Raw genomic sequence first — 49,693 nt, 5'->3', positions numbered from 1 at the left:
CTAGGGCGTGTCTGACAATGCTTTGGTCCAGGCGATCACGGCGTGCAGGACGACCGCTGACCGGTAGACGATGGCGAGCTTGTCGTAGCGAGTGGCCAGGCCACGCCATTGTTTGAGCAGGTTGAACCGGCGTTCGACGACGTTGCGGCCGCAGTAGTCCACCGCGTCGAAGGCGGGTGGACGGCCGCCGCGGGAACCGCGACGTTTGCGGTGCCCGGCCTGATCAGCAGGCTCGGGGATCACCGCGGTGATGCCGCGGGCGCGCAGATGTCCGCGGATGGCGCGCGAGGAATAGGCCTTATCACCGCGGACACGGTCGGGCCGGGTCCGCGCCCGACCGCCTCCAAGGCGAGGGACCTGCAGATGCCGCATCAGGTGCGGGAACATCGGCGCGTCCCCGGCCTGCCCAGGCCCGACCAGAGTGACCAGCGGGCGGCCGTTCCCGTCGACGAGATGGTGCACCTTGGTGCTCCACCCGCCGCGAGAACGGCCGATCGCATGATCAGGCGGCTCGGTCAGCAGATCCGTGTAGTTCGACCCAGCCCCCTGTGGGACGGGTGATGTTGGTGGCGTGCTGATGCGCCCGGGCGATCGTGGAATCCACCGACACCGACCAATCAACCAGGCCGGCCGCGTCTGCTTCGGTGAGCAGGCGTTGCAGCACGGTGTCCCAGGTGCCGTCACCGGCCATCCGGCGATGCCAGGTCCAGATCGTCTGCCACGGACCGAACACCGCGGGCACGTCCCGCCACGGAATCCCGCACCGATACCGGTAGATGATCCCTTCGACCATCGCCCGCGCATCCGAGAAGGGCCTGCCTCGCTTACCGGTGCGGACCGGCAGCAGGTCCTGGATCAAGGCCCACTGACCGTCCGAGAGCAACTGAAACCGCGACACGACCAGCAGCATCCCAGCAACCCACCGAGACGTTTGTCAGACACGCCCTAGCCGGTCGGCGGCGTCCCAGGCCCGGCCGCGCGGGGCGAGGTCGCGGTTGAGTTCGCGGCCGAGGTCGGCGAGGGTCGCGCCGCGCAGAACCGCCGCCGCGTCGGGCTCGGCGCCCAGCTCGCGCCGGACGGCTTCGCGGATCCGGTTGGCCATGAGGGAGTCGAGGCCGAGTTCGACGAGCGGGACGTCGGCATCGAGGCGATCGGGGGCCAGGCCCATGATCGCGGCGACGATCTCGGTGAGCCGGTCGCCGCCGCGGATCGGCTGCGGTTCGGGTGGGGCGGCGGGCTCCGGCTCGGGCAGCCGGTCGCCGCCGGCCGCGTGGACCGGCTGCGGCCCGGGGCGGGCGAGCGGCGCGGGTTCTGCCTCGGTCAGCCGGTCGGCGGCGGCGCGGACCGGCTGCGGCTCGGGGTGGGCGAGCGGCGCGGGTTCTGCCTCGGTCAGCCGGTCGGCGGCGGCCGCGCGGACCGGCTGCGGCTCGGGACCGCCGACCGGTGCGGGGCCGGTTTCCGCGGTGTACCAGTGCCGTTCGTGCCGCCACGGCATCGGCGGGACGTCGGCGAGCCGGGCGCCGTCGTCCGGGTCGGCGAGGGTGAGCCGCGTTCCCGCGCAGTACAGCGTCGCCGCGGCCACTCCGAACGTGCGGACCTCGTCCTGGCCGCGGCGCAGCGTGCCGGTCACGACCGCGTCGGCGATCCCGGCCGCCTCCAGCGTCCGGGCGAGCGAACCCCGCAGGATCGGGTGCGGTGACACCTCGACGAACACGCGGTGCCCGTCCGCGGCCGCGGCGGTGACGGCCTGCCGGAACCGCACCGGCCGCCGCAGGTGGGCGGCCCAGTACCCGGCGTCGAAGTCGGGCAGGTCGCGCGGGTCGGCGAGCACGGTGTCGTACCAGGGCACCAGCGGCCGCCGCCCGCCCAGCTCGGCGAGGGCCTCCCGCAGCAGATCGAGCACCGGCTCGACCCCGGCGGAGTGGCCGGCGACGCCGACGGGCAGCCGCCGTGCGCTGCGGCCGGCGGCGGTGAGGTCCGCGACGAGCCGGTCCAGCACCGGGGCCGGACCCGTCACCGTGAGCTGTCCCGGCGCGGCGTCGACGGCCAGTTCGACACCGGGACGGGCGGCGAGTTCGTCCGGGTCCAGTTCGACGGCGGCCATCGCCCCGCCCGCGCCGACGGTGCCGAGCAGGCGCGCGCGGGTGGCGACCAGGTGCACGGCCTCGTCGGCGGTGAGCACCCCGGCCACGACGGCGGCGGCCGCGGAGCCGAGGGAGTGCCCGACGACGGCGGCGGGCCGCACGCCGAGCGCGTCCCACCGGGCGGCGAGGGCGACCTGGATGCCGAAGATGGCGAGCTGGACGTCTTCGAGTGAGGCCGGACCGGGGCCGGTGAGCAGGGCACGCAGCGAGCGTCCGGTGTGCTCGGTGAACGGGTCGCCGAGCTTGTCGACCTGGGCGGCGAACGCGGGTTCGGCGGCGAGCAGGCCGCGGCCCATGCCGGGCCACTGGGAACCGTGCCCGGAGAAGACGAACACCGGCCCTTCGCCGGCGCGCGCGGTGCCGGTGACCGCGCCCGCGGGCAGGGGATCGGCGCCTTCGCCGACGGCGCCGAGCAGGACGGCCAGTTCGTCGTGGTCCCCGGCGACGAGGGCGGCCCGGTGCGGGGCGGCGTTGTCCCGGCGGAACAGCGTGTGGGTGATGTCGGCGAGGGCGTGACGGCGGGCGGCGGGGGAGTCCAGCCAGCGGGCGAGCTGGGTGGCGCGTTCGGCGAGACGGTCGCGGCTGCGGGCGGACAGCAGGGCGATCCGGACGCCGGTGCCGCCGGACGGTTCGCGCTCCGGTGCGGCGGCTTCCTCCAGCACCACGTGCGCGTTCGTCCCGCCGAAGCCGAACGCCGACACGCCCGCCGTCGCACGGCCCGAGTGCCGGGGCCAGGGCGTCGGCTCGGTGACGACCTTCACCCGCAGGTCGTCGAACGCGATGTGCGGGTTCGGCGCGGTGAAGTGCAGCTGCGGCGGCAGCGTTCCGTGCGTCATCGCGAGCACCACCTTGATCAGGCCGGCGATCCCGGCCGCCGCCTCCGCGTGCGCAATGTTCGTCTTCACCGAGCCGATCAGCAGCGGCGCGTCGGCGTCGCGGCTCGCGCCGAGGACCGCGCCGAGCGCGCGGGCCTCGATCGGGTCGCCGAGGAGCGTGCCCGTCCCGTGTGCTTCGACGTAGTCCACAGTGGAGGGATCGAGACCGCGGTAGGCATCACGCAGCATTTCCTGCTGTGCCTGGGGGTTCGGCGCCGCCAGGCCGTGGGACCGGCCGTCGGAATTGACCGCCGAAGCGCGGATCACCGCCAGTACGCGGTCGCCGTCGACCTCGGCGTCGGCCAGCCGCTTGAGCACCACGACGCCGCAGCCCTCGGCCCGCGCGATGCCGTCGGCTCCCGCGGAGAACGCCTTGCAGCGGCCGTCGTCCGCGAGCAGCCCCGCCGCGGCGAACGCGGCCGTCGGGCCCGGCAGCAGCATCAGGTTGACCCCGGCGGCCAGCGCCAGGTCGGCGTCGCCTTCGCGCAGCGCACGCACCGCGTGGTGCACCGCGACCAGCGAGGACGAGCACGCCGTGTCCACCGCCACGCTCGGGCCGCGCAGGTCGTACACATAGGACAGCCGGTTGGCCGCGATGCTGCCCGCCGCGCCGGTCGCCGTCCACAGGTCCGGTGCCCCGGCGGTCATGGTGAGGTGGCCGTAGTCGTGGGTGGCGATCCCGGTGAACACGCCGGTGCGGCTGCCGCGCAGCGACGCGGGCGCGATCCCGGCGTGCTCCAGCGCCGCCCAGGCGACCTCCAGGAGCATCCGCTGCTGCGGGTCCATCGTCGCCGCCTCGCGCGGGGTGATGCCGAAGTGGTCGGCGTCGAATCCGGCGACGTCGTCGAGGAATCCGCCCAGCACCGGCGCCGCCTCGGCGTCCCAGCGGCCCGGCGGCGCGGTCCGGACGGCGTCCCGTCCGCTGGTCAGCAGGTCCCAGAACGCCTCGATGCCGTCGGCGCCGGGGAAGCGGCAGCCGAGGCCGACGACGGCGACCGGGTCGGTCCGGCGGCGGTCTCTGCCCGGCGGCGCCTCGGGTTCGGCGGTGCCGGTGAGGCTGCGGGCGAGGTGGTCGATGGTCGGGCTTTCCCACAGCAGCGTCGCGGGCAGCTTCGTGCCGAGCAGGTCTTCGAGGTCGGCGGCGATGCCGACGGCCTGGCGGGAGGACAGGCCGTAGTCGCCGAGCGGACGGTCGGGTTCGGCGGACACTCCGGTGTGTTCGGTGACGGTGTCCAGCAGCCACTGGCGCAGCGTGTCGGGCGTCGGGTTCGTCATCGCGCCAAGGCCTTTCCGTAGTCGCCGGCGAGGTAGCGGTCGCGGCAGGCGCTGCGCGCGATCTTGCCGCTGGAGGTGCGCGGGACCCGCCCGGCCGGGACCAGCAGCACGTCCCGCAGGGCGAGCCCGTGCGCGTCGGAGACCAGCCGGCGGATCGCCGCCGCGAGTGCGCGCTCGGCGGGTTCGGCCAGGTCGGCGTGGGTGCGGTGCTCGGCGACCACGACGACGTTCTCGGTGTCGGTGCCGTCGATCGCGAACGCGACGACACTGCCGGGGCGGATCGCGGGATCGGCCGACGCGGCGGTCGCCTCGACGTCCTGCGGGTAGTGGTTGCGCCCGTCGACGATGATCAGGTCCTTGATCCGGCCCGCGATGTACAGCTCGCCCTCGTACCGGACGCCCAGATCGCCGGTCCGCAGCCACGGCCGCTTGTCACCGGCCAGCCGGGCCCCGAAGGTTTCCGTGCTCTCCAGCGGTTTGCGCCAGTACCCGGCGCCGACATTGGGCCCGTGGACCCAGATTTCGCCGACCTCGCCGTCGGGCAGCGCGGTTCCCGTCTCGCGATCGACCAGGGCGACCTCCTGCCCGGCGGGGACACCGCAGGCGACCAGCCGGACGCCGTCGGCGGCCGGGCGCGCGGTGCCGGTCGCGAGGGCGTCGCGGTCGAACGTCGTGACACGCGGCGCGGCGGCGGGACCGGTGGTGACGAACACGGTCGCCTCGGCGAGCCCGTACGCCGGGCGCGTCTTCTCCGGCCGGTAGCCGGCGGCGGCGAAGGCGGCGTGGAAGCGGTCGAGGACACCGGGGTTGATCGGCTCGGCGCCGTTGACGATCGCGGTGACGCGGCCGAGCCGCAGCCGGGCGCGGTCGGCGTCGCGGATGCGGGTCGCGCAGTAGTGGAACGCGAAGTTGGGCGCGGCACTCCAGGCGCCGGCGTGGTCGCCGAGCAGCTCCAGCCAGCGCACGGGCCGCTCGACGAACGCGAGCGGGTCCATCAGCACCGAGCGCAGGCCCAGGGCCAGCGGCGTGATCAGGCCGAGGACCAGGCCCATGTCGTGGAACAGCGGCAGCCACGAGACCGTGGTGGCCGCGGCGGGGTCGAGGCCGAGACCCTGCACCGCCTGGGTGACGTTGGCGAGCACGTTCGCGTGGGTCAGCACGACCCCGGCCGGGTTGCGGGTCGAGCCGGAGGTGTACTGCAGGTACGCGACGTCGTCCGGGTCCGCTTCCGGAACGGGCCACGACCGTGCCGGGCCCGGAGCGTCCACGGCGACGACCTCGACGCCACCGCCGGCGAACTCCTCGACCGCGGACCGGACGGCGGAGGTGGTGACCGCGGCGGTGGGCGCGCAGTCGGCGAGAACCGCGGCGAGCCGTCCGGCGTGGCCGGGCAGGCCGGGGTCGAACAGCGGGACGGCGATCGCGCCTGCGGCGATCGCGGCGAGGAAGCCGGTGACGTAGTCCGTGCCCTGCGGGCAGAGCACCGCGACGCGATCGCCGGGCCGGACCGGCAGCGCGGCGGCGGTCGCCTCGACGCGGTCGGCCAGCTGCCGCCAGGTCAGGGTGCGCCGCCGCCCGGCGGGCTCGGTGGCGAAGTCGGCGAAGGTCAGCGCGGGTTCGCCGGGCTTGACGGCCGCCCAGTGGCGCAGGCACGCGGTCAGGGTGTCGCCGCCCACCGCCGGGAAGTGCTCCTGGGACATGGGTTTCTCCTTGAGTTGCTCAGGTCGCGCGTGAGTGACAGGCGCCGGTGAGGTGGTCTGCCTGGTGACCGGCCTAACGGCCCAGCCGCGGGAGCGCGTGCTGCCACGCGGCGACGGCCATGCTGTCGAGGTCGAGAGCGGTCGCTCCGGCGTCGCGGAGCACGAGCAGCACGTCGTCGGCGGCGATGGCGACGGTGCGCAGGCGCAGTCCCGGCGGCCCGGCCGGTTGCCCGGGCAGGGTCAGGACCTGCTGGTAGGACAGGGTTTGCGCGCCGGGAACGGCGGGTGGGGTCGTGAGGGTCAGTGCCGAGAAGACGGTCGGCAGGTCCTCGTCGTCGACGGTGACCTGCGCGCAGCGGCGGACCTGTGCGGTCCACGCGGCGAGGTCGGTCGGGTGCGGGGTGCGGGCGACCACTTCGGACAGCTGGCCACCGGGCACCGCCGTCTGGAAGCCCTGACCTGCGGTGGTTTCCGGGCCGAGCAGTCTGCCGTGGACGATTCCGGTGCATCCGTCCGCTTTGGAGTGATCCGAAGTGGACAGTGCGGTGGTGATGTCGAAGACGTCTCGTCCGGCCGGTCGTCCGGGGAGTGCTTCGGCAGGCAGGAGTGCGGCCGGAGGGACCGTGGGTGGCCGGGAAACCGGGGGTTCGGCGGCGGTGCCGGAAATGGTGACCGCCGCGGCCGCGACGATCAGTGTCGTGGCGAGGCGGACCGGGGGAAAGCGAATTCGGGGAGCCATGAGCGGCCCTTTCGGAACGTTCCGGAGGGGAGGTGCCGGGACGCGTCAGCGGAGGACCGGCCCGGGCGGCACAGGGCGAAGGCTACGCCGGGAAATCGGTTACCGGAAGCACCTCAAGATCCCGTAAACAACTTCATGTACAGCCTGTGACCTGCCGAATTGCAGGTTACTCACCGGTCACTTGGGCTGGTGTGGCACGGGCGTCCGAGTTTGGTCACTGTCCGCGACCATCGCCTCACCCACGTGGGGGAGTTTGTTTTCCTGCTCTTCACATTGTCCGCTCACATCGTGGACCGGACAATTGCGCTCCTGTCCGGAATTCCTCTAGCTTGGCCGCACCTTCGCCGACTTTCCGGAAAGGAATCGCATGCGCCTGTTCGCGAGATGCCTGACGCTGCTGACGGCGGTGGCGTGCACCCTGCCCGGCGTCCCCGCCCTGGCCGAGCCGGGCGTGCCGGACGCGCGCGCCGACGACGGGTCGCACGTCGTCGCCCAGACCACTGTGGACGGTGACGCGCGGATGCTGGACCTGACCGTGCGCTCCACCGGTGTCGGCGCGTACGCGATGGTCCGGCTGATCCTGCCGCGCGGCTGGGCCGCCGAGCCGGACCGGAAGTGGGCGGCGGTCTACCTGCTGGCGGGCGAGACCCGGAAGCAGGACTACCGCGGCTGGACCGCCAACACCGACGTCCGGCAGCTGGCCGACGACGCGGACGTCCTGGTTGTCATGCCGGGCACCGGTCCCGCCGGATTCTTCAGCGACTGGTGGAACTACGGCAAGGACATTGCGCTGAACCAGTGGGAAACGTTCACCGCCGTCGAGCTGCCGCAGCTGATCGACCGCGGCTACCGCGGCGACGGGCGGCGCGCGGCGGCGGGCCTGTCCCTCGGCGGCTACGGCGCGATCGAGCTGGCCGCGCGGCGGCCGGGAGTGTTCCGCTACGCGGCGTCCTTCAGCGGCAATGTCAACCCGGCGGGCCCGACGGGCGAGCTGCTGACCACCGCGATCGTGACGTCGGCGCGGCTCGACCCCGAGGCGCTGTGGGGCGACCGGCGGCGGGAGTCCACGCGCTGGGAGGCCCACGACCCGGTGGTCAATGCGGCAAACCTGCGCGGCACCGAGGTCTACCTGTCGGCGGGCAACGGCCTGCCGGGACCGCTGGACGCGAAGCTCCCGATCGACGTGCTGCCGGGCGCGATGCTGCTGGAATTCCTGTGCGGCGGCCAGACGAGCGCGCTCGCGGACCGGCTGCGCGCCCTCGGCGTCCCGGCGACGATCGAGCTGTACGGGCCGGGCACCCACCAGTGGGCGTACTGGCAGGACCGGCTGCACCGGACGTGGCCCCGGATGCTGCAGGTGCTGGCGTCGTGAAACCGTCCTATGTGGTCACCGGAGCGTCGAGCGGCATCGGCCGCGCGTGCGTGGCGGAGCTGGCCCGCCGCGGCGCGCACGTGTGGGCGAGCGTCCGCACCGACGTCGACCAGAAGGAACTGGAGCACGCCTACGGCAAGGCGGTCACGGTGCTGCGCATGGACCTGCGCGACCCGGACTCGATCGCGGCATGCGGCGAGCGCGTCGCGGCGGCCGGGGGAGTACGCGGGCTGGTGAACAACGCGGGCCTCGCGCGGCCGGGCCCGCTGGAGTACGTGCCGCTGGAGGTGTTCCGCGAGCAGCTGGAGGTGAACGTCACGGGCCAGCTCGCGGTCACGCGCGCCATGCTCCCGGCGTTGCGCCGGGCGGAGACGGCCAGGGTGGTGACGGTCGGCTCGATCGGCGGCCGCATCGCGGGACCGATGATCGGGCCGTACCACACGTCGAAGTTCGCGCTGGTGGGCCTGACGGACAGCCTGCGCGCGGAGCTGGCCCCGGAGGGAATCGAGGTGGTGCTGGTGGAACCGGGAGCGGTGGCCACGGCAATCTGGCCCCGAGCCCGAGCGGCGGCGGACGAAATCCGCGAGACACTGCCCCCGGCAGGGCTGGAGCGGTACGAAGCCCAGCTGGCGGCGGCAGAGCGCAGTGCGGCGCGATCGGCCCGCACGGGCGTGCCACCGAGCCGGGCGGCGGAGGTGGTGGTGAAGGCGCTGACGACCCGGCACCCGGCACCGAGATATCTGGTGGGCCGGGACGCCCGGCTGGCGGCGTTGCTGGCGAGGCTGCCATTCCGGCTGCGCTACCGCCTGACGGCGGCAAAGCGATGACGGCGGTGGGGGTTGTGGACCGTTGGTGCGCGGCGGGCCACCCCACATCGCGAGCCGTTCCCGTTCCACGTCCGCGCCCCCAGGTCCGCCGATGAGCCGCCTCGTCGTGATCATCGCTCCCGGCTCGCGCGGCGACGTCCAGCCTTGCGTCGCCCTGGGCCGGGGCCTCGCCGCCGACGGAGACCGCGTCCGGGTGCTCGCCGCCGAGCGCTTCCGCTCCCTCATCACCGCGCACGGCCTCGACTTCGCGCCGCTAAGCGCCGATCCCGGCGAGGTCCTGGACTCGGCGTCCGGCCGCGCGTGGACCTCTGGCGGCCGCACCGCCTTCCTGCGCGGGCTCCGCGATGCCCTGCGGCCCGTCCTCGACCGGCTCCTCGCCGACGTCCACACTGGCACGGCGGGCGCCGGTCTCGTGCTCGCCCCGACCCTCGGGTTCCTCGGTGCCCACCTCGACGTCCCCGACGTCGAACTGCACTACCAGCCCAGCGTCCCCACCCGGGCCTTCGCCCACCCGCTCCTGCCCCGCGCCGCCCGGCTCGGGCCGTGGGGACGGCAGCTCAGCTTCCACGCCGTCGACGCGCTCGCCTGGCAGCTGCTGCGGCCTGAAATCGACCGCTGGCGCGTCGAAACGCTCGGCCTCCCCAAGGCCGGGCTGCGCGGGCCGCGGCGCCGGTCACCGGTGCTGTGCGGGTTCTCCGACGCCGTCGTGCCGCGGCCGCCCGACTGGCCTGCCCGCGTCCACGTCACCGGGTACTGGTTCCTCGATCCCGGGCCGTGGCGCCCGGACTCTCGCCTGCGCGACTTTCTCGCCGCGGGACCGCCGCCGGTGTACGTCGGCTTCGGCAGCATGCGTCCCGCGGACGCCGAGGCCACCTTCGCGATCGTGCGCACCGCCCTGCGTCGCGCCCGGCTGCGTGGGTTGCTCGCCACCAGCGGGCCCGGCAGCGACGACCTGCTCACCGTCGGGGACGTCCCGCACGCGTGGCTGTTCCCCCGCACGGCCGCGGTCGTCCACCACGGCGGTGCCGGAACCACCGCCGCGGCCCTGCGTGCCGGTGTTCCGTCGCTGGTCTGCCCGGTGTTCTCCGACCAGCCCTTCTGGGGTGACCGGGTGTCCCGGCTCAGCGCCGGACCCCGGCCGCTGCCGCCGAAGGACCTCGACGCCGACGTGCTCACCGCCCGGCTGCGCGAACTGACCGGCAACCCGCTCTTCCGCCGTGGCGCGCAGTACGTGAGCGCGCGGCTGCGGGCCGAGGACGGTGTCGCCGCGGCGGTGAGCATTCTGCGATCATGACGGTGTGCAGCCGCGCCGCCGGAGTCCCGAAGTCGTCGCTCCGCCCCTCGGGCGGTACAGCCACGTCGCCGAAGTGCCACCCGGGCACCGGCTCGTCTTCTTCGCCGGCCAGCTCGGCGTGCGGCCCAACGGCGTACTCGCCGGACCCGGGGCCGAGGCACAGGCGCGGCAGATCTTCGCCAACCTGCACGCGCTGCTGGCCGCCGAAGGCGCCGGGCCGGAACACCTCGTCAAGCTCACGACCCTGCTCGCCGGCACCGAGCACCTCGCCGGGTACCGCGCGGCGCAGGCCGAGGCGTTCGGGAAGTGGTACCCGGACGGCGACTTCCCCGCCCAGACACTCGCCGTCGTCGCGGCGCTGGCCGGGCCGGACTACGTCGCCGAGGTCGAGGCCGTCGCCGCGGTCCCGGCATCCTGACGTCATGGGCAGGCGACCGGCGTTCGTGCTGCACGAGCACTGGCGGCCACGGCACCACTTCGACCTGCGGCTGGAGGAGGACGGCGTGCTGCGGTCGTGGGCGGTCCCGCGCGGCCTGCCGCCGGACCCGGCCGCCGACCGGCTGGCCGTGGCCGTCCCCGACCACGCGCTCGACCACCTCGCCTACGAGGACGACACCAAGAAGATCGCCGACACCGGCTGGTGGGAGGAGCACGACCGCACGGCAAAGCGGATCCTGTTCACCCTGCACGGCCGGGCGGGCGCGGTGCGGTACGCGCTGATCCGCACCAGCCGCGACTGGCTGCTGCACCGCACCCGCGACCAGCCCGGCGACGGCTGACGGACTCAGGTCGTGCGGGTCAGCTCGCCGGCCAGCTGCCACGTGCGCCGTCGGTCTTCTTCGCGCGCGATGTCGGTGTAGGCGACGGTGATTTCGGTGGCGCCCGCCTCGGCGTAGCGGCGCAGCCCTGCGGCGACCGTGGCCTCGTCGCCGATCAGCGCCAGGTCGACGGCCCGGCCGGCGCCCTCCCGTTCGACGATCCGGCGGTAGGACGGGATCGAGTCGTAGAAGGCGAGCCGGGCGACGGCGGCGGCCCTCGCCTGCTCGACGTCGTCGGTCACGATGGCCGGGACCGAGGCGATCACCCGGGGCGCGGGGCGGCCGGCGCGGGCGGCCGCTTCGGTGATCCGGGGAACGATGTGGCCGGCGAGCGTGCGGGGCCCGGCCAGGAACGGCATCGTCCCGTCGGCCAGTTCGCCGGCCACGCGCAGCGCCTGCGGTCCCATGGCCGCGACGATCACCGGGATCTCCGGTTCGGCGCCCGCGACCGCGGTGGGACCGACCGGGTGCGACTGCAGGGTGGTGCCCTCGAAGGACGTGGTCTCGCCGTCGAGTAGGGGCCGGAGGGCACCGAGGTATTCACGCAGGTGCGTGATCGGCGGCGGGTAGGGCAGGCCGTAGGCGTGCGTCAGCAGGTCCGGTGCGCCGAGGCCGAGGCCCAGCCGGAAGCGGCCGCGGGTGACCGCCTGGGCGGTTTTGGCCGCGGACGCCAGCAGTTGCGGGTGGCGTGGGTGCATGGGGACGACGGCGGTGCCGACGGAGATGCGGGGAACGTCGCGGCCCACGGCGGCCGCGAGCACGATGGCGTCGTGGGCCGCCCCCTGGTTGAACCAGACCGTGCCGATTCCCTGCTGTTCGGCTTCCGCGGCCAGCTCGGTGGCCCGGTCGGCGACGTTCTTGACGTCCTCCTCCGGGGTGAACTGGGGCATCGCTACTCCGACGTGCACGGTCTTCTCCTTCTCGATGTCAGTGACTGTCATCGACCGTAGCACCTGATGTCAGTCGCTGTCATCGCGTAGGATCCCCGCATGGGCAGATGGGAGCCGAACGCGTGCGGACGCCTGGCGCAGGCGGCGTTGGAGCTCTTCGGCGAGCGCGGCTACGAGCAGACGACCGTGGCGGAGATCGCCCAGCGGGCGGGGCTGACCGAGCGCACCTACTTCCGGCACTATCCCGACAAGGGCGAGGTGATGTTCGCCAAGGCCGGTGCCCTGCAGGAGCGGCTCGTTGCCGCGGTCGAGGGCGCACCGGAGTCCGCGGCGCCGATCGACGCGGTGGCGGCGGGCCTCGACGCCCTCGCCCGGGAGTTCGACGGCCGCGGCGAACATCGGGAGCGGCAGGCGGTCATCGCGGCGAACCCGGAGCTGCGCGAGCGGGAGCTGACCAAGTTCGCCGCGATGGCCGCCGCGCTCGCCGTCGCCCTGCGCGGGCGCGGTGTCGCGGAGCTGCCCGCGACCCTGGCCGCCGAGGCGGGCATCACGGTCTTCAAGGTGGGCTTCGGGCGCTGGCTCGCGGCCCCCGGTGACCGCGAACTGTCCGTGGTGCTGCGGGAATCGCTGGCCGAACTCAAAGCCGTGACGTGCGGCGCCGGGGCGTCGTAGCGGGTTCCGCGGTCGTGTGCAGGTCGCGCCGGAAGGTCTCCGGGGCCAGCCAGGCCGACACGATCGTCAGTACTGCCCCGAGCACGACGTAGCCCGCCACGAGCGGCCAGCGCGTTCCGCCCGGACCGGCCAGTGCCGTCGCCACGAACGGCGTCAGGCCGCCCGCCAGGATCGATGCCAGCTCGCGGCCGCCCGCCGCGCCCGTGTAGCGGCGGTCGGCCGGGAACAGCTCGGCGAAGAACGCCGGCTGGACCGCGTTGATCGCGTTGTGCCCCAGGTTGAGCACCAGGACGTACCCCAGCAGGATCAGCGCGAACTGTCCCGTCTGCAGCAGCCAGAAGAACGGCACCGCCGCCAGCCCGACGACCACCGCGCCGAACAGGTAGACCGGGCGGCGCCCGATCCGGTCGGAGATGGCCGCGAACACCCCGTGGCTCACGAACGCCAGCACCGACACGACCAGGATCGCGGTGTTCAGCACGCTCTTGTCGATCTTCAGTGTGGTGGCGTATGACAGCGCGAACACCGTCAGCAGGAAGTAGGGGAGTGCCTCGGCGAACCGCAGGCCGAGGATGAGCAGCAGGCTCCGCCAGTTCTCGCGGAACGTCGAGCGCACCGGGTCCGGCTCCCGCTCGGTCTTGACCGCCGCGGTGAAGACCGGGCTTTCCTTGAGGGACAGGCGCATCCAGAACGTGACGGCGAGAATGACGGCCGAGAGCAGGAACGGCACGCGCCAGCCCCACGAGTACAGCGCCGCCTCGGGCAGGGTGTAGACCCAGGCGAAGACGCCGGTGATGAGGATCTGGGCCGAGAACCCGCCGGTGTTCGGCCAGGCGCTGAAGAACCCGCGCCGGTGCGGTGGCGCCGATTCCAGCACGATGATCATCGACCCGCCCCACTCGCCGCCGACGGCGAACCCCTGCACCAGCCGCAGGGCCACGAGCAGCAGCGGGGCCGCCGGGCCGAGCACGCCGTAGCCCGGCAACAGTCCGATGAGGACGGTCGAGACACCCATGACCGACAGCGTCACCAGCAGTGTCGGCTTCCGGCCCCTCCGGTCGCCGCGGCGGCCGAAGTACAGCCCGCCCAGCGGCCGGGCCAGGAACCCCACGGCGAACGTCCCGAACGCCGCGAGCGTCGCGACGAAGCCACCGGCGTCCGGGAAGAACACCTTCGGGAAGATCACCGCGGCCGCGGTGCCGTAGACCAGGAAGTCGTAGTACTCGAGGGTGTTGCCGAGGAAGCTGGAGGCGGTGACCTTCCAGGGATAGCGCCGGTCGGTGGCCATGCGGAGTCCTTCCGGGGGAACGAGGAGCACGGCGTCGTGCCCACCGGCACTATGACCCGGTATACGGTTAACCGTCAACGGTCTTTGTTGACGGTTAACCGTGGCGGCCCTAGGCTGGGCGCGTGCCGGAACTCGCCATGACCGTCAGCCCGGTCCGCAAGGCCGCCGCCCTCGGCGAGCAGCTCGTCGAGCAGCTGCGGGCCATGGTGGTGCGGGGCGAGCTGGCGCCCGGCACGCACCTGGTCGAGGGCAGGCTCGCCGACGACTTCGGCGTCAGCCGCGGCCCGGTGCGCGACGCCCTGCGCCAGCTGGAGATCGAGGGCCTGGTGGAGACGCGCCGCCGTGGCGTGTTCGTGCTCGGGCTGACCGGCGACGACCTGCGCGAGCTGTACGCGCTGCGGGAAGCGCTGGAAGGCCTCGCCCTCCGCGAAACGATCGAGCGGGCGGGCACGGCGGACTGGTCGGCGGTGACGGACGCGGTCGCGCGGATGACCGCGGCCGCCGACGACGGCGACCCGGCCCGGTTCGCCGCGGCGGACATGGACTTCCACACGGCGTTCTACGACCTCGCGGGCAACCGCAGGCTCGCCGCGGCATGGGCCACCCACCGGCCGCTGTTCGCCGCCATGCTCGACGTCACCAACACCCGCGACCGCGACCTCCACCCGGCGGCGGCTGACCACGCCGCGCTGGCGGAACTGGTCCGGGCGGGCGACCTCGAGGGCGCGCTCGCGGCACTGTCCGTGCACCTGGACGGATCGCGGGAGCGGATGCGCGCCGCGCTCGCCGACCTGTCCGCCTGACCCCCTGGGAGTATCCGCATGCCTCGTGCCGAGGTCATTTCCGCCACCCCCACGCTGTTCCGCGACGACGGCGCGCTCGACGAAGCCGCCAACGCGGCCCTGCTGAACCGGTTGCGTGACCGGGTCGACGGGGTGTTCGTCGCCGGGACCACCGGTGAGTTCCCGGCGCTCGACCGGGCCGAACGTCGCGTGCTCGCCACGCTGGCGCTGGAAATCTTCGGCCCGGCTCGCACGGTCGTCCACGTCGGGGCGGCGAGCACCCGCGACGCCGTCGCGCTGGCCGCCGACGCCGTCGCGGCGGGCGCCACGCGGCTGGCCGTCATCACGCCGTATTACCTGCCCGCCGACGCCGGAACCGTGCGGCGCCACTTCGCCGCCGTGACCGCCGCGGCCGGGGATGCCGAGGTCTACGGCTACCTCTTCCCGGACCGCACCGGCGTCACGGTGACCCCCGCGGAGTTCGCGTCGATCGCCGCAGCCACGGGCCTGAGCGGCGGCAAGCTGTCCGGCGCCGCCGCGGCCCGCTTCCCCGAGTATCTGGCCGCCTTCCCGGAAGGCCGGTTCTGGTCGGGCGCCGACGCGGAGCTGGCGGCGGTGGCCCGGGCCGGTGGCGCGGGCGTGGTGTCCGGGTTGTCGTCGGCGTTCCCCGAGCCCTTCATGGAACTGGCGGCCGGTGAGGACGCGCAAGCCCGCGTCGACGAAGTCCGCGCGGCACTGGGCGGCACCATCGAGGGGATCAAGGAAGCGTTGCGGCGCCAGGGAATCGGCAACGGGCTGCTGCGCATGCCCGCGCCGGCCCCGGACGTCGAGCGCATCGCGGCGCTGGGCCGCTACGCCCGGACGTGAACCCCGGCCGGGCGCATCGCCCGGTGCGCCCAATAGCCGAGCACGGCGAGCAGCGCGATCTCCAGGACCATCATCAGGCGTTCCACCAGCCCGGTCGCGACGGTCGGGAGGTGGCCGCCCAGCACGACGTTCACCGCGAACGGCACGATGAACGGCAGGTAGAACGGGATCGCGGCGAGCGCGAGCCGTCGCGACCACGTGGCGAACCGCCGCCAGCGCGGGTCGTCCCGGTGCCGCCGTCCGAGTGCCCAGCCGACCACCGGCAGGCTCAGGCACGTCACCGCCGAGGCGTAGAGGTGGATCTTGCCGGTGGCGGTGATCGCGCCGCCCTGCGGGTCCTTCGCGAAGAGGGCGACGGCGAGAAGGCTGACACACCACAGTGCCTTCGCGGCCACCAGCGCGGGGTTGGCCATCAGGCCACGCCGGTAGAGCGCGACGAGCAGCAGCGCCGAGCCGCCGCTGGTGAGCAGCAGCGCGACGTCCCAGAGCCGGCGGCCCGGGCTGAGGGCGTAGTCGCTGAGCATGGTGCTGACCGGATCGAGCGGGGCGAGCCGCCGGTCCAGGTGCAGCACGGCGAGCAGGACGACGGCCCCGGCGAACGCGGCGAGCGCGCCGGGGACGAGCAGGCGGGCGCGGAGTGACGGGCGGACGGGTGCGGGACACAGCATGCGGTAAGACACTCCGGGACGGCTCTGCGGGTTCAGGCGGAGCTGCGGACGCTACCCGTGACCATTCCGTGACCATGGCCGACAGGCTTGGAGTGTGACGCACCCCACTTCCGGCGGTCAGCTGTCCTGGGAGATTTCCGCCGAGTCGGTGAGCCGCAGCTTGCGCCGAGCCCGCTGGTAGAACGTCGTCCGCCCCAGCCGGACGACGCGGGCCGCGCTCGGGCGGGCACGCAGGTCCAGGCGGTCTCCCGGGGCTACGTAGCCCTCCACCTGGCCGTCGACCTCCACCGCGAGCCGTCCGCTCGCCGGGAGCAGTTCCAGGGTCACCTCGTCGTGGACCGACAGCACCACGCCCCGGCTGTACGCCGAGTGCGGAGCCGCCGGGGTCACCAGCAGCGCCTCCACCGACGGGCTCGTGATCGGGCCGCCCGCCGAGAAGCTGTAGGCCGTCGAGCCGGTCGGGGTGGCCACCACCACCGCGTCGGCCGAATAGCTCACGAACGGCTGGCCGCCGACGCGGACCGCGACCACCGCGCTGCCGTCGCCGGGCACCCGTACCACTGCGATGTCGTTGAACGCCGTGATCGTCCGGCCGTTGAGGACGCCGTCGACCGCCAGCCGCGGCTCGACCGTGAACCGGTGCTCGTCGATGGCCGACAGCGCGCCGGGCAGGTCCGGGACGTCGACCTCGGCCAGGAACCCCAGCTTGCCCAGGTTCACCCCGAGCACCGGCGCGCGCTGCCCGTCGGCCAGCCGCATCGCCCGCAGCATCGTGCCGTCGCCGCCCAGGCTGACCACCAGGTCCGCCCGGCGGCCCAGCTCTTCGGGCGTCACCCCGACTGCCGCGCAGTTCAGCCGGACGATCTCGTCGGCGATGCCGAGGATCTCGATGCCCCGGTTCCCCGCCCAGCCGAGCACCGCGTCGACGGCGGCCGCCGAGTCGCGCCGGGGATGCAGCACCAGGCCCGCGGAATGCATGTCAGCGGCCCCTGGCGGGCGGCGTACCGAGCGTCATGCGCCCAGTCTGCCCGCTCCCGCCGTCCGCCGCGAGAACTGCAGCGCGCCGTCGTCGATCCGGCCGTGCCGCAGCTTGACGACGTCGTGCGCGTAACTCATGCCCAGCTGCCACGGCGCCCGCGAGCCCGCCTTCGGGAACTCGTCGATCGAGCGCAGCACGTAGCCGGCGGCGAAGTCCAGCAGTGGCCGCTCGGTCACCGCCGGGTCGTCGTTGACCGGCACGCACCGGTCGTACCCGTGCCGGTCGAGGTGGCGCAGCAGCCGGACGACGTACTCGGCGACGAGGTCGGCCTTGAGGGTCCACGACGCGTTCGTGTAGCCGATCGTGAAGGCGAAGTTCGGCACGCCGCTGAGCATCATTCCCTTGTACGCCATGGTTTCCGGCAGCTTCACCGGAGTGCCGTCGACGACCAGCTCGATGCCGCCGAAGGCCAGCAGCCGCAGCCCGGTCGCGGTGACGACGACGTCCGCGTCCAGTTCGGCGCCGGATTCGAGCCGCAGGCCCGTCTCGGTGAAGGAGGCGATCCGGTCGGTGACGACCGAGGCGGTGCCGCGGCGGATCGCGCGGAACAGGTCGCCGTCCGGGACCAGGCACAGCCGCTGGTCCCAGGGCTGGTAACGCGGCTTGAAGTGGGTGTCCACGGCGTACCCGGGCGGCAGCTGCTTCATCGCCGCCCGGCGGATCAGCGCCTTCACCACGCCCGGCCGCCGCCGGCTGAGCTGGTAGATCAGCGTGCTGACCGCGACGTTCTTCCAGCGCGCGATGGGGTATGCCAGCCGCGCGCCGAGCAGCGCGCGCAGGCGGTTGGCCAGCGCGTCCTCCGACGGCAGCGACAGGATGTAGGTGGGGGAGCGCTGCAGCATCGTCACGTGCGCGGCACGGTCGGTCATCGCGGGCACCAGCGTCACGGCGGTCGCGCCGCTGCCGATGACCACGACCTTCTTGCCGGTGTAGTCCAGATCGGACGGCCAGTGCTGCGGGTGCACGACGGTGCCGCCGAACCGCTCCAGTCCCGGGAAGTCCGGCGCGTGCCCGGATTCGTAGTCGTAGTAACCACTGCAGAGGTACAGGAACTTCGCGGTGAACGTCACGGGTGTGCCGTCGTGCACCGCCTCGACCGTCCACAGTGCGTCCTCTGTGGACCATTCCGCGCGGACGACCTTGTGCCCGAACCGGACGAGCCGGTCGATCCCGGCCTCGGCCGCGGTGTCGCGGACGTACCGCAGGATCGACGGGCCGTCGGCGATGGCCTTCGCGGACGTCCACGGCCGGAACCGGTAGCCGAGTGTCTGCATGTCCGAATCGGACCGGACGCCGGGGTAGCGGAACAGGTCCCAGGTGCCGCCGATCGCGTCGCGGGCTTCGAGGATCGCCACTGTCTTGCGCGGGAACGCGGTGCGCAGGTGGTGGGCGGCGCCGACGCCGGACAGCCCGGCGCCGACGATCAGGACGTCGAGGTGCTCGGTCATCGGAGGGCCTCCGTCCGCCGCGGGCGCCGCATCAGGCGGGTGAGCACGGCGTGGTAGTGGGTGGGGGCGATGCGGGCGAGCGCGTCGAACAGGTAGGCGTCCGGGCCGACCAGGATGCGGGCCTTCCCGCGGTCGACCCCGGCGTGGATGATCGCGGCCGCCCTGTCCGGTGAGGTCATCGTCATGGCCTCGAACTGCGCGGCCAGCTGCTCCTTGCTGCGGCCGAGCCCCTCGGGGTCGCGTCGCACCCGGGCGTTGCGGGCGATGTTCGTGGTGATGCCGCCCGGGTGGACGGTGATCGCGCGGACGCGGGTGCCGCGCAGTTCCTGCCGCAGCGACTCGGTGAAGCCGCGGACGGCGAACTTCGCCGCGCAGTATGCGCTCTGGTACGGCATCCCGAGCAGGCCGAACACACTGGAGGTGTTGACGATCGCACCCTCGCCCTGCTCGACGAGGATCGGCAGGAAGGCACGCGTCCCGTGCACCACGCCGCGGAAGTTGATGTCGTGCAGCCAGTCGTCGTCTTCGGGGACGGCGTCGAGCACCGTCGAGGTCACCGCGACCCCGGCGTTGTTGAACACCGCCGCCAGGGGCGCCGGGAGCCACTCGCGGACCTCGGCGGCGAAGCGGAGCTGGTCTTCGGCGTCGCGGACGTCGAGGACGCGCGTCAGCGCCGGGCCGGGCAACGCGGCCGCAGTCGCCTTCAGCCCCTTCGCGTCGACGTCGGCCAGCGCGACCGGCGAGCCGAGCCGCGAGAGCCGGGTGGCCAGAGCCCGGCCGATGCCGGACGCCGCCCCGGTGATCACGACCGGGCGGCCGCCGAGGCTACGCGGCCGGGACATCGCTGCTCCGCGCGTGCTCGTCGACGAGGTCGAGGATCGACGGCCACGCGCCTTCGGGCAGGTCGTGGCCCATGCCGCGGACGGTCTCCAGCCGGGCGCCGCGGATCGCGCGGGCGGTGGCGGCGCCGCCGGTGGGGTGGACCATCCGGTCGCGGTCGCCGTGGATCACCAGCGTCGGCGCGGTGATCCGGCGCAGCAGCCGCGTCCGGTTGCCGGACTTCATGATCGCGGCGAGCTGGCGGCCGACACCCCCGCTCGTCGGGTCCCGGTCCCAGCCCTTCCCGGCCGTCTCGCGTACCCAGGCCTCGTCGAACGGGAAGCCGTGCGAGCCGATGTGGCGGAACATCCGCACGGCGCTTTCGACCGCTTCTTCCCGGGACTTCGGCGGCTTCGCGCCCATCATCCGCAACGTCGACAGCGCCGGACGGCCGAGCAGGCGCGACCCGGTTGTCGACATGATCGACGTCAGGGTCCGGATCCGCTCGGGGTACAGCGCCGCCGTGGTCTGGGCGATCATGCCGCCCATGGAGACGCCCGCGATGTGCACGGTCTCCAGGTCCAGTGCGTCGAACAGGCCCACGGTGTCGGCGGCCATGTCCTGCAGGGTGTACTGCTGCGGCGGGAACCGGCCGGCGAGCATGGCGGGCAGGCTCGGCGGCCGGAAACGCGGGTGCGTCGAGCGCCCGGCGTCGCGGTTGTCGAACCGGATCACCTCGTAGCCGCGCCCGGCCAGCTGGGCGCAGAAGGCGTCCGGCCAGCTGTGCAGCTGCTGGCCGAGGCCGGCGACGAGGACCAGCGGCTCGGCGCCGCGGTCCCCGATCCGTTCGTACGCCAGGGAAATCCCGCGGCCGGCGTCGGCGATCTCTTCGGTCACTGCTCTCCTCCGGTGCTCCGGCGGCGCACGGCGACGCGGCCGCCCTGGGCGGGGGCGTAGGCGATGCCCCGCGAGTGCCAGCGTTCGCCGGGCGCGTCCGTCGGCACGATCGTGAACTCGCGCAGCAGCGTCCGCAGCACGACGGTCATCTCCATGGTCGCGAAGGCGGCGCCGAGGCAGCGCCGGGTGCCGCCGCCGAACGGGATCCACTGGTAGAGATCCGGGCGGGCGCCGGCGAAGCGGTGCGGGTCGAACGTCGCCGCGTGCGGGAAAACCGTGTCGTCGTCGTGGATCAGCGCGATGCTGACCAGGACCGAGTACCCCTTCGGCAGGGTCCAGCGGCCGAGCCGGAAGCCGTCCTGCCGGACCTGCCGGGCGGTGAGGTCGATGACCGGGCGGGTGCGCTGGACCTCGAGGATGGTCGCGTCGAGCAGCTTGCCGTCGTCGTCGTTCAGCTCGTGCAGCAGCGCGGGGTGACGGCGGAGGCGTTCGACGGCCCAGGCGAGCGTCGTCGCCGTGGTCTCGTGGCCGGCGGTGAGCAGGGTGAGCAGCTGGTCGGCGATCTCGTCGCGGGTCAGCCCGGTGCCGTCGTCGTAGCGGGTCTGCAGCATCATCGACAGCACGTCGTCCTTGTCTTCGGCGCGGGCCTTGGCGATGAGCCGGTCGACGATGGCGTCGTACTCGCGGCGCATCCGTTCGAAGCGGCGCCAGGGGTTCCAGCGGCCCTTCTTGGGGATCGGCAGCACGGCCAGCCGCGAGCCGAGGGTGACGAACGGCGGGAGGAGTTCGCGCAGCTCGGCGAATTCGGCCCCTTCGGCACCGAAGACGGCGCGGAGGATGGCGTTGAGCGTGATCCGCATCATCGACGGGAGCGTCGCGAAGGTCTTGTTCTCCGGCCAGGTCGCGAATTCGCGGAGGGCTTCCTCTTCGACGATCTTCTCGTAGGCGGCGAGGCGGCGGCCGTGGAACGGCGGGACCAGCAGCTTGCGCTGCCGCTTGTGTTCCTCGCCGGACAGCGCGAACAGCGACCGCGGGCCGAGCACGCGCCCGAGGTTGACCTCCATGTTGTCGACGAGGTCGGGCCCGGCGGTGAACAGCTGCTTGATCTCGGCGGGACTGCTGATCACGACGGCCCGGCCGAAGATCGGCACGTCGACGGTGAAGGCGTCGCCGTAGCGGTCCCTGAGCCGGCGCAGGCCGCGCAGGGGCTGCGTCAGCGCGTAGGCGCCCTGCACCGCGCGGGGCAGGGTGGGGCCCGGCGGCAGTGTCACGGTGCTCGTCATGGTCGGCATCGACCCTCCCAGAGTGGTACGCGAGCGTACCGCCGCCACGGTACGCCGGTGTACCATCCGGTTTCAAGAGGAGGGGTATAGCGTGACTTCCGTGGACGTGGACACCCGGCGGCACCGGCAGCGGCTGCTCGACGGGCTGGCCGCGTCGATCACCGAGGCCGGCTTCCGCGACACGACGGTCGCCGACATCGTCCGCCGCGCCCGCACCTCCCGCCGCACGTTCTACGAGCACTTCTCCAGCCGCGAGGAGTGCCTGATCGCGCTGCTGGCCGAGGCGAACCGCGCGATGATCCGCCAGATCTCCGAGTCCGTCGACCCGCGCGCGCCGTGGGAGGTCCAGGCGCGCCAGGCAATCGAGGCGTGGATCGCGTGCGCGGAGTCCGAACCGGCGATCACGCTGAGCTGGATCCGCGACGTCCCCGCGCTGGGCACCCAGGCCCGCGAACTGCAGCGCGACGCGATGGAGGGCTTCATCGCGCTGACCCAGCGCCTGACGGACACCCCGGAGATGCGTGCGGCGGGCATCAACCCGCCGTCCCGCCAGCTGTCGATCATGCTCCTGGGCGGGCTGCGCGAGCTGATCGCCACCACCGTCGAGGACGGCGGCCGCGCGGGAGACGTCACCGAAGTCGCGGTCCGGGCGTCGATCGCGCTGCTCGACCCCCGCAGCTCGTCGTGAGTGGTAATTCGGGTTCTACCCCGAATTACCACTCACGAGCCGGTGACTACGCGTCCAGGTCCTGGGCGATCAGCTCGGCCAGGGCGTCCACCGACGCCTGGGCGTGGTCACCCTCGGCAGTCAGCTCGACCTCGTCCCCGTGCCCCGCGCCCAGGGTCATCAACCCGAGGACGCTGGCCGCGTCAACGGCGTCCCCGGCGACTCCGCCGGTGATCTTCGCGATGCGGACCTTCGCGGGCTGGCCGGCGGCCGTCTTCGCGACCAGGCCCGCCGGGCGGGCGTGGAGCCCGACGCTGCTGGCCACAAGCGTGCGACGTTGGTACACAGTGGACTCCTTCACGCGTTGACGGGCCGGCCGGCCACGGCGGCGGAACGTTCGGCCGCCCGGAAGCGAGCCTGCTTGAGTGCGATCACCGAGCCGGCCGCGACGAGCGTGCCGGCGATCAGGGCCACCAGGAACAGCAGCGGGTTGCCGATCAGCGGGACCACGAAGATCCCGCCGTGCGGGGCGCGCAGCGTCGCGCCGAACGTCATCGACAGCGCGCCCGTCACCGCCGAACCCAGCATGATCGACGGGATCACGCGGAACGGGTCCGCCGCCGCGAACGGGATCGCGCCCTCGGTGATGAACGACGCGCCGAGCAGCCAGGCCGCGCGGCCGTTCTCGCGTTCGGCCTCGGTGAACAGCTTCTTGCGGACCGTCGAGGCCAGCGCCAGTGCCAGCGGCGGCACCATCCCGGCCGCCATCACCGCCGCCATGATCTGCAGCGACGCCGTCGCGCCGGTGGTCAGGCCGCCGACCGCGAAGGCGTACGCCGCCTTGTTGACCGGGCCGCCCATGTCGAACGCCATCATCAGGCCGAGCAGCGCACCCAGCAGCAGCGCGCTGACGCCGCTGAGGCTGTTGAGCCAGTGGGTCAGGCCGCTGGTCGCCGCGGCGATCGGCTTGCCGACCACCACGTACATCAGTACACCGACCACAATGGACCCGAGCAGCGGGTAGACGACCACGGGCATGATGCCCCGCATCGCCTTCGGCACCTGGACCTTCTTCAGCGCCATCACCACACCACCGGCCAGCAGGCCGGCGACCAGGCCGCCGAGGAAGCCGGCGCCGACGGTGACGGCGATCGCGCCGCCGACGAAACCGGGGGCGATGGCCGGGCGGTCGGCCATCGCGAACGCGATGAACCCGGCCAGCACCGGCACCAGGAAGTCGAACGCGGCGCTGCCGATCTGGAACATCAGCGCGGCCCAGCCGGCGACCGACCCCGCGTCGAAGTGCTCGGTCACCTTCGGCGCGTCGACGATCTTGTAGCCGCCCAAGGCGAAACTCAGCGCGATGAGCAGGCCGCCCGCGGCGACGAACGGGATGAGGTAGCTGACGCCGGTCATCAGCCACTGGCGGATCTTGGTCCCGGTCTTGTCGTTGGCGCCGACCTTCGAGGTCAGCTCCGGGGCGGCGGGAGCGACCGGCTCGCGGGCCGCGGCCTTGGCGCGCTCGAACAACCCGGCCGCGTCGTTGATCGCGGCCTTGACCGGCGCCTCGACGATCGGCTTCCCGGCGAACCGCTCCCGGCCCTGCACGGCCAGGTCGGCGGCGAAGATGACGGCGTCCGCGCTCGCGATGTCCTCGGCCGACAGCGGCTCGGACCCGGCCGAACCCTGCGTCTCGACGACGATCGTGTCGCCGTTGGCCTTGGCGGTCTGCTCCAGCGACTCGGCCGCCATGTACGTGTGGGCGATCCCGGTGGGACAGGCGGTGATGGCGACGAACTTCATGGTCAGGACACCTCCTGGCGGATGTACTCGGCGACCGCGGCGGCGTCGGCGGCGTCGAGCAGCGTCTGCTTGAACTCCGCGCGGACGAGCCGGCGGGCGAGGGCGGCGAGCACCTTGAGGTGGTCACTGCCGCCGCCTTCCGGGGCGGCGATGAGGAAGATCAGCTTCGCCGGGCCGTCCGGCGCGCCGAAGTCGACACCGGCGGCGCTGCGGCCGAAGGCCAGCGTCGGCACGGTGACCGCGGCCGAGCGGCAGTGCGGGATGCCGATGCCGCCTTCGAGCCCGGTGGCCATCTGCTCCTCGCGGGCGGCCACGTCCTTGAGGAACAGGTCGAGGTCGGTCACCCGCCCGGCTTCGACGAGCCGCTCGGCGAGCGCGCGGGTGGCGCCCTGCTTGTCGGCGGCGTCGAGGCCGAGGTCGACCAGGTCGGCGGTGATCAGGTCTGGGGTGGTCATGCGGCGGCTCCGCTGAGGGTGAAGGAAGGATCGACGTCGAGCACGCGCACCTGGTCCGGGTGCACGTCCTGCGGGGTGGGCATGCGGCTGCCCTCCTGCGTGACCGCGGCGGTGCCGTAGGCGACCGCGGTGCGCAGGGCTCGGGGGCCGGTTCCTCCCGCGTGGAGGAATCCGGCGAGTGCGGCGTCTCCGGCGCCGACGGTGCTGCGCACGGCCACCAGCGGGCCGAGCGCGTGATGCGTTTCGGACTCCTCGACGAGCACCGCGCCGCGCGCGCCGAGGCTGACCAGCACGCGGCCGACGCCGCCGGAGATCAGCTCGCGGCAGACCGCGACGACGTCGCCGAGCAGCGGCAGCGGACGGCCGGCCAGCTCGGTCAGCTCTTCGAGGTTCGGCTTGAGCAGGTCGGGCCCGGCCGCGCAGACCGCGGCGAGCGGCGCGCCCGAGGAGTCCACGGCGACCTTCGTCCCGGCGTCGTGGGCCAGCTTCGTCAGCCGCGCGTAGAAGTCGTCGGGCACGCCGGCGGGCAGGCTTCCGCAGCACACCAGCCATTCCCCGCGCGCGGCCAGCTCGACGGCGCGACGTTCGAGGGTGGCCAGCTCGGCGGGGGAGATCTCCGGGCCGGGTTCGTTGATCTTCGTCGTCGTCCCGTCGGCCTCGACGAGGGTGATGTTGCTGCGGGTCGTCCCGGCGATCGGCACCGAGACGACCGGCACACCCTCCGGGGCGAGCAGGTCGGCCAGCCGCTCGCCGACCGGGCCGCCGGCAGGCAGCAGCGCGACGGTCGGCGTGCCCGCGGCGGCCAGCGCACGGGCGACGTTGACGCCCTTGCCGCCGGGGTCGAGCCGGACGGCCGCGGCCCGCAGCACCTCGCCGCGCCGCAGCCGGTCCAGCTGCGCGGTCCGGTCGAGACTGGGATTGGGAGTCACCGTGACGATCACGCCAGCACCACCTCCGGGCCCGCTTCTTCGAGTTCGGCCACCGCACCCGCGTCGATGCCGCTGTCGGTGACCAGGACGTCGATCTCGGCCAGCCGGGCGAAGCGGCTGAGCTGATCGGTGCCGTACTTGCTGTGGTCGGCCAGCAGCACCCGCTTGCGGGCCGCGGCGACCACCGCGGCCTTCACCGCGGACTCGGCCATGTCCGGCGTCGTGCAGCCGTGCTCGGCGGAAAAGCCGTTCGCGCCGAGGAAAGCGACGTCGACGAGCAGGCCGTCGAGCGCGTGCAACGTCCACGCCTCCACGGCGGCCAGCGTCGTCCCGCGGACGCGGCCGCCGAGGATGTGCAGCGTGATGCCGGGGCGGGTGGCGAGGATCGAGGCGACCGGGATCGAATTGGTGATGACCGTCAGCTCGCGGTCGGCGGGCAGCAGCGTCGCGAGCCTGCTGGTGGTCGTGCCCGCGTCGAGCAGGATCGAGCCGCGGTCGGGGACGAGGTCGAGTGCCGCGCGGGCGATGGCGTCCTTCTCGGCGGCGTTGGTCTGGTCCCGCTGCGCGACCTCGGGCTCGAAGTCGAGCCGCTCGACCGCGACCGCGCCGCCGTAGACGCGGCGGACGACGCCCTGCCGTTCGAGGACACCCAGGTCGCGGCGGATGGTCTCGGGGGCGACACCGAGTTCGGCGGCGACGTCGCCGACGTCGACACGTCCGTCACGACGTGCGCGTTGCGCCAGGAGCTGATGCCGTTCGGCGGCGTACATGCCCGTTCCTCTCCGATGTTTGCCCGTTGCCGTTTGATTGTGCCCGTTGTTACCGTAGTGTCAATCCCCAGTTTCGCGATCCTTTCTCCCGGAGGTCCCCGCCATGCAGTTGTCCGGAGTCGGAGTCAGCCCCGGTCGCGTCGCAGGCCCGCGTGTCGTCGTGGCCGCTGACCTGCCGGAACCCGCGTCGTCGCCGGCACCGGACGACCTCGGCGCCGAAGCGGGCAGGATCGGGCCCGCAGCCGACGCCGTGGCCGCCGCGCTGTCCGATCGTGCCCGTTCTGTGTCCGGTGATGCCCGGTCTCTGCTGGAGACGACCGCGGCGATGGCGTCGGACCCCGCCCTGGTCGCCGCCGCGGAACGCCTGGTCCGGGACCGCTCGCTGCCCGCACCGCGCGCCGTGTGGGAAGCGGCGGGAGAGTTCATGACGGCCCTGCAGGCCGCCGGGGGCTACATGGCCGAGCGCGCCCGCGACGTCGCCGACGTCCGGGACCGGATCGTCGCCGCGCTGCTCGGCGTGACGCCGCCGGGCGTGCCCGAGCTGACGTCGCCCAGCGTGCTGGTGGCGCGCGATCTCGCCCCGGCCGACACCGCCGGGCTCGACCCGGACCTGGTGCTGGCGCTGGTGACCGCCGAAGGCGGGCCCACCAGCCACACGGCGATCCTGGCGCGGGCGCTGGGTATTCCGGCCGTCGTCGCGTGCGCCGGCGTCCTCGACCTGGACAGCCCGGGGCTCACGGTCGACGGCTCCGCGGGCACGGTCACGCCGTCCGACGGCACGGTGCAGGCACGCCCGCGGACGGCGCGGGCGTCCTGGGACGGCGTCGGCAGGCTCGCCGACGGGCACCGCGTGAAGCTCCTGGCGAACGTCGGATCGGCCGCGGACGCGCGGGCCGCGGCGGCGGCCGGTGCCGAAGGAATCGGGCTGTTCCGCACGGAGTTCTGCTACCTCGCCGCGACGTCGGAGCCGACCGAGGAGGAGCAGCGCGCGGCCTATGCGGCGGTGCTGGAGCCGTTCGCGGGCAAGCCGGTCGTCGTCCGGACGCTGGACGCCGGGTCCGACAAGCCGCTGGCGTTCCTGCCGATGGGCGAGGAGCCCAATCCCGCGCTCGGGGTCCGCGGCCTGCGGGTCGCGTTCGACCGGCCGGAGCTGCTGGACCGCCAGCTGGCCGCGATCGCGTCGGCGGCCGCGGACACCGGCGTCGAGCTGTCGGTCATGGCCCCGATGGTGGCGACGGCGGCGGAGGCGGCCTGGTTCGCCGCCCGCGCCCGCACGGCGGGCATCGCACGGGCCGGGGTGATGATCGAGATCCCGGCCGCGGCGCTGTGTGCCGCGGATATCCTGGCCGAGGTCGACTTCGTCTCGCTGGGCACGAACGACCTGGCGCAGTACGTCTTCGCCGCCGACCGCCAGCTCGGCGCGGTGGCGGCGCTGAACGACCCGGGACAGCAGGCGCTGCTGCGGCTCGTGGGCATGGTGGCCGAGGCGGGGCAGGCGGAGGGCAAGCCGGTGGGCGTGTGCGGCGAGGCGGCGGCCGACCCCGCGCTGGCGTCGGTGCTGGCGGGCCTCGGCGTCACGTCGTTGTCGATGAACGCGGCGGCGCTGGCGGGCGTGGGCGCGGAACTGCGGTCGGTGGACCTGGCGGCGTGCCGGGAACGCGCGGCAAAGGCGGTGTGAAGCGCTTTCTTCAGAGCATTGCGTTGCCCCGCCCGGCGCAACCGCGTGACGGCGGGCGGGTGAATTCCCGGCGGCAGAGATTGACAGGGCCTGCCCGCACCGGCGAGCGTTACGACGCTGGGAGCGCTCCCAGGAGAGTTCGTCCACCGTGCACAAGGGAGTGCCCATGCGTGTGACAGCAAGAAAACTCCTCGTCGTGGCGAGCGCGTGCGCTGCCGTGGCGTTGTCGGCGGCGCCGGTGTCCGGCGCGAGTACCGAGGCGGCGGCGTTCGCCTGCCGCGTCGACTACACCGCCAAGGACTGGGGTGTCGGCTTCGGCGCCACCGTGACCATCGCCAACCTCGGCACCGCGGCGGTCAACGGCTGGACGCTGACCTACTCCTACACCGGCAACCAGACCCTCCAGCAGGGCTGGAACGGCGACTGGTCGCAGTCCGGCAAGCAGATCACGGTCCGCAACACGACGTGGAACGGCACCATCGCGGCCGGCGGCAGCGTCCAGCCGGGCGCCAACTTCTCCTACAGCGGCACCAACGCGACGCCGACGGACTTCGCCGTCAACGGCGCGTCCTGCACCGGCGTCCCGCCAACGGACCCGCCGCCCACCGGCGGCAGCGCGCCCGCGTTAAAGGTGTCCGGCAACCAGCTGACCGCGAACGGAAAGCCCTACCGGCTGCTCGGCGTCAACCGCTCCAGCGGCGAGTTCGCCTGCGTGCAGGGCAAGGGCATGTGGGACAGCGGCCCGGTCGACCAGGCGTCGGTCGACGCGATGAAGGCGTGGCACATCCGCGCGGTGCGCATCCCGCTGAACGAGGACTGCTGGCTCGGCCTGTCCGGCTCACCCAGCGGCGCGCCGTACCAGCAGGCGGTCAAGGACTACGTGAAGCTGCTGGTGGCCAACGGGATCAACCCGATACTCGACCTGCACTGGACGCACGGCCAGTACACCGGCAACGTCTCGGCGTGCCCGGATGTCAACGCGACGTGCCAGAAGCCGATGCCGAGCATGCAGTACACGCCGACGTTCTGGACCCAGGTCGCAACGGCGTTCAAGGGCAACGACGCGGTGGTGTTCGACCTGTTCAACGAGCCCTACCCGGACGCGGCGGACAACTGGGCGAACGCAACGGCAGAGTGGCGCTGCCTCCGCGACGGCGGCCAGTGCGCCGGAATCACGTATGAAGTGGCGGGCATGCAGGACCTGCTGGACGCAATCCGCGCGACGGGCGCAGCCAACGTCGTGCTCTCACCCGGCCTGACCTGGACCAACGACCTGTCCCAGTGGCTGACGTACCGCCCGTCCGACCCGCTGAACAACGTGGTGGCGTCGTGGCACTCGTACAATTTCAACGCGTGTAAGACGGCGTCCTGCTGGGACACCCAGATCGCCACGGTGGCGGCCCAGGTCCCGGTCCACGCGGGTGAAATCGGCCAGGACTCCTGCGCCCACGACTACATCGACCAGCTGATGACCTGGCTCGATGCCCACGGCCTGGGCTACACGGCCTGGACATGGAACCCGTGGGGCTGCAGCGGCGGCAACGTCCTGATCCAGGACTACGCGGGCACCCCGACAAGCACGTACGGGGAGGGCTTCAAGGCGCACTTGCTGAGTGTGACGCCGTGATTGGTGCGGGGGTTGCGGGGATCGTCCCGCGACCCCCGCGTCCTGAGTGGCCGGGGCCGGGCCACCGGCCCCCGCCCACTTCGGTCAGCCGGCGTCCGGGAAGTGGACGTCGGCGATGTGGATGTCGACCGCCGCGACGTCGAGGCCGAGGAATCCTTCCACCGCTTCGATCACGTCGGTTCGGAGCTGCTCGGCGAGCGCCTTGACGGCGTGGCCGAACTCGATCACCAGCGAGACCTGGATGGTGGCGACGTCACCCTCGATCTCGACCGCGACGTCGTCGTCGAGCAGGCTGTACACACCCTCGGGCCCGCGGGCCACGCGGGTGACGATCTTCGTGACGACCCCGTCGCCGACGGTGGTGCTGCCCCGCGTGCCCGCCGCGGGCCGCGCTTCGGTCACCGGCGCGGCTTCCTCCGGGACGTTTTCTTCTTCTCCCTTGGCCGCCGCGGCGTCGTTGTCGTCGCCCGAGGGCTCCTTGTCGGCAGATTCCGCAAGGGATTCGGTGGCCGAAGGCTCCTCGATCTCCTCGGCCTCAACGGATTCGGGAGTGGCAGTGGCGTCCTCGGCTTCGGAATCGGCAGTCGCCGGGGCCGCGGAGTACTCGGCGTCCTGCGGGGTCTCGTACTGGGAGCGACCGAGGATGTTGTTCATGACGTCGGACATGGGTTCCCCTTTCGGGCACGACGACTTCGGGTGGGGACGGTGAAAGAGATCGCGCCATGATAGGGCCACGTCGTGATCCCGGCCACCGCCCCCACAGAGTCGCTTGCCATTCAACGGATGTTTCGCCCCGTCCGTCACAAAGACGCGGCAATTCTCCAGGCCACCGCCGCCGAGCCCACAGCGATCGGGTGGATCGCGACCGCGGCCCGTGCGGCGAAACGCAGGACCAGCACAACGCTCCGATCTCCGAGGCGCGCCAGGCGAGTGACGCTGTCGCCGTAGGCGTACGCGAACGAGGACGGAGTGCCGCCGTCGCGGCGACGGGCGCGGCTGACCCAGTACTCCGGCAGCACGAGAACCGCCGCGGTCAGCGAGACGATGTCGCGTACGGGCTCGACGAGTGTCTTGAGGACAGCCGGAACGGCGAACCGGACGGCGAGACACGTCACCACGACGACCAGCACCGAGGTTGCGAACGCGTGCGGGAAAGCCGACCACATCACGCGCCGCCGGAAGTGCTGGGAGAACCGTCCTGCTCCGGCAGCGCGGATTCGCCGTTGCGCGGTCGCTCGAAGGGCAGGCGGCGTGCCTCGTCGGTACCGGTCACCATCCTGATGGACGTCTGCATCCACTGCATCATGACCCGGATGTCGTCTTCGATCTGCCAGCGATCCAGTGCGTCCGACTCGATGAGCTTGGTGACGAAGTCGAGGACGTCCTTGCGATGGGTGTCCCGTTCGGCCACGAGCGCCTCGACGACCGCCTGGACGTTTCCCGGGTTCTGCGCGAGCTGCAGCGCGAACTGGTCGAGATCGCCCTGTTCGATGAGCTTCTTGAACGCCCGTACTTCGGCGTCGAGCCGGACGGCGCGTTCGGTCTGCGCGTCCATCCGCAGGCGCACCAGGATGTTGGTCCAGAGCCCCTGCTCGCTCAGCAGCCAATCCTTGGGGAACTCGTTGTTGGCCGCCTTCTCCGCCGTTTCGACGTCGGCCGCCGCCAGCGCCCGGCTCGCGTGCCGCAGCCCGGCCAGAAGCCGGGGGACCACCAGCGGGCGGATATCCCTGAGCCCGTTCACGACGACGGTCTCCGGTGCCTTGACCTGCCACTGGACGTCCACTTCCGTGCGGAAGACGAACGCGTCGCCCGCGCTCGGGAGTGTGATGGCCAAGCTCAGGTTGCGCAGGGAGAGATCGACGTCGTACACCGATCGGTAGCCGCCCCAGACAAGCTCTCCAGTCGTCGGCTGCTTGGTCCAGGAGAAGACATCGAGCTCGCCGTTGCCCTTGACGAACACCCGGGCGACCCACGGCCGGTGGGCCGCGCGCTTGCGCAGCAGGCTCAGCCTGCCGACCTGTTCGAAGCCGACGATCGGTGCGTAGGCCGACAACGGCAGCGTACGCACCGTCGTCTCGTGGTTCTGTTCCGCCGCCTTCTGCCAGCCGCCGTCCGAAGGCGGTGCCGCTGCTGCCTCGGACCTTGGCGCCTTGACCTTCTCTCGTCCGGCCCCGCCTGCCGGGGGCCTCGTCGTGCTTTCCGTCATGCCGCCACCCTCGTTCGTTCCCCGTTCTGGACAGCTGTGCGCAGCCGTGCTGCCACTTCCGGCTGGAGCGGGTCCGCCCAGTCGTCCGTCAGCCGGTTGAGCAGGTACTGCAACCTCCGTGCGTCGCCGTCATGGGCCACCAGCCCGGTCAGGAAGTCGGCGAGCACATCGAGCAGGGCGGGGTCGCGCTCGCTCGAGCGCACCCACCGGGCCAGCAGGAACCTGGCCAGTGTGTCGCCTTCACGGGACCGCAAAGCCTTGTTCAGCAGAACGCTGATCCGAGCGGCGACGTCGGCGTCCTGAGCACAGAGCGCCAGCAGCAGCGGCCATCGCTCCGCGCCGTACGGCAGGACCGGCCGGTCGTTCTCCATCGACACCGACAGGTAGTCGAGTTCGAAGCCGTAGAAGCTCGCAAGATGCTTCAGGCTCGTCAGGGCGAGCCCGCGCAGGCTGCTGCGGTGGCTCGCCAGCCACCGGCGCAGGTGGTCGAGTACCTCGGTCACCTTCCCGAAGGCGAGCAGCTTGGCGACGCTGAACCCGGCGATCCAGACGACTTCTTCGTCGGCCCGGGGCACCAGCGGCATGCTGCGCTCCGCCGGAGTGCCGAGCACCCGCAGTTCTTCGAGCGCCTCGAAGATGCGTTCACGGCCCAGTGCGAAGCCGTAGGTGGCTGCCGCCGTCCAGCGGTGTTCCGGCGTGCCGTACCGGCGCCACTGGTCAAGCCGCTCGATGATCGCCGGCCGGACCCGCTCGTCCCGCGCCGCCTGGTCCAGGGCGATCGCGGCGGACCGCCGCCTGCTGGACTGGAAGTCGTCCCAGTCGTCCGAGGACGCGTTCGGTGCGATCATCTTCGTGAACACGGTGACGAAGTCCAGGCGGCCGAGGTAACCGGTCGCCTGGGCCGCCCGGACCCAGACCATCGGCCTGTTGTCCTTGCCGAGCTCGGCAAACCACGGCTCGAGCGCATTCCGCAGCTGATGGTGGTGCCGCCAGACGTGGTCCAGCACCGCCGTCGGGTAGCGCGGATCGTGGAATTCCAGCAGTTCCATCGGGATGAGCTCGCGCCCGAACGTCGCGTGGCCGTCGACGGTCTTCGCCCGCAACGCCGGCAGCCGGTTGCTCCGGTCGTCCGCGAACAGGGACACCTGTTGCTTGCCCTTGGCGGTTTCTTCGCCGCCGAACTTCCGGCTCAGCAGCTCGGCTGCCTCGGCAACGACCGTATACGGTGACCGGTTGAGCACCGCCAATGCGATCCGGAACGCGGCCAGCCGCAGCGCTTCGTTCAGCTCGGCTCCCGGCGCCAGACCGAGGAGTTCGCCGAACCACTCGGACACCTGGTGGCTGACCGCCTGTTTGGCGTCCCGCTCGACGTCGTCGCGCGTGCTCTCGCCTCGCGCGTGCTTCGCGAGCAGGGCCGCCATCCAGGCCGACTCCGACGGACGCGGACACGGCCCGAGTGCTTCCCCGGTCCAGCGAGCCTCGCTCAGCCGGCGCAGCTCGTCTTCGAACCCCGGGGGATCGCCGGGCAGGATCTCGTGCTCGAGATGTTTCCGGAGCAGGTCGGCCGGGTCCGGCGCCTGGTAGTCGAAGGCATACCTGCCGAACGAACTGACGTGCCGCGGGTCGGTCGCCGCGACCAGCACGGCGTACGACTGCGCCTTCTCGAGGCGGTTCCTGAGTTCGTCGAGGATCTCCTCGGTGAGCCCTCCGCCGACCCGGCTCGGCAGTTCGGCGACGTAACCGGCATTCTTCTCACCGAGCTTGCCGGTGGAGAGCGACTTCGCGTTCTTGCCGCATTTCATGCGGAAGACGCGGGCCGGCGCGAACTGGTCGAGCAGGTGCAGCGCGGTGGTGGTCCGGCCCGTCCCCGGCTGGCCACGAAGCAGGACGAGACGGCGTTTTTCCAGCATCTCGACCATGTCCGGGTATCGATCGACCGCGAGATAGCGCTCCCTGACCCAGCGGATGATCTCTTCGGGCACCGGCCCGGCCTCGGGCGCTGCCTTCTCGCTGAGGAAGAACTCGTATCGGTGCCCGACCTGCATCTCGGTGATGGTGGCGTGCCCGATGTTCGATACCGGTCCCGACGGCGCGAGCTTGGGCGAGTAGTACCGGTCGCCGGTGAAGAGCGCCTCGTTGACTCCTCGTTCGTGGTCGCTGGACAGCCGCTGTTCGTCCGTACGGCCGCCGTCCGGTGACTCCTGAGGCTGGGCGCCCGGACCGGACGGCGCGGGGGCCTGCGGCGGGGCGCCCCCGGATTCGGCTCCGTCACTGCTCATCGGAACAGCCCGCCGCTGTGATGCACCGAGCCGTTGACGTACGACCCGTGGATGACGGCACTGCCGATGTTCGAAACCGGGCCGCTGCTCGATCCTGCGGTTCGGTCCGGCGGAGCAGGTGCCTCGGCATGGGGAGCGCGGCGGCCGACGACCGGGGCCATGGAGTACCCGAGCACGCGCAGCCAGGACTCGGGCTCGGTACCGGTCCGGCGATAACTGCCGGGCATGACCATCCGGGCGTGCGAACCGGCCACGAACCGCCGGTGGGCAGCGTCGGCCACGACCACGACGACGGATGCGTCGGCCACCTCGCGGAGCACCGCGGAGGCCGCATCGCCGGTGGCGAGCTCGCGTGCTGTACCGACGTCGCGGCCGGGCGCGATTCCCACGGATACAGCGGTGCGGCCCGAAGCGCGGACCGCCTCGTGCAGGTGGTGCAGCCACACTCCGAGCACACCACTGCCGGAGTCCGGAGACGACAGAGGGACGACGAAGTCGGTGCCTGAAGCACTGGCCGGCCGGGGGATTCCGGCCGCGTCGAACGCCGTGAGCGTGGCCCGGCGGAGGACATCCGGTTCCGCGGTGTGGGCGATCGAGATCGCCAGTGCGTCCGGTTCGGCCAGGTCCGACAGCCGTGCGGCATCGATGCCGGGCACGCGGATCCACGCCGTCTCCCGGAAGTCCTTCTCCGGTTCGTCCACGACGACGGGGGTGAAGTCTCCGGCGGAGAGGCTGGTGAGCCGCTGCCGCACGGAGCCGAAGATGGGTTCCGAGAGGACCTGGACGAGGTTCGCTTCGGGGATCGCCGTCAGTGCGGCCTTGACCGGCTTGGCGTCGCGCAGCCGGCAGACGTGGACCGGACCGTCCGACGCGAACCCGCATGCTCCAGGCACCGCACCGCCGTGGTGGATGGCCAAGCGAAGCCGCAGCCGGGCTTCCGGCCGCCGGTCGTGGTTGAACCACGCGAGCCGGCTGTCGAGTTCACGGACGAACGGGTCGACCAGCGCGAGTTCGGCCCCGCTGTCGGAGATCACGTCCAGGAACCCGTCGCCGGCGACTTGCCGCTGCCGGTCCGCGGGATCCAGGCCGGCGACGGCGCCCGCCGCGTCCACGGCCGCCGAAAGCGCCTCCTGGAGGGCGAGTTGCTGCAGCCCGTCGCGGGCGCCGTAGCGCCATGCGTCGACGGCAAGGAACAGCACCCTTGAGAATCCGATGTGGTCCGGCAACCCGTCCTCCTCCGAAGATCGATGACCGATCGGTGCACCCGAGTCCCTAACTCTGAGCCACGTCGGCGTCGCCGATCCCGTATTGATACGGGTTTTCGCCGTCGGATATGCCGAACCGGATCAGCCGGTCGAGGTCGCCGACTACGATCCGTCGGGATTTCCGGCGTACCAAACCGGAACGGTGCAGCAGGCGCAGTGCCTTCTCGAATGTCGCGAGGGCGACACCGGCCAGCGAGGCGATCTCGGCCTGGGTCAGCGCCACGTCGAGGTCCCAGCCGTCGGGGGTCCGGACACCGTGGGCCCGGGCTATCTCGGCGAGAACCCGGCCGACCCGCGCCGGCGCGGGACAGGCGACGAACTCCGCGCGGTGGACGTCCGCCCGGTGCAGCCGGGAACTCAAGGAGCCTGCCATCGCGGCCCAGGCATCAGGGTGGCGGTCGAAGAACATCTGCAGCTGAGTGTTCATGATCAGCTTGGCACGGGCGGTGGTGCAGGTGACCACGTCGGCCGAACGCCGCCGGTGCTCCAGCATCGACATCTCGCCGAGCAGGTCGCCCCGGCTCCGCAGGTCGAGGAGCACGGGCCGGCCGAACTCGGTGTGGACGACGACCTTCACGAGCCCGTCGAGCAGCACCAGGACGTGGTGGCTCTCCTCACCCTGCCGGAGGACGTGCTGTCGCGCGTCGTAGATCACCGAGGTCCCGAGTTCGAGCAGGCCACGCCGCGTGCGGGCGGACAGCCGGCCGAGCAGGCTGTCCGCGGGCCAAGACTGCTCGTTCAGCGGTCCTCCTCCTCGCCCTGTGGTCGCTGCCTTCCATTGCGCTCCTCCCACGACGGTCCACACCACGTCGGATGACGGGATCCGATGCGGAGAACCCGTCGCGGGACGGCATGGGCACGTCGCCGGAACGCGACGATGGGAGAACTTCGAGGGGAGCGAGGATGAAGAACACCAGAACCACCGTGCCGGTGCGGTCGGCTTCGGGCCTGGCCCGGACGGACGCCGAACTCGGCACGTCGCTGACCACGATCTCGTTCTTCCAGAACGCGGTCCAGCAGGCGGACGAAAAGGCCCGGACCGTCGTCGCCGTGCAGACCATGGTCACCGCCATGGTGGCCGCGCAGCTCGGTGTCCTCGGCACACCGCACGCGGCGTCCGTACCGCGCCCGGTCCTGGTCGTGGTCGTCCTGTGTTTCGCCTTGGCCTACGGCTATTCGGTGTTCCACCTCGTGCAGGCCATCCGGCCGCGGACCAGCCCGCCGCCGGGGGACAACCGGTTCGCCTTCCCGGCTGTCGCGGCCGGTACGGGGTGCAGCCTCCGGCAGTCGGTGCGCGAGCAATGTGCACAGGCTTACGACCTCGCGCGGTTGCTCGCGGCGCTGGCGATGCGCAAGCACCGCCATCTGCGGTTCGCCTTGGCCGGGACCTGCGCGCTCTTCGCGAGCGGGTTGGGGCTCCTCGTGATCACGGCCCTGTCCTGAGCCGGTGGTCAACCGTCGGCGACGGCCGCCAGGCGTGCCCGGTCGCGGACGCACAGCCGGCGGTACCCGGTCTCGACGATGTTCTCCCGGCGGAGAACCGCCAGCGCGCGGTGCACGGTCGGCTCCGCGGCACCGACCAGTGCCGCGAGTTCAGGCTGGGTCAGCGCAACCCCGAGTTCGATGTGCCTGCCCGCGGCGATCCCGTAGGACGCCGCCAGCTCGAGCAGCACCCGGGCGAGCCGGACCTTGACCTCACGACTGCCGAAGTCGACCCTGCGGCGGGTGGCCCAGCGCAGCTTCGCCCCCACGCTGCTGCTCACCGCCAGCCCGATTTCCGGCGTTGCGGCCAGACACCGGCGGAACTCGGCCTGTCCGATGGTCCGTGCCCGCACGTGGCCGGCGGTCGTGACTGTCGCGATCCTCGGTTGGCCGTCCATGGCGGCCAGTTCTCCGACGAGGTCGCCGCCGACGCGGATCGCCAGAAGAGCCAGCTGACCTTCCGGTGTCGTCGCGGTGATCTTCACGCAGCCGTCGAGCAGCAGAAGGACGTGAGTGCTCGTGTCTCCTTCGCGAAGCAGCACGGTTTCGGGGGCGAATTCCCGCGCCGTGCCGAGGGTCAGCAAAGCGGAGCCGGACTTCGGCGGCAGTCCTGCCAGGAAACTCCCTCTCGGGAAAGCAGCCTGATCGCCACTCACTGTCACGCTCCCCTCACCCAGGTGAATCCTAGGGTGAGGGGAGGCGACAGGCCAAGGTTTCGGGAGCCGTCAGTGTTCGCCGAACAGCTTCGCCGGCACGCTGTTTCCGATGGCCCGGTACCCGGCCGGGTTCAGATGCAGGTGGTCGCCCACGTCGTAAGCCGGCAGCAGCTGCGACGGGACCGCCGGGTCGCGGGTCACCTGGTCGAAGTCCAGGACCGCGTCGAAGTGGCCCGGGGAGCGGATCCACGCGTTCACCTGTTGCCGCGCCGCTTCGCGTTCCGGGGTGTCGTAGTTCGTGTTGCCGCCGAATGCCGTGATCGTCGCTCCGTACACCTTGATGTCCTGCGCGTGCGCCCGGACCAGGATCTGGTCGTACGCGTCGATCAGCTGGTTGGCCACGTCCGCCGCCGTTCCCGGTGGGGCCGTGCCGATGTCGTTGACTCCCTCGAACAGGATTGCCCAGGACACTCCGCTCGTCGACAGCAGGTCGCGGTCCAGGCGGGCCAGGACGTTCGGGCCCAGGCCGTCCTGCAGTACGCGGTTGCCGCCTGCTGCCTGGTTGACCACCGCCACTCCCGGGAGGCGGGCGGCCAGGACGTTCGGCCAGCGGTCGTTGCCGTTCGTTGTCGAGCCGCGGCCGTCGGAGATCGAGTCGCCGATCACCGCCACCGCCGAGGCCGGGGCCAGTACCTCTATTCCGCTCAGGAAGTACCAGTGGTCCACCGGGGTTGCGCCCGGCAGGTCCACTGCCGACACCTGGTTGCCCGCCAGCAGGTACGACGTCGTGCGGGAGCCCGGGTGCGAGGTGATCGACGTCGAGGCCTGGCCGGTGGCCAGGTACGCCGTCACCGTGATGTTCTCCAGCGGGCGGACCGGGAACGGCAGCGGGTCCGACACCACCTGGGCGCCCTGCGGGACCGTCGTCGACGGCTTGCCGTGGAACGTCACCGGAACGATGCTGCCGGGGACCACCGCGGACACGCCGGCCGCGCCGGCCGCCGGGCGGGCCACCGACACCGCGGTCAGTGGCAGGGGCGCGCCGCCGAACGCGTTGGAAAACCGCAGGCGGATGCGGGGCCCGCCGGTGGTCACCTGGGCCGTCTGGCGCAGGGACGCGTTGTCGAGCACCTTGCCGGTGCCCGTGAACGGGGCCGGTGGCATGTTGCCCGGCTCGGTCAGCTGGGGCATCGACGTCCACGTCGCGACCCAGTGCGACGGGGCGGGACGGCCGGACGCGCCCACGAACAGCGCCGTCAGGACGGCCAGGAGCACAACGAGCGAAGTACGTCTCATGACGAGAACTCCGGGGTCAGGACCCGGTCGAAGCCGACGTGGCGGCGCGGCCCGGTCAGGGTGCAGTGCAGCGTGGCGGCGATCTGCTCACTCGAGGACCCCACGCGCAGCTCGACGTCGCCCGGGTCGACCTGGCGGCGGCCCGCCCGGCCGGTGTAGGACGTCAGGTCCGCGTGGAGCCCGATCTCCAGCACCGAGGTCTCACCCGGCTCCAGGCTGACGCGGCGGGCCGCGATCAGCTGGCGTTCCGGGCGGGCCACCTCGGCCACCGGGTCGTGCAGGTACACCTGGACGACCTCGGAGGTCTTCCGCTGGTGGTCGTTGCGCAGGGTCACCCGGACCCGGCACACCCCGTCGGTCGGCCACAGCGAGCCCGTCGCGCTGACGTCCAGCCAGGTCGCCGGCGCGTAGGACAGCCCGTGCCCGAACGGGAACAGCGGCGAGGGGTCCACTGTGGACACCTCGCTGCGGCGGCCGAGCGGCGCCGCAAGGTACGTCGACGGCTGGCTCGCCCCGGCCGCCGGGAAGCTCACCGGCAGCCTGCCCGCCGGGTCGATCCGTCCACTGAGGACGTCCGCGAGGGCGGGACCGCCCTCCTCGCCGGGGTAGAAGCCCGCCACCACCGCGGCCAGCCGGGGCAGCTGCCGCGACAGTTCGTACGGCCGCCCGGAAAGCAGCACCAGGACCACCGGCTTGCCGGTGTCCAGCAGCGCGTCGAGCAGCTCCTCCTGACGGCCCGGCAGCCGCAGGTCGGCCGCGTCGCAGCCTTCGCCGGACGTCCCGCCGCCGAACAGCCCGGCCCGGTCGCCCAGCACGGCGACGCACACCGACGCGTCCGCGCACGCCGCGACCGCCTCGGCGATGCCCTCGTCGTCACCGCCGGTGACCGGGCAGCCGAGAGCGTAGGTGACGTCGAACGACGGCCGCAGCGCCTCGACGACCGTCGGCACCTCGACGCCGAACGGGACGTCGGGGTGGTGGACGCCGACGTGCAGCGGGAACGAGTAGCAGCCGAGCATCGCGCCGGGCGTGTCCGCGCGCGGCCCGACCACGGCGACGCGGGCGCCGGGGGAGAGCGGGAGCGTGCCGTCGTTGTGCAGCAGCACGATCGACTTCTCGGCCACCTCGCGCGCCAGCGCCCGCGACTCGGCGTCGTCGAGGTCGATCTCCTCCGGCACCTCCGGCGTCCAGTCCGCGTCGAGCAGGCCCAGCTCGCACTTCTGCCGCAGCACGCGTTCGAGAGCGCGGTCGACGACGGCGGCGTCGACCGCGCCCCCTTCCACCGCGGCGAGCAGCGGCTCGCCGTAGCAGTCCATGGTCGGCAGCTCGACGTCGATGCCCGCGGTGAGGGCCTGGGCGGCGGCGTCGCCGCGGTCGGCCGCGACCTGGTGCAGGCGGTGCAGGAACGCCACCGAGAAGTAGTCGGAGACGACCGTGCCCTCGAAGCCGTAGGTGTCGCGCAGCAGGCCGGTGAACAGGGCAGGGTCGGCGGCGCCGGGCACGCCGTCGATGTCGGTGTAGGTGTTCATCACCGACCGCGCGCCGGCCCGCAGGGCGTGCTCGAACGGCGGGAGCAGGACGTCGGCGATCTCGCGTGGCCCCGCCGAAACCGGCGCGAGGTTGCGCCCCGCGCGGGAAGCGGAGTAGCCGACGAAGTGCTTCAGCGTCGCGACGACGCCGGCCGACTCCAGCCCCGCGACGTACGCGCTGCCGATCGTGCCGACCAGGTGCGGGTCCTCGCCGATCGTCTCCTCGACCCGCCCCCAGCGCAGGTCGCGGGCGACGTCGAGGACCGGCGCGAGCCCCTGGTGCACGCCGAGGCCGCGCATGGTCTGCCCGATGCGGGCCCCCATCCGGCGGATCAGCTCGGGGTCGAAGGTCGCGCCCCACGACAGCGGCGCCGGGTAGATCGTCGCCTGCCACGCGGCCAGTCCGGTCAGGCACTCCTCGTGCACCAGCGCGGGAATCCCGAACCGGCTGCCCGCCACGATCTGCCGCTGGGTGCGGGCCAGGCTGCGCGCGCCGATCACCGGGTCGACCGGCCGGGTGCCGAAGACGCGGGTCAGCTGGCCGAGGCCGTGCCGGACGAGGTCGTCGAAGTCGACGGCCGGGTCGTCGAAGTCGTGCTGGTGGGGAGCCACCTCGCCACCGGAGTCGATGCCCACCCAGATGCCGTAGAGCTGGGCGATCTTCTCGCGGAGGGTCATCCGCTCCATGAGCGCTCGGACCCGTTCGCCCGGGTCGGCCGCGGGGTCGCGCCACGGTTCTTCAGCCGTGGTGGGCTGCGTGGTCAAGGGTTTCCGCCCTTCGTTTGATAACGATGTCAGTGTCGGGGGAGCGCCTGGGTCGAGCTGCGCACGACCAGGCCGGTGTCGAGGGTGACGTGGGTGCGCTCGACCTCGTCGCCGTTGATCAGCGCGATGAGCATGCTGATCGCCCGGTGGCCCATCTCGCGGATCGGCTGGTCCACTGTGGTCAGTGGCGGGGTGCAGAGCGCGGACTCCGGCACGTTGTCGAAGCCGACCACCGAGAGATCGCCGGGCACCGAAAGCCCGAGGTCGCGGGCCGCGCCGACGGTCGCGATGGCGGAGATGTCGTTCGCGGCGAAGACGGCGGTGGGCCGGTCCGGGCCGGTCAGCAGCGCGTGCGCCGAGGCGGCGGAGACCTCCGGATCATAGGCGCCGTCGCGGATCAGGCGTTCGTCGGCAGGGACACCCGCGGCCTCCAGGGCGCGCAGGTAGCCCGCCTTGCGCAGCGACGCCGATTCGAGGTCGGGACGGCCGGTGAGGAACGCGATCCGCCGGTGGCCCAGCTCGAGCAGGTGCTCGGTGGCCAGCTGCGCGCCGCGCAGGTTGTCCGAATCGATGGTCGGCAGGTGCGACGGCCCGGTGTGCGGGTCGACCGCGACGACCGGCGTGCCGGGCACGGCCTCCAGCGAGACGGCGGGGGTGACCAGCACGGCGCCGTCGACCAGGGTGCCGGAAAGGCGCGACAGGTAACGCTTTTCCCAGCCTGCCGGATCACCCGTCCGGCCGCCTGCCGAGTAGACGACGAGCTCGAACCCGCTGCCGCGGATGGCGTCCGCGGCGCCCTTGAGCAGCTCGGTCGAGAACGGCTCGAGGTCGGCGACCAGGATCCCGATGACGTTCGTCCGGTGGTTTCTCAGGCTCTGCGCCACGAGGCTGGCCTCGTAGCCGAGTTCTTCGATCACCGCGCGGACCCGCGCCAGCGTCGCGGCGGACACGCCGTAACGCTCGTTGATCACCTTGGACACCGTGGCCACCGAGACGCCGGCCCGGGCCGCGACGTCACGGATGGTCACCCTCGAGCTGGGCTGCATCGGCTCAGACTAACCATGGAAAACGTTATCGACAACGATTGACATCGCATTTGTCCCGGGAGCAGACTCTTCGCCAACCCGGGCGCTGGGACGCCCCGTCCAACTCGGCCGAAGTCGTCAGGAGTGGACCCACGATGTTTGTGAAACGCCGCACCACCGTTCTCGCCGCGCTGGCGGCCGTTCTCCCGCTCGCCCTCGCGGCGTGCAGCGGCGGGAACGACACACCCGCGCAGCCGAGCGGCCCGGTCACGCTGACCTGGTGGCACAACGGCACCACCGACCCGATCAAGTCGGTCTGGGAGAAGGTCGTCGCCGACTACCAGAAGGCGCACCCCGAAGTCACGATCAAGGCGCAGCCGCTGCAGAACGAGGACTTCAGCACCAAGGTGCCGCTGGCCCTGCAGTCGGCCGAGCCGCCGGACATCTACCAGTCATGGGGCGCGGGCGACCTGGCCTCGCAGATCACCTCGGGCAAGGTCGCCGACATCACCGCCGACACGCAGTCGTGGATCGGCCAGGCCACCGGCAAGTTCGGTGAGAAGTGGCAGGTCGACGGCAAGCAGTACGGCGTGCCGTTCACGCAGCACTTCGTCGGCTTCTGGTACCGCAAGGACCTGTTCCAGCAGGCGGGGATCACCGCGCCGCCGAAGACGATGGACGAGCTGAACGCCGCCGTCACGGCGCTGAAGGGCAAGAACATCGCGCCGATCTCGGTCGGTGGCAAGGACCGCTGGCCGGATGCCTTCTACTTCAACTACTTCGCCATCCGCGAGTGCTCGACCCAGGTGCTCCAGGACTCGGTGAAGGCGGTCAAGCTCGAGGACCCGTGCTGGACGAAGGCCGGCCAGGACCTGAAGAACTTCCTGGCCACGCAGCCGTTCCAGACCGGGTTCGCCGGCACGCCCGCCCAGCAGGGCGCGGGCAGCTCCGCCGGGCTGGTCGCCAACGGCAAGGCCGCGATGGAGCTGCAGGGTGACTGGGAACCCGGCACGATGTCGTCGCTGACCGAGGACAAGGACCTGGAGTCGAAGATCGGCTGGTTCCCGTTCCCGTCGGTGACCGGCGGCCAGGGCGACCCCAACGCCGTGCTCGGCGGCGGTGACGGCTTCGCCTGCACCACCCGCGCGTCGAAGGCCTGCACGGCCTTCCTGCAGTACCTGGTCAGCGAGCCGGTGCAGACCGAGCTTGCCGCGAAGGGGACCGGCCTGCCCGTGAACGCGGTGGCCGCGAAGTCGCTGAAGACCGACACGCTCCGCCAGGTCAACGACTACGGCACGAAGGCGCCGTACGTGCAGATGTACTTCGACCGGGCGTTCCCGACCGCGGTGGGTGCCGCGCTGAACGACGCGGTGGCCAACATGTTCGCCGGCCAGGGCACCCCCGAAGGCATCGTCACGGCCGTCAACCAGGCCGCGGCGGGCAACAAGTGACCACGGCGACGACTCCGGTGCGGACGGCGGCGCGGCCGTCCGCACCGGCGGTCACCGCCCGCAGGCACCGGCCGGCCCTGGGCAAGCGGCTCGAACTGACGCTGCTGCTCGGGCCCGCCCTGCTGCTGTTCACCGGATTCGTCCTGGTGCCGATCGGGATCGCGGCGTTCTACAGCGTCTTCAAGTGGAACGGCTTCGGGCCGCTGGACGACTTCGTCGGCTTCGACAACTACGCCGACGCCTTCTCCGGCAAGGTGTTCCAGGGCGCGATCGTGCACAACCTGATCATCGCGGGCCTGTCGATCGTGGTGCAGCTGCCGCTGTCGATCGGGCTGGCGATGCTGCTCAACCGGAAGCTGCGGGGCCGCGCCGTGCTGCGCGCACTGGTGTTCGCGCCATACGTGCTGTCCGAGGCGATCACCGCGGTGATCTGGTCGCTCATGCTGCAGCCCAACGGGTTCGCCGACCAGACGCTGCGGGCGGTCGGCCTCGGCGGGCTGGTCCACAACTGGCTGGCCGACCCGGGCATCGTGCTCTACACGCTGTTCGCAGTGATCACCTGGAAGTACATCGGCTTCGGCATCATCCTGCTGCTCGCCGGCCTGCAGGGCGTGCCCGCCGAGCTGCGCGAAGCCGCCGCGCTCGACGGCGCGTCGGCGTGGCAGACCACCCGGCACGTCGTGCTGCCGCTGCTCGGGCCGACCATCCGGATCTGGATCTTCCTGTCGGTGATCGGCTCGCTCCAGCTGTTCGACGTCGTCTGGATCATGACGCTCGGCGGCCCGGCGAACGCGTCGACGACGATGGCGACCTACCTGATCGACCACGGCTTCAAGCGCTACGAGTTCGGCTTCGGCTCCGCGGTGGCGGTGATCCTGTTCGTCATCTGCTTCGTGTTCGCCCTGCTGTACCAGCGGTTCGCGCTCCGCCGCGATACCCAGGGTGCACTGACGAGGATGGTGGGCTGATGCGCTCGGGCAAGTTCGGCCTGTCGATGGGCTACCTCGCGGCGATCGTGGTGGTCGGCGTGACCGTCGTGCCGCTGCTGTTCGTGGCGCTCGGCGGGTTCCGCACCAACGCGCAGATCAACTCCGACCCGGCCGGGCTGCCGGGGCCGTGGGTGTTCGACAACTACGCCTCGGTGCTCGGGTCGAGCGCGTTCTGGAAGTTCCTGGGCAACAGCGCGCTGATCGCGGTGATCGCCACGGCGCTCGCCGTCGGGCTCGGTTCGATGGCGGGATACGCGTTGTCGCGCTACCAGTTCAAGGGCCGGGAGGCGTTCTACACGCTGTTCACGCTCGGCCTGCTCTTCCCGATCGGCGTCGCCACGCTGCCGCTGTACCTGTGGCTGCGGCAGCTGGGCCTGCTGGAGAGCTTCTGGGGGGTGGCGATCCCGGAGGCGGCGTTCTCGCTGCCGGTGACGATCGTGATCCTCCGCCCGTTCATGCACGCCATCCCCGGCGAGATCGAGGACGCCGCGGTCCTCGACGGCGCGACCAGGCTCGGGTTCTTCTGGCGCATCCTGCTGCCGCTGTCGACGCCCGCGCTGACCACCGTCGCCGTGCTCGCCTTCGTCACCAGCTGGAACACCTACCTGCTGCCGCTGCTGGTGTTCAACGACTCCGCGCACTTCACGCTCCCGCTCGGCGTCGCGATGTTCCAGTCCCAGTTCTCCCAGGACACCGCCAGGGTCCTCGCGTTCACCGCCCTGTCGGCGATCCCGGCGCTCGCGTTCTTCGTGCTCGCCGAACGGCGCATCGTCGGCGGGCTGACCGGATCCGTGAAGGGCTGACTCAGGAGGTCTGCCGTGCCGTCCGAGGTACACCGTCGTGCCTTCCTGCAACTGCTCGCCCTGGCCGGTGCGGGGTCGGTGGCCCTCCCGGGCCTCGCCGAGGCCGGAACCGGGTTTCCGCTGGTGTCGCGGGGAAAGGCCGCGACGATCGTGGCCGGCTCGGGGGACTTCCCTGGCGTACGCCGGGTCGTGGGTGACCTGGCTGCCGACGTCGAACGCGTCACCGGCGTGCGCCCGGCGGTGTCGTTCGACGTCGTCCCGGCCGAGGGCCCGGTCGTCGTGGTCGGCACCCTCGGGCACAGCCCGCTCGTCGACGACCTGGTCGCGGCGGGCAAGCTCGACGTCTCGGACATCGCCGGGAAGTGGGAGACGTCGCTGAGCCAGGTCGTCGACGGACGGCTGGTCCTCACCGGCAGTGACCAGCGGGGCGTGATCTACGGCGTCTACGAGGTCTCGCGGCGCATCGGCGTCTCGCCGTGGTACTGGTGGGCCGACGTCCCGCCGCGGCGGCAGGCGGAACTGCACCTGCCACGGGAGCGGTTCAGCCTGGGCACGCCGCACGTGAAGTACCGCGGGTTCTTCATCAACGACGAGAACCCGGCGCTGGGCACGTGGGCCCCGGCCTACTTCGGGCCGGGCAAGGCGCCCGGCTTCCCGAACGGCTTCAACCACCTGTTCTTCGCCAAGGTCTTCGAGACCATGCTGCGGTTGCGGGCCAACTACCTGTGGCCGGCGGTGTGGGGCCGGGCGTTCGCCGAGGACGACCCGCTCAACCACGCGACGGCCAAGGAGTACGGCATCGTCATGGGCACCTCGCACGAGGCGCCGATGATGCGCGGGATCGAGGAGTGGAACCGGCACGCGGTGCCCGCGGTCCGCGACGCGGCCGGGAACATCACCACGCCGGGCCACGATCCCTACGGCGGCACGGGGGAGTGGAGCTTCCGCCGCAACGGCGAGGCGATCAAGGCCTACTGGGCCGACGGCATCCGCCGGATGGTCCGCGAGGACTTCGAAGGCGTCGTCACCCTCGGCATGCGCGGCAACGGCGACGTCGGCCTGCCCGACGGCGACGGCATCGAGCTGATGCGGGAGATCATCGCCACCGAGCGGGAGATCCTCGCCCGCGAGACGGGCCGGGACCTGACCACGGTGCCGCAGGTCTGGACGCTGTACAAGGAGGTCCAGCGGTACTGGGCCAAGGGGCTGCGCCCGCCGGACGACGTCATCGTCGTGTTCACCGACGACAACTGGGGCAACATCCGCAAGATGCCCGACCGGACGCTGCCGCCGCACCCCGGCGGGTACGGGCTGTACTACCACTTCGACTACGTCGGCGGCGGCCGCAACTACAAGTGGGTCGACACCGCCCTGCTCGCGAACACGTGGGAGCAGCTGCACCAGGCGTACGCGTACGGCAACGACCGGCTGTGGGTCGCCAACGTCGGCGACATGAAGGGCAACGAGCTGCCCCTGCAGTTCTTCCTGGACTACGCCTGGGATCCCGCGTCCCTGCCCGCCGAGCGACTGTCCACATGGGAGCGCCGGTTCGCCTCGGAGAACTTCGGCGCAGCGCTGGCCGGGGACATCGCCGGGGTACTGCACGACTACGGCAGGCTGCAGTCGCGCCGCAAGCCGGAGCTGCTCAACCGGCGGATCACGGTGGACCCGGCGAAGGACCCGGCCACCGCGGCGGCGATCAGCTACGACGACCAGATGACGCCGTTCAGCCGGGTCAACTACGGCGAGCTGGACCGGGTCACGCAGGAGTGGCAGGAACTCTCCGCGCGGGCGCAGAAGATCGCCGCCCGGCTGCCCGCGGCCTACCGGGACGCCTTCTACGAACTGGTCCTCTACGCGACCCAGGCCACGGCGAACCTGTATGCGTTGCGGCGCGCGGAGTTCATGAACCTGCTGTACGCGGCGCAGGGCCGGGCCTCGGCGAACGCGCTGGCCGCCGTCACCGAGGCCCGCTTCGCCGACGACCTCGCGCTGGCCGAGAAGTACAACACCGGCATCGCGGGCGGCAAGTGGAAGGGGTTCCAGACCCAGCCGCACATCGACTACGGCGACGTCGAGCGGTACGGCCCGAACGCGCCGTGGCAGCAGCCGGAGAAGGACAACGTCGCGCTGCCGGACGTGATCTTCCCGGCGGTCCGGCGTCTCGAACTGCCCGCGGCGGCGGCACTGGGGGTCGCCGTCGACGGGTCCGAACAGTGGTGGCCGTCGGCACCGGGGCGTCCGGTGCTGCCGGAGTTCAGCCCGTACCAGACCGCGCCGCCGCAGTACGTCGACGTCTTCAACCGCGGCCGGGAACCGTTCCGCTGCACGGTTTCCCCCGGTGCGCCGTGGGTCGTGGCCGAGCCGCGCGGCGGGAGGGTGACCGAGGAGCTGCGGATGACGGTGCGGATCGACTGGGCCCGCGCGCCGAAGGGCACCACGACGGTCCCGATCACGGTGTCGGGCGCGGGCACTTCGGTGACCGTGGACGCGGTGGTGCGCAACCCGGAGCTGCCGCCGTCGTGGCGGCGCGGGTTCGTCGAGGCCGGCGGGTACGTGTCGATGGAGGCCGAACATTTCAGTGCCAACGTCGGCGCCGCGTCGGTGTCGTGGCGGCGCATCCCGGACATCGGCCGGACCGGCGCGGGCATGACCCCGTTCCCCGTGACAGCGGCGAGCCAGTCCCCGGGTGCAGGCCCGCGGCTGGAGTACCGGATGACGCTGTTCACGACCGGTCCGGTGACGGTGTGGGCGTACTTGTCCCCGCGCAGCAACGTGCTGCAGGGCGACGGCCTGCGGTACGCGGTGTCCTTCGACGACGCGGCCCCGCAGGTCGTGAACATCACGAAGGCCACCGGCGCGGACGACACGTCCATGAACCGCCAGTGGGAGCGGACCACTTCGGACAACGTCAACCTGACGTCGACGAAGCACGTGATCGCCACCCCCGGCCCGCACGTGCTGAAGTTCTGGATGGTGGACCCGGCGGTGATCGTGCAGAAGCTGGTGGTCGACACCGGCGGGCTGCGGGAGAGCTACCTCGGCCCGCCGGAGAGCCTGCGGTGGCCGTGGTGACCGGCCTGGGTGGTCTGCCGCGGCTTGTCGTGAGTGGTAATTCGCGGTCTAACCCTCATTAACCCAAACCCCCCGGGCGCCCCGAAGCCCGTGAGGGGGCCGGCCGGGGCTGCTGGTGTGGGGAAATGCGCCATACCCCCCCATTCCCCCCCCACGACCGGGGCGACGCTCAGCCGGTGAGCACCCGGTAGCCGCGGTGGGCCGGGGCCGCCGTGCTGTGCCGGACCACCAGGCTGGTCGCCAGCTCCAGCCGGTGACTCTCCGGATCCACCCCGCGGGCCAGGGAAATCGCCAGCCGGGCACCCGCGGCGGCCATCTCCTGCAGGGGCTGGCGGACCGTCGTCAGCTCCGGGGTCAGCCAGCGGGCGATCGGCAGGTCGTCGAAGCCCACCACGCTCAGGTCGTCCGGGATCCGCAGGCCCGCGTCGCGCGCGGCCTCGTACACCCCGAGCGCCTGCAGGTCGCTGCCGGCGAACACCGCCGTCGGCCGGTCCGGGAGGGTGAGCAGTGAAGCCAGTTCGCGGTAGCCGGACCGGACGTGGAAGTCGCCCCGGCGCACCAGTGCCGGGTCGAACCCCAGGCCCGCCGTCTCCAGCGCCGTGCGGTAGCCGTCGATCCGGGCCCGGCTGCACAGCACCCCTTCCGGCCCGCCGATCATCGCGATCCGCCGGTGGCCCAGCTCCACGAGGTGCCGGGTCGCGGTCAGCCCGCCCTGCCAGTTCGTGGCCCCGATCGAGGGGGTCTCCGGCCCGGGCGCGCCCGCCGGGTCGACCACGACCAGCGGGATGTCGCGGGCGCGCAGCTTCGCCAGCTGCCCGCCGGTGAAGTCCGAGCACACCGAGACGATGCCGACCGGCCGCCGGGCCAGCACGCCCTCCAGCCAGCTCTGGCCGGGGGTGTGCCGCCCCGAGGATTCCGCCAGCACGACGGCCATTCCGTTTTCGCGGGCGACGTACTCGACGCCTCGGATGATTTCGAGTGCCCATGTGCTTTCGAGTTCGTGGAACATCAGTTCCAGCAACCGGGAACGGCGGGACCGTTCGTCGGCGCGGCGCCGGTAGCCGTATTTTCCGATGACGGCCTCGACCCGGGCCCGGGTGGTTTCGGCGACATCGGGACGGCCGTTCAGCACTTTCGAAACAGTCGGTACGGAAACGCCCGTCTCGGCGGCGATCCTCGCGATGGTGACCCGGGACGTCGTCGGCTCCAGGTCCTCGGACTTCGTTGTCATGGAGGAGATTCTAAG

General features: G+C 72.1%; 45 protein-coding genes. 16 read left to right on the top strand and 29 right to left on the bottom strand.

The genetic code is table 11. The annotated features are described in order from the left end of the window. The 5 genes from ABJI51_RS43650 to ABJI51_RS41665 form a co-directional block, all read right to left on the bottom strand. The gene (locus tag ABJI51_RS43650) at window positions 1-462 is read right to left on the bottom strand and encodes a transposase (RefSeq protein ID WP_431605569.1); all 462 of its coding nucleotides are present in this window, start codon (window positions 460-462) and stop codon (window positions 1-3) included. Window positions 463-502: 40 nt separating this feature from the next. Further along, complete coding sequence (locus tag ABJI51_RS43645) at window positions 503-910, bottom strand: transposase (RefSeq protein ID WP_431605568.1); 408 nt, start codon at window positions 908-910, stop codon at window positions 503-505. Window positions 911-934: 24 nt separating this feature from the next. Continuing rightward, window positions 935-4,294 carry a type I polyketide synthase gene (locus tag ABJI51_RS41675; protein WP_348956724.1) on the bottom strand — a complete coding sequence of 1,120 codons (3,360 nt, stop codon included), beginning with the start codon at window positions 4,292-4,294 and terminating at the stop codon, window positions 935-937. Continuing rightward, a complete protein-coding gene (locus ABJI51_RS41670; RefSeq protein ID WP_348956723.1) occupies window positions 4,291-5,994 on the bottom strand; it encodes a fatty acyl-AMP ligase in 1,704 nt (567 codons plus the stop codon). The genes ABJI51_RS41675 and ABJI51_RS41670 overlap by 4 nt, the downstream gene beginning before the upstream one ends. Before the next feature lie 73 nt (window positions 5,995-6,067). Further along, entirely contained in the window at window positions 6,068-6,733 is a 666-nt protein-coding gene (locus ABJI51_RS41665; RefSeq protein ID WP_348956722.1) for a hypothetical protein, read from the bottom strand. Between the two features lie 367 nt (window positions 6,734-7,100). Between ABJI51_RS41665 and ABJI51_RS41660 the strand changes: the two genes are divergently transcribed. From ABJI51_RS41660 to ABJI51_RS41640, 5 genes are all read left to right on the top strand, one after another. Continuing rightward, window positions 7,101-8,105 carry an alpha/beta hydrolase gene (locus ABJI51_RS41660; RefSeq protein WP_348956721.1) on the top strand — a complete coding sequence of 335 codons (1,005 nt, stop codon included), beginning with the start codon at window positions 7,101-7,103 and terminating at the stop codon, window positions 8,103-8,105. Continuing rightward, window positions 8,102-8,932 (top strand): SDR family NAD(P)-dependent oxidoreductase, encoded by an 831-nt coding sequence (locus ABJI51_RS41655; RefSeq protein ID WP_348956720.1) that lies wholly within the window; start codon window positions 8,102-8,104, stop codon window positions 8,930-8,932. Before ABJI51_RS41660 ends, ABJI51_RS41655 begins: the two co-directional genes overlap by 4 nt. A gap of 91 nt (window positions 8,933-9,023) precedes the next feature. Next, window positions 9,024-10,226, top strand: a complete 1,203-nt coding sequence (locus ABJI51_RS41650) for a glycosyltransferase (RefSeq protein WP_348956719.1) — start codon at window positions 9,024-9,026, stop codon at window positions 10,224-10,226. A 4-nt stretch (window positions 10,227-10,230) separates the two neighbouring features. Continuing rightward, on the top strand, window positions 10,231-10,644 hold the full coding sequence (locus tag ABJI51_RS41645; RefSeq protein WP_348956718.1) for a RidA family protein: 414 nt from the start codon (window positions 10,231-10,233) through the stop codon (window positions 10,642-10,644). 4 nt (window positions 10,645-10,648) lie between these two features. Further along, entirely contained in the window at window positions 10,649-11,005 is a 357-nt protein-coding gene (locus tag ABJI51_RS41640) for a DNA polymerase ligase N-terminal domain-containing protein (RefSeq protein WP_348956717.1), read from the top strand. A 5-nt stretch (window positions 11,006-11,010) separates the two neighbouring features. Here ABJI51_RS41640 and ABJI51_RS41635 read toward each other — a convergent pair whose 3' ends face one another. Then, window positions 11,011-11,985 (bottom strand): TIGR03564 family F420-dependent LLM class oxidoreductase, encoded by a 975-nt coding sequence (locus tag ABJI51_RS41635; protein WP_348956716.1) that lies wholly within the window; start codon window positions 11,983-11,985, stop codon window positions 11,011-11,013. Window positions 11,986-12,033: 48 nt separating this feature from the next. On the opposite strand from ABJI51_RS41635, the gene ABJI51_RS41630 reads away from it, so the two are divergent. Further along, on the top strand, window positions 12,034-12,606 hold the full coding sequence (locus ABJI51_RS41630) for a TetR/AcrR family transcriptional regulator (RefSeq protein ID WP_348956715.1): 573 nt from the start codon (window positions 12,034-12,036) through the stop codon (window positions 12,604-12,606). On the opposite strand, the gene ABJI51_RS41625 is transcribed toward ABJI51_RS41630, so the two are convergent. Beyond that, on the bottom strand, window positions 12,572-13,894 hold the full coding sequence (locus ABJI51_RS41625) for an MFS transporter (RefSeq protein WP_348956714.1): 1,323 nt from the start codon (window positions 13,892-13,894) through the stop codon (window positions 12,572-12,574). The genes ABJI51_RS41630 and ABJI51_RS41625 overlap by 35 nt on opposite strands. A 122-nt stretch (window positions 13,895-14,016) precedes the next feature. On the opposite strand from ABJI51_RS41625, the gene ABJI51_RS41620 reads away from it, so the two are divergent. Both ABJI51_RS41620 and ABJI51_RS41615 read left to right on the top strand, forming a co-directional pair. After that, the gene (locus ABJI51_RS41620) at window positions 14,017-14,697 is read left to right on the top strand and encodes a GntR family transcriptional regulator (protein ID WP_348956713.1); all 681 of its coding nucleotides are present in this window, start codon (window positions 14,017-14,019) and stop codon (window positions 14,695-14,697) included. 18 nt (window positions 14,698-14,715) lie between these two features. Further along, window positions 14,716-15,543 (top strand): dihydrodipicolinate synthase family protein, encoded by an 828-nt coding sequence (locus ABJI51_RS41615; protein ID WP_348956712.1) that lies wholly within the window; start codon window positions 14,716-14,718, stop codon window positions 15,541-15,543. On the opposite strand, the gene ABJI51_RS41610 is transcribed toward ABJI51_RS41615, so the two are convergent. The 6 genes from ABJI51_RS41610 to ABJI51_RS41585 all read right to left on the bottom strand — a co-directional run bounded on the left by ABJI51_RS41610 (window position 15,528) and on the right by ABJI51_RS41585 (window position 21,706). Beyond that, window positions 15,528-16,211 carry a DUF998 domain-containing protein gene (locus ABJI51_RS41610; protein WP_348956711.1) on the bottom strand — a complete coding sequence of 228 codons (684 nt, stop codon included), beginning with the start codon at window positions 16,209-16,211 and terminating at the stop codon, window positions 15,528-15,530. The genes ABJI51_RS41615 and ABJI51_RS41610 overlap by 16 nt on opposite strands. A gap of 117 nt (window positions 16,212-16,328) precedes the next feature. Then, the gene (locus ABJI51_RS41605; protein WP_348956710.1) at window positions 16,329-17,189 is read right to left on the bottom strand and encodes an NAD(+)/NADH kinase; all 861 of its coding nucleotides are present in this window, start codon (window positions 17,187-17,189) and stop codon (window positions 16,329-16,331) included. 33 nt (window positions 17,190-17,222) lie between these two features. Next, a complete protein-coding gene (locus ABJI51_RS41600; RefSeq protein WP_348956709.1) occupies window positions 17,223-18,698 on the bottom strand; it encodes a flavin-containing monooxygenase in 1,476 nt (491 codons plus the stop codon). Then, complete coding sequence (locus tag ABJI51_RS41595; protein ID WP_348956708.1) at window positions 18,695-19,540, bottom strand: SDR family NAD(P)-dependent oxidoreductase; 846 nt, start codon at window positions 19,538-19,540, stop codon at window positions 18,695-18,697. Before ABJI51_RS41595 ends, ABJI51_RS41600 begins: the two co-directional genes overlap by 4 nt. Further along, the gene (locus ABJI51_RS41590; protein ID WP_348956707.1) at window positions 19,524-20,414 is read right to left on the bottom strand and encodes an alpha/beta fold hydrolase; all 891 of its coding nucleotides are present in this window, start codon (window positions 20,412-20,414) and stop codon (window positions 19,524-19,526) included. Before ABJI51_RS41590 ends, ABJI51_RS41595 begins: the two co-directional genes overlap by 17 nt. After that, entirely contained in the window at window positions 20,411-21,706 is a 1,296-nt protein-coding gene (locus tag ABJI51_RS41585) for a cytochrome P450 (RefSeq protein ID WP_348956706.1), read from the bottom strand. Before ABJI51_RS41585 ends, ABJI51_RS41590 begins: the two co-directional genes overlap by 4 nt. Before the next feature lie 82 nt (window positions 21,707-21,788). On the opposite strand from ABJI51_RS41585, the gene ABJI51_RS41580 reads away from it, so the two are divergent. Next, on the top strand, window positions 21,789-22,385 hold the full coding sequence (locus ABJI51_RS41580; protein ID WP_348956705.1) for a TetR/AcrR family transcriptional regulator: 597 nt from the start codon (window positions 21,789-21,791) through the stop codon (window positions 22,383-22,385). Window positions 22,386-22,431: 46 nt separating this feature from the next. Here ABJI51_RS41580 and ABJI51_RS41575 read toward each other — a convergent pair whose 3' ends face one another. From ABJI51_RS41575 to ABJI51_RS41555, 5 genes are read right to left on the bottom strand one after another with little or no spacing between them, the layout of a single operon-like run. Further along, window positions 22,432-22,710, bottom strand: coding sequence for an HPr family phosphocarrier protein (locus ABJI51_RS41575; RefSeq protein ID WP_348956704.1), 279 nt, complete (start codon window positions 22,708-22,710; stop codon window positions 22,432-22,434). 11 nt (window positions 22,711-22,721) lie between these two features. Further along, window positions 22,722-24,167, bottom strand: coding sequence for a PTS fructose transporter subunit IIC (locus ABJI51_RS41570; RefSeq protein WP_348956703.1), 1,446 nt, complete (start codon window positions 24,165-24,167; stop codon window positions 22,722-22,724). 2 nt (window positions 24,168-24,169) lie between these two features. After that, entirely contained in the window at window positions 24,170-24,622 is a 453-nt protein-coding gene (locus tag ABJI51_RS41565; RefSeq protein ID WP_348956702.1) for a PTS sugar transporter subunit IIA, read from the bottom strand. Beyond that, a complete protein-coding gene (gene pfkB / locus ABJI51_RS41560; RefSeq protein ID WP_348956701.1) occupies window positions 24,619-25,563 on the bottom strand; it encodes a 1-phosphofructokinase in 945 nt (314 codons plus the stop codon). Before pfkB ends, ABJI51_RS41565 begins: the two co-directional genes overlap by 4 nt. After that, window positions 25,560-26,321, bottom strand: coding sequence for a DeoR/GlpR family DNA-binding transcription regulator (locus ABJI51_RS41555; RefSeq protein ID WP_348956700.1), 762 nt, complete (start codon window positions 26,319-26,321; stop codon window positions 25,560-25,562). The genes pfkB and ABJI51_RS41555 overlap by 4 nt, the downstream gene beginning before the upstream one ends. A 103-nt stretch (window positions 26,322-26,424) precedes the next feature. Between ABJI51_RS41555 and ptsP the strand changes: the two genes are divergently transcribed. Beyond that, window positions 26,425-27,999, top strand: a complete 1,575-nt coding sequence (gene ptsP / locus ABJI51_RS41550; RefSeq protein WP_348956699.1) for a phosphoenolpyruvate--protein phosphotransferase — start codon at window positions 26,425-26,427, stop codon at window positions 27,997-27,999. Between the two features lie 166 nt (window positions 28,000-28,165). Further along, window positions 28,166-29,626 (top strand): cellulase family glycosylhydrolase, encoded by a 1,461-nt coding sequence (locus tag ABJI51_RS41545; protein ID WP_348956698.1) that lies wholly within the window; start codon window positions 28,166-28,168, stop codon window positions 29,624-29,626. 84 nt (window positions 29,627-29,710) lie between these two features. Here ABJI51_RS41545 and ABJI51_RS41540 read toward each other — a convergent pair whose 3' ends face one another. From ABJI51_RS41540 to ABJI51_RS41515, 6 genes are all read right to left on the bottom strand, one after another. Further along, window positions 29,711-30,292 carry an Asp23/Gls24 family envelope stress response protein gene (locus ABJI51_RS41540; RefSeq protein ID WP_348956697.1) on the bottom strand — a complete coding sequence of 194 codons (582 nt, stop codon included), beginning with the start codon at window positions 30,290-30,292 and terminating at the stop codon, window positions 29,711-29,713. Between the two features lie 134 nt (window positions 30,293-30,426). Continuing rightward, window positions 30,427-30,795 (bottom strand): hypothetical protein, encoded by a 369-nt coding sequence (locus ABJI51_RS41535; RefSeq protein ID WP_348956696.1) that lies wholly within the window; start codon window positions 30,793-30,795, stop codon window positions 30,427-30,429. Further along, window positions 30,792-31,832, bottom strand: coding sequence for a hypothetical protein (locus ABJI51_RS41530; RefSeq protein ID WP_348956695.1), 1,041 nt, complete (start codon window positions 31,830-31,832; stop codon window positions 30,792-30,794). The genes ABJI51_RS41535 and ABJI51_RS41530 overlap by 4 nt, the downstream gene beginning before the upstream one ends. Beyond that, a complete protein-coding gene (locus ABJI51_RS41525; RefSeq protein ID WP_348956694.1) occupies window positions 31,829-34,111 on the bottom strand; it encodes a Cdc6/Cdc18 family protein in 2,283 nt (760 codons plus the stop codon). The genes ABJI51_RS41530 and ABJI51_RS41525 overlap by 4 nt, the downstream gene beginning before the upstream one ends. Further along, window positions 34,108-35,337 (bottom strand): hypothetical protein, encoded by a 1,230-nt coding sequence (locus ABJI51_RS41520; protein ID WP_348956693.1) that lies wholly within the window; start codon window positions 35,335-35,337, stop codon window positions 34,108-34,110. Before ABJI51_RS41520 ends, ABJI51_RS41525 begins: the two co-directional genes overlap by 4 nt. A 46-nt stretch (window positions 35,338-35,383) precedes the next feature. Next, complete coding sequence (locus tag ABJI51_RS41515) at window positions 35,384-36,169, bottom strand: Crp/Fnr family transcriptional regulator (protein ID WP_348956692.1); 786 nt, start codon at window positions 36,167-36,169, stop codon at window positions 35,384-35,386. 110 nt (window positions 36,170-36,279) lie between these two features. Between ABJI51_RS41515 and ABJI51_RS41510 the strand changes: the two genes are divergently transcribed. After that, the gene (locus ABJI51_RS41510) at window positions 36,280-36,819 is read left to right on the top strand and encodes a Pycsar system effector family protein (protein WP_348956691.1); all 540 of its coding nucleotides are present in this window, start codon (window positions 36,280-36,282) and stop codon (window positions 36,817-36,819) included. Between the two features lie 8 nt (window positions 36,820-36,827). Here ABJI51_RS41510 and ABJI51_RS41505 read toward each other — a convergent pair whose 3' ends face one another. From ABJI51_RS41505 to ABJI51_RS41490, 4 genes are all read right to left on the bottom strand, one after another. Continuing rightward, window positions 36,828-37,514, bottom strand: a complete 687-nt coding sequence (locus ABJI51_RS41505; RefSeq protein ID WP_348956690.1) for a Crp/Fnr family transcriptional regulator — start codon at window positions 37,512-37,514, stop codon at window positions 36,828-36,830. 69 nt (window positions 37,515-37,583) lie between these two features. Further along, the gene (locus ABJI51_RS41500) at window positions 37,584-38,810 is read right to left on the bottom strand and encodes an SGNH/GDSL hydrolase family protein (RefSeq protein ID WP_348956689.1); all 1,227 of its coding nucleotides are present in this window, start codon (window positions 38,808-38,810) and stop codon (window positions 37,584-37,586) included. Beyond that, on the bottom strand, window positions 38,807-41,104 hold the full coding sequence (locus ABJI51_RS41495; protein WP_348956688.1) for a beta-xylosidase/alpha-l-arabinosidase: 2,298 nt from the start codon (window positions 41,102-41,104) through the stop codon (window positions 38,807-38,809). The genes ABJI51_RS41500 and ABJI51_RS41495 overlap by 4 nt, the downstream gene beginning before the upstream one ends. 29 nt (window positions 41,105-41,133) lie before the next feature. Beyond that, entirely contained in the window at window positions 41,134-42,150 is a 1,017-nt protein-coding gene (locus ABJI51_RS41490) for a LacI family DNA-binding transcriptional regulator (protein WP_348956687.1), read from the bottom strand. A gap of 134 nt (window positions 42,151-42,284) precedes the next feature. On the opposite strand from ABJI51_RS41490, the gene ABJI51_RS41485 reads away from it, so the two are divergent. Genes ABJI51_RS41485 through ABJI51_RS41470 form a run of 4 tightly spaced genes read left to right on the top strand, consistent with a single transcriptional unit; the run spans window position 42,285 to window position 48,447 of the window. Further along, the gene (locus tag ABJI51_RS41485; RefSeq protein WP_348956686.1) at window positions 42,285-43,580 is read left to right on the top strand and encodes an extracellular solute-binding protein; all 1,296 of its coding nucleotides are present in this window, start codon (window positions 42,285-42,287) and stop codon (window positions 43,578-43,580) included. Further along, on the top strand, window positions 43,577-44,548 hold the full coding sequence (locus tag ABJI51_RS41480; protein ID WP_348956685.1) for a carbohydrate ABC transporter permease: 972 nt from the start codon (window positions 43,577-43,579) through the stop codon (window positions 44,546-44,548). Before ABJI51_RS41485 ends, ABJI51_RS41480 begins: the two co-directional genes overlap by 4 nt. Beyond that, window positions 44,548-45,372 carry a carbohydrate ABC transporter permease gene (locus ABJI51_RS41475; RefSeq protein WP_348956684.1) on the top strand — a complete coding sequence of 275 codons (825 nt, stop codon included), beginning with the start codon at window positions 44,548-44,550 and terminating at the stop codon, window positions 45,370-45,372. Before ABJI51_RS41480 ends, ABJI51_RS41475 begins: the two co-directional genes overlap by 1 nt. Window positions 45,373-45,387: 15 nt before the next feature. Continuing rightward, window positions 45,388-48,447 carry a glycosyl hydrolase 115 family protein gene (locus ABJI51_RS41470; RefSeq protein ID WP_348956683.1) on the top strand — a complete coding sequence of 1,020 codons (3,060 nt, stop codon included), beginning with the start codon at window positions 45,388-45,390 and terminating at the stop codon, window positions 48,445-48,447. 169 nt (window positions 48,448-48,616) lie between these two features. Here the strand turns inward: ABJI51_RS41470 and ABJI51_RS41465 are convergent, their stop codons facing one another. After that, on the bottom strand, window positions 48,617-49,678 hold the full coding sequence (locus ABJI51_RS41465; protein ID WP_348956682.1) for a LacI family DNA-binding transcriptional regulator: 1,062 nt from the start codon (window positions 49,676-49,678) through the stop codon (window positions 48,617-48,619). Between the last annotated feature and the right edge of the window lie 15 nt (window positions 49,679-49,693).

The organism is Amycolatopsis melonis (assembly GCF_040064235.1).
Classification (GTDB): Bacteria; Actinomycetota; Actinomycetes; order Mycobacteriales; family Pseudonocardiaceae; genus Amycolatopsis; species Amycolatopsis melonis.
This window is presented reverse-complemented; position numbering and strand designations above follow the sequence as displayed.

Coding starts and splice junctions, on each gene's coding strand:
- ABJI51_RS43645 (WP_431605568.1), bottom strand. CDS start 910: ATGCTGCTGGTCGTGTCGCGGTTTCAGTTGCTCTCGGACGGTCAGTGG.
- ABJI51_RS41675 (WP_348956724.1), bottom strand. CDS start 4,294: ATGACGAACCCGACGCCCGACACGCTGCGCCAGTGGCTGCTGGACACC.
- ABJI51_RS41670 (WP_348956723.1), bottom strand. CDS start 5,994: ATGTCCCAGGAGCACTTCCCGGCGGTGGGCGGCGACACCCTGACCGCG.
- ABJI51_RS41665 (WP_348956722.1), bottom strand. CDS start 6,733: ATGGCTCCCCGAATTCGCTTTCCCCCGGTCCGCCTCGCCACGACACTG.
- ABJI51_RS41660 (WP_348956721.1), top strand. CDS start 7,101: ATGCGCCTGTTCGCGAGATGCCTGACGCTGCTGACGGCGGTGGCGTGC.
- ABJI51_RS41650 (WP_348956719.1), top strand. CDS start 9,024: ATGAGCCGCCTCGTCGTGATCATCGCTCCCGGCTCGCGCGGCGACGTC.
- ABJI51_RS41640 (WP_348956717.1), top strand. CDS start 10,649: ATGGGCAGGCGACCGGCGTTCGTGCTGCACGAGCACTGGCGGCCACGG.
- ABJI51_RS41635 (WP_348956716.1), bottom strand. CDS start 11,985: ATGACAGTCACTGACATCGAGAAGGAGAAGACCGTGCACGTCGGAGTA.
- ABJI51_RS41630 (WP_348956715.1), top strand. CDS start 12,034: ATGGGCAGATGGGAGCCGAACGCGTGCGGACGCCTGGCGCAGGCGGCG.
- ABJI51_RS41625 (WP_348956714.1), bottom strand. CDS start 13,894: ATGGCCACCGACCGGCGCTATCCCTGGAAGGTCACCGCCTCCAGCTTC.
- ABJI51_RS41615 (WP_348956712.1), top strand. CDS start 14,716: ATGCCTCGTGCCGAGGTCATTTCCGCCACCCCCACGCTGTTCCGCGAC.
- ABJI51_RS41610 (WP_348956711.1), bottom strand. CDS start 16,211: ATGCTGTGTCCCGCACCCGTCCGCCCGTCACTCCGCGCCCGCCTGCTC.
- ABJI51_RS41605 (WP_348956710.1), bottom strand. CDS start 17,189: ATGCATTCCGCGGGCCTGGTGCTGCATCCCCGGCGCGACTCGGCGGCC.
- ABJI51_RS41600 (WP_348956709.1), bottom strand. CDS start 18,698: ATGACCGAGCACCTCGACGTCCTGATCGTCGGCGCCGGGCTGTCCGGC.
- ABJI51_RS41595 (WP_348956708.1), bottom strand. CDS start 19,540: ATGTCCCGGCCGCGTAGCCTCGGCGGCCGCCCGGTCGTGATCACCGGG.
- ABJI51_RS41585 (WP_348956706.1), bottom strand. CDS start 21,706: ATGCCGACCATGACGAGCACCGTGACACTGCCGCCGGGCCCCACCCTG.
- ABJI51_RS41570 (WP_348956703.1), bottom strand. CDS start 24,167: ATGAAGTTCGTCGCCATCACCGCCTGTCCCACCGGGATCGCCCACACG.
- ABJI51_RS41565 (WP_348956702.1), bottom strand. CDS start 24,622: ATGACCACCCCAGACCTGATCACCGCCGACCTGGTCGACCTCGGCCTC.
- ABJI51_RS41555 (WP_348956700.1), bottom strand. CDS start 26,321: ATGTACGCCGCCGAACGGCATCAGCTCCTGGCGCAACGCGCACGTCGT.
- ptsP (WP_348956699.1), top strand. CDS start 26,425: ATGCAGTTGTCCGGAGTCGGAGTCAGCCCCGGTCGCGTCGCAGGCCCG.
- ABJI51_RS41545 (WP_348956698.1), top strand. CDS start 28,166: ATGCGTGTGACAGCAAGAAAACTCCTCGTCGTGGCGAGCGCGTGCGCT.
- ABJI51_RS41540 (WP_348956697.1), bottom strand. CDS start 30,292: ATGTCCGACGTCATGAACAACATCCTCGGTCGCTCCCAGTACGAGACC.
- ABJI51_RS41530 (WP_348956695.1), bottom strand. CDS start 31,832: ATGACGGAAAGCACGACGAGGCCCCCGGCAGGCGGGGCCGGACGAGAG.
- ABJI51_RS41525 (WP_348956694.1), bottom strand. CDS start 34,111: ATGAGCAGTGACGGAGCCGAATCCGGGGGCGCCCCGCCGCAGGCCCCC.
- ABJI51_RS41510 (WP_348956691.1), top strand. CDS start 36,280: ATGAAGAACACCAGAACCACCGTGCCGGTGCGGTCGGCTTCGGGCCTG.
- ABJI51_RS41500 (WP_348956689.1), bottom strand. CDS start 38,810: ATGAGACGTACTTCGCTCGTTGTGCTCCTGGCCGTCCTGACGGCGCTG.
- ABJI51_RS41490 (WP_348956687.1), bottom strand. CDS start 42,150: ATGCAGCCCAGCTCGAGGGTGACCATCCGTGACGTCGCGGCCCGGGCC.
- ABJI51_RS41485 (WP_348956686.1), top strand. CDS start 42,285: ATGTTTGTGAAACGCCGCACCACCGTTCTCGCCGCGCTGGCGGCCGTT.
- ABJI51_RS41475 (WP_348956684.1), top strand. CDS start 44,548: ATGCGCTCGGGCAAGTTCGGCCTGTCGATGGGCTACCTCGCGGCGATC.
- ABJI51_RS41465 (WP_348956682.1), bottom strand. CDS start 49,678: ATGACAACGAAGTCCGAGGACCTGGAGCCGACGACGTCCCGGGTCACC.